The 56927-nt window shown below is 41.6% G+C and carries 61 protein-coding genes, 1 other RNA gene and 1 pseudogene; 13 read left to right on the top strand and 50 right to left on the bottom strand.

Features of this window, described 5'->3' with window-relative positions; genetic code table 11:
• Positions 1-136 precede the first annotated feature (136 nt).
• The 15 genes from DW650_RS09260 to DW650_RS09205 all read right to left on the bottom strand — a co-directional run bounded on the left by DW650_RS09260 (position 137) and on the right by DW650_RS09205 (position 6106).
• Positions 137-490, bottom strand: coding sequence for a hypothetical protein (locus DW650_RS09260; RefSeq protein ID WP_118209731.1), 354 nt, complete (start codon positions 488-490; stop codon positions 137-139).
• A gap of 1 nt (position 491) precedes the next feature.
• On the bottom strand, positions 492-1232 hold the full coding sequence (locus DW650_RS09255; protein ID WP_118209730.1) for a DUF6291 domain-containing protein: 741 nt from the start codon (positions 1230-1232) through the stop codon (positions 492-494).
• 4 nt (positions 1233-1236) lie between these two features.
• The gene (locus tag DW650_RS09250) at positions 1237-1665 is read right to left on the bottom strand and encodes a RusA family crossover junction endodeoxyribonuclease (protein WP_118209729.1); all 429 of its coding nucleotides are present in this window, start codon (positions 1663-1665) and stop codon (positions 1237-1239) included.
• Positions 1655-2365, bottom strand: a complete 711-nt coding sequence (locus DW650_RS09245) for an ORF6C domain-containing protein (RefSeq protein ID WP_147403012.1) — start codon at positions 2363-2365, stop codon at positions 1655-1657. The genes DW650_RS09250 and DW650_RS09245 overlap by 11 nt, the downstream gene beginning before the upstream one ends.
• Before the next feature lie 116 nt (positions 2366-2481).
• Positions 2482-3111: a putative HNHc nuclease gene (locus DW650_RS09240; protein WP_118209727.1), complete on the bottom strand. Its 630-nt coding sequence runs from the start codon at positions 3109-3111 to the stop codon at positions 2482-2484.
• The gene (locus DW650_RS09235) at positions 3111-3731 is read right to left on the bottom strand and encodes a Sak single strand annealing protein (RefSeq protein ID WP_243102912.1); all 621 of its coding nucleotides are present in this window, start codon (positions 3729-3731) and stop codon (positions 3111-3113) included. Before DW650_RS09235 ends, DW650_RS09240 begins: the two co-directional genes overlap by 1 nt.
• Positions 3732-3742: 11 nt before the next feature.
• Complete coding sequence (locus DW650_RS09230) at positions 3743-3934, bottom strand: hypothetical protein (protein WP_118209726.1); 192 nt, start codon at positions 3932-3934, stop codon at positions 3743-3745.
• The gene (locus tag DW650_RS09225; protein WP_118209725.1) at positions 3927-4244 is read right to left on the bottom strand and encodes a hypothetical protein; all 318 of its coding nucleotides are present in this window, start codon (positions 4242-4244) and stop codon (positions 3927-3929) included. Before DW650_RS09225 ends, DW650_RS09230 begins: the two co-directional genes overlap by 8 nt.
• A complete protein-coding gene (locus tag DW650_RS19440; RefSeq protein ID WP_147403011.1) occupies positions 4228-4419 on the bottom strand; it encodes a hypothetical protein in 192 nt (63 codons plus the stop codon). The genes DW650_RS09225 and DW650_RS19440 overlap by 17 nt, the downstream gene beginning before the upstream one ends.
• A gap of 94 nt (positions 4420-4513) precedes the next feature.
• Complete coding sequence (locus DW650_RS19545) at positions 4514-4687, bottom strand: hypothetical protein (RefSeq protein WP_158576221.1); 174 nt, start codon at positions 4685-4687, stop codon at positions 4514-4516.
• On the bottom strand, positions 4684-4947 hold the full coding sequence (locus tag DW650_RS09220) for a lectin-1 (RefSeq protein WP_118209724.1): 264 nt from the start codon (positions 4945-4947) through the stop codon (positions 4684-4686). Before DW650_RS09220 ends, DW650_RS19545 begins: the two co-directional genes overlap by 4 nt.
• A 16-nt stretch (positions 4948-4963) precedes the next feature.
• Positions 4964-5203 carry a helix-turn-helix domain-containing protein gene (locus tag DW650_RS09215; RefSeq protein ID WP_118209723.1) on the bottom strand — a complete coding sequence of 80 codons (240 nt, stop codon included), beginning with the start codon at positions 5201-5203 and terminating at the stop codon, positions 4964-4966.
• Between the two features lie 12 nt (positions 5204-5215).
• A complete protein-coding gene (locus tag DW650_RS19740; RefSeq protein WP_199654238.1) occupies positions 5216-5359 on the bottom strand; it encodes a hypothetical protein in 144 nt (47 codons plus the stop codon).
• A 246-nt stretch (positions 5360-5605) separates the two neighbouring features.
• Positions 5606-5893 (bottom strand): hypothetical protein, encoded by a 288-nt coding sequence (locus DW650_RS09210; protein ID WP_118209722.1) that lies wholly within the window; start codon positions 5891-5893, stop codon positions 5606-5608.
• A gap of 42 nt (positions 5894-5935) precedes the next feature.
• Complete coding sequence (locus tag DW650_RS09205) at positions 5936-6106, bottom strand: helix-turn-helix domain-containing protein (RefSeq protein ID WP_118209721.1); 171 nt, start codon at positions 6104-6106, stop codon at positions 5936-5938.
• Between the two features lie 252 nt (positions 6107-6358).
• Between DW650_RS09205 and DW650_RS09200 the strand changes: the two genes are divergently transcribed.
• The 7 genes from DW650_RS09200 to DW650_RS09170 all read left to right on the top strand — a co-directional run bounded on the left by DW650_RS09200 (position 6359) and on the right by DW650_RS09170 (position 10909).
• Positions 6359-6787, top strand: coding sequence for a helix-turn-helix domain-containing protein (locus tag DW650_RS09200; protein ID WP_118209720.1), 429 nt, complete (start codon positions 6359-6361; stop codon positions 6785-6787).
• Between the two features lie 12 nt (positions 6788-6799).
• Complete coding sequence (locus DW650_RS09195) at positions 6800-7237, top strand: ImmA/IrrE family metallo-endopeptidase (protein WP_118209737.1); 438 nt, start codon at positions 6800-6802, stop codon at positions 7235-7237.
• Between the two features lie 11 nt (positions 7238-7248).
• On the top strand, positions 7249-7632 hold the full coding sequence (locus tag DW650_RS09190; RefSeq protein WP_118209719.1) for a PH domain-containing protein: 384 nt from the start codon (positions 7249-7251) through the stop codon (positions 7630-7632).
• Between the two features lie 122 nt (positions 7633-7754).
• Complete coding sequence (locus DW650_RS09185; protein WP_147403010.1) at positions 7755-8135, top strand: hypothetical protein; 381 nt, start codon at positions 7755-7757, stop codon at positions 8133-8135.
• Positions 8136-8159: 24 nt separating this feature from the next.
• A complete protein-coding gene (locus tag DW650_RS09180; protein WP_118209717.1) occupies positions 8160-8999 on the top strand; it encodes a restriction endonuclease in 840 nt (279 codons plus the stop codon).
• Positions 9000-9069: 70 nt separating this feature from the next.
• Complete coding sequence (locus DW650_RS09175; RefSeq protein ID WP_118209716.1) at positions 9070-9726, top strand: hypothetical protein; 657 nt, start codon at positions 9070-9072, stop codon at positions 9724-9726.
• Positions 9727-9913: 187 nt separating this feature from the next.
• A complete protein-coding gene (locus DW650_RS09170; RefSeq protein ID WP_243102911.1) occupies positions 9914-10909 on the top strand; it encodes a site-specific integrase in 996 nt (331 codons plus the stop codon).
• Positions 10910-11040: 131 nt separating this feature from the next.
• On the opposite strand, the gene ssrA is transcribed toward DW650_RS09170, so the two are convergent.
• From ssrA to DW650_RS09105, 13 genes are all read right to left on the bottom strand, one after another.
• Positions 11041-11403, bottom strand: a transfer-messenger RNA (tmRNA) gene (gene ssrA / locus DW650_RS09165).
• A 92-nt stretch (positions 11404-11495) separates the two neighbouring features.
• On the bottom strand, positions 11496-11963 hold the full coding sequence (smpB, locus tag DW650_RS09160) for an SsrA-binding protein SmpB (RefSeq protein ID WP_117921295.1): 468 nt from the start codon (positions 11961-11963) through the stop codon (positions 11496-11498).
• Positions 11964-12037: 74 nt separating this feature from the next.
• Complete coding sequence (rnr, locus tag DW650_RS09155) at positions 12038-14188, bottom strand: ribonuclease R (protein ID WP_118209714.1); 2151 nt, start codon at positions 14186-14188, stop codon at positions 12038-12040.
• Between the two features lie 68 nt (positions 14189-14256).
• Entirely contained in the window at positions 14257-14496 is a 240-nt protein-coding gene (gene secG, locus DW650_RS09150; protein ID WP_117921297.1) for a preprotein translocase subunit SecG, read from the bottom strand.
• 69 nt (positions 14497-14565) lie between these two features.
• Entirely contained in the window at positions 14566-15894 is a 1329-nt protein-coding gene (gene eno, locus DW650_RS09145) for a phosphopyruvate hydratase (protein WP_118209713.1), read from the bottom strand.
• 66 nt (positions 15895-15960) lie between these two features.
• Positions 15961-16392: a response regulator gene (locus DW650_RS09140; RefSeq protein WP_158576220.1), complete on the bottom strand. Its 432-nt coding sequence runs from the start codon at positions 16390-16392 to the stop codon at positions 15961-15963.
• The gene (locus tag DW650_RS09135) at positions 16319-17323 is read right to left on the bottom strand and encodes a sensor histidine kinase (RefSeq protein ID WP_118209711.1); all 1005 of its coding nucleotides are present in this window, start codon (positions 17321-17323) and stop codon (positions 16319-16321) included. Before DW650_RS09135 ends, DW650_RS09140 begins: the two co-directional genes overlap by 74 nt.
• Positions 17320-18228 (bottom strand): GDSL-type esterase/lipase family protein, encoded by a 909-nt coding sequence (locus DW650_RS09130; RefSeq protein WP_243102910.1) that lies wholly within the window; start codon positions 18226-18228, stop codon positions 17320-17322. Before DW650_RS09130 ends, DW650_RS09135 begins: the two co-directional genes overlap by 4 nt.
• 14 nt (positions 18229-18242) lie before the next feature.
• Positions 18243-19592, bottom strand: coding sequence for an MBOAT family O-acyltransferase (locus DW650_RS09125; protein ID WP_118209709.1), 1350 nt, complete (start codon positions 19590-19592; stop codon positions 18243-18245).
• 87 nt (positions 19593-19679) lie between these two features.
• Complete coding sequence (locus DW650_RS09120; RefSeq protein ID WP_118209708.1) at positions 19680-20987, bottom strand: bifunctional folylpolyglutamate synthase/dihydrofolate synthase; 1308 nt, start codon at positions 20985-20987, stop codon at positions 19680-19682.
• A 20-nt stretch (positions 20988-21007) separates the two neighbouring features.
• On the bottom strand, positions 21008-21847 hold the full coding sequence (locus tag DW650_RS09115) for a DegV family protein (RefSeq protein ID WP_118209707.1): 840 nt from the start codon (positions 21845-21847) through the stop codon (positions 21008-21010).
• Between the two features lie 164 nt (positions 21848-22011).
• Entirely contained in the window at positions 22012-23238 is a 1227-nt protein-coding gene (locus DW650_RS09110) for a transglutaminase domain-containing protein (RefSeq protein ID WP_118209706.1), read from the bottom strand.
• A 9-nt stretch (positions 23239-23247) separates the two neighbouring features.
• Positions 23248-24540 (bottom strand): M18 family aminopeptidase, encoded by a 1293-nt coding sequence (locus DW650_RS09105; protein WP_118209705.1) that lies wholly within the window; start codon positions 24538-24540, stop codon positions 23248-23250.
• A 166-nt stretch (positions 24541-24706) separates the two neighbouring features.
• Between DW650_RS09105 and DW650_RS09100 the strand changes: the two genes are divergently transcribed.
• The 4 genes from DW650_RS09100 to DW650_RS09085 all read left to right on the top strand — a co-directional run bounded on the left by DW650_RS09100 (position 24707) and on the right by DW650_RS09085 (position 27571).
• A complete protein-coding gene (locus tag DW650_RS09100) occupies positions 24707-25213 on the top strand; it encodes a DUF5721 family protein (RefSeq protein WP_243006861.1) in 507 nt (168 codons plus the stop codon).
• A 97-nt stretch (positions 25214-25310) separates the two neighbouring features.
• A complete protein-coding gene (locus DW650_RS09095) occupies positions 25311-25514 on the top strand; it encodes a cold-shock protein (RefSeq protein WP_117921308.1) in 204 nt (67 codons plus the stop codon).
• Between the two features lie 287 nt (positions 25515-25801).
• Entirely contained in the window at positions 25802-26350 is a 549-nt protein-coding gene (locus DW650_RS09090; RefSeq protein ID WP_118209704.1) for an ECF transporter S component, read from the top strand.
• A gap of 78 nt (positions 26351-26428) precedes the next feature.
• Positions 26429-27571: a pyridoxal-phosphate-dependent aminotransferase family protein gene (locus tag DW650_RS09085; protein WP_199654236.1), complete on the top strand. Its 1143-nt coding sequence runs from the start codon at positions 26429-26431 to the stop codon at positions 27569-27571.
• Here the strand turns inward: DW650_RS09085 and DW650_RS09080 are convergent.
• The 4 genes from DW650_RS09080 to DW650_RS09065 all read right to left on the bottom strand — a co-directional run bounded on the left by DW650_RS09080 (position 27568) and on the right by DW650_RS09065 (position 32980).
• Entirely contained in the window at positions 27568-28239 is a 672-nt protein-coding gene (locus DW650_RS09080) for a GTP pyrophosphokinase (RefSeq protein ID WP_117921310.1), read from the bottom strand. The genes DW650_RS09085 and DW650_RS09080 overlap by 4 nt on opposite strands.
• A gap of 131 nt (positions 28240-28370) precedes the next feature.
• A complete protein-coding gene (gene cls / locus DW650_RS09075; RefSeq protein ID WP_118209735.1) occupies positions 28371-29912 on the bottom strand; it encodes a cardiolipin synthase in 1542 nt (513 codons plus the stop codon).
• Between the two features lie 64 nt (positions 29913-29976).
• On the bottom strand, positions 29977-31281 hold the full coding sequence (locus DW650_RS09070) for a methyl-accepting chemotaxis protein (protein ID WP_118209703.1): 1305 nt from the start codon (positions 31279-31281) through the stop codon (positions 29977-29979).
• A 13-nt stretch (positions 31282-31294) separates the two neighbouring features.
• Complete coding sequence (locus tag DW650_RS09065) at positions 31295-32980, bottom strand: diguanylate cyclase domain-containing protein (protein ID WP_118209702.1); 1686 nt, start codon at positions 32978-32980, stop codon at positions 31295-31297.
• A 204-nt stretch (positions 32981-33184) separates the two neighbouring features.
• On the opposite strand from DW650_RS09065, the gene DW650_RS09060 reads away from it, so the two are divergent.
• Entirely contained in the window at positions 33185-33886 is a 702-nt protein-coding gene (locus DW650_RS09060; RefSeq protein WP_118209701.1) for a FadR/GntR family transcriptional regulator, read from the top strand.
• A gap of 74 nt (positions 33887-33960) precedes the next feature.
• On the opposite strand, the gene DW650_RS09055 is transcribed toward DW650_RS09060, so the two are convergent.
• From DW650_RS09055 to DW650_RS08965, 18 genes are all read right to left on the bottom strand, one after another.
• The gene (locus tag DW650_RS09055) at positions 33961-35715 is read right to left on the bottom strand and encodes an ABC transporter ATP-binding protein (protein WP_118209700.1); all 1755 of its coding nucleotides are present in this window, start codon (positions 35713-35715) and stop codon (positions 33961-33963) included.
• Complete coding sequence (locus DW650_RS09050; RefSeq protein WP_118209699.1) at positions 35712-37478, bottom strand: ABC transporter ATP-binding protein; 1767 nt, start codon at positions 37476-37478, stop codon at positions 35712-35714. The genes DW650_RS09055 and DW650_RS09050 overlap by 4 nt, the downstream gene beginning before the upstream one ends.
• Positions 37479-37493: 15 nt before the next feature.
• The gene (locus DW650_RS09045; RefSeq protein WP_118209734.1) at positions 37494-38366 is read right to left on the bottom strand and encodes a DUF368 domain-containing protein; all 873 of its coding nucleotides are present in this window, start codon (positions 38364-38366) and stop codon (positions 37494-37496) included.
• A gap of 102 nt (positions 38367-38468) precedes the next feature.
• Positions 38469-39758, bottom strand: a complete 1290-nt coding sequence (locus tag DW650_RS09040; protein ID WP_118209698.1) for an alanine/glycine:cation symporter family protein — start codon at positions 39756-39758, stop codon at positions 38469-38471.
• Positions 39759-39876: 118 nt separating this feature from the next.
• Positions 39877-40935 (bottom strand): FUSC family protein, encoded by a 1059-nt coding sequence (locus DW650_RS09035; protein ID WP_118209697.1) that lies wholly within the window; start codon positions 40933-40935, stop codon positions 39877-39879.
• Between the two features lie 352 nt (positions 40936-41287).
• Positions 41288-41749, bottom strand: a complete 462-nt coding sequence (locus tag DW650_RS09030) for a GNAT family N-acetyltransferase (protein WP_118209696.1) — start codon at positions 41747-41749, stop codon at positions 41288-41290.
• A gap of 231 nt (positions 41750-41980) precedes the next feature.
• Positions 41981-42793, bottom strand: coding sequence for a carbohydrate ABC transporter permease (locus DW650_RS09025; protein ID WP_117921319.1), 813 nt, complete (start codon positions 42791-42793; stop codon positions 41981-41983).
• Positions 42790-43677, bottom strand: a complete 888-nt coding sequence (locus DW650_RS09020) for a carbohydrate ABC transporter permease (protein ID WP_118209695.1) — start codon at positions 43675-43677, stop codon at positions 42790-42792. The genes DW650_RS09025 and DW650_RS09020 overlap by 4 nt, the downstream gene beginning before the upstream one ends.
• Before the next feature lie 236 nt (positions 43678-43913).
• Positions 43914-45296, bottom strand: coding sequence for an ABC transporter substrate-binding protein (locus tag DW650_RS09015; RefSeq protein WP_055194409.1), 1383 nt, complete (start codon positions 45294-45296; stop codon positions 43914-43916).
• 266 nt (positions 45297-45562) lie between these two features.
• Entirely contained in the window at positions 45563-46849 is a 1287-nt protein-coding gene (locus DW650_RS09010) for an ABC transporter substrate-binding protein (protein ID WP_118209694.1), read from the bottom strand.
• Positions 46846-48624: a sensor histidine kinase gene (locus tag DW650_RS09005; RefSeq protein WP_118209693.1), complete on the bottom strand. Its 1779-nt coding sequence runs from the start codon at positions 48622-48624 to the stop codon at positions 46846-46848. The genes DW650_RS09010 and DW650_RS09005 overlap by 4 nt, the downstream gene beginning before the upstream one ends.
• A complete protein-coding gene (locus DW650_RS09000) occupies positions 48617-50143 on the bottom strand; it encodes a response regulator transcription factor (RefSeq protein ID WP_118209692.1) in 1527 nt (508 codons plus the stop codon). The genes DW650_RS09005 and DW650_RS09000 overlap by 8 nt, the downstream gene beginning before the upstream one ends.
• 308 nt (positions 50144-50451) lie before the next feature.
• Positions 50452-52119: a recombinase family protein gene (locus DW650_RS08995; RefSeq protein WP_334294425.1), complete on the bottom strand. Its 1668-nt coding sequence runs from the start codon at positions 52117-52119 to the stop codon at positions 50452-50454.
• Entirely contained in the window at positions 52100-52330 is a 231-nt protein-coding gene (locus DW650_RS08990; RefSeq protein WP_015540908.1) for a helix-turn-helix domain-containing protein, read from the bottom strand. Before DW650_RS08990 ends, DW650_RS08995 begins: the two co-directional genes overlap by 20 nt.
• Before the next feature lie 89 nt (positions 52331-52419).
• Positions 52420-52605 (bottom strand): hypothetical protein, encoded by a 186-nt coding sequence (locus DW650_RS08985; protein ID WP_117526568.1) that lies wholly within the window; start codon positions 52603-52605, stop codon positions 52420-52422.
• 15 nt (positions 52606-52620) lie between these two features.
• Complete coding sequence (locus DW650_RS08980; RefSeq protein ID WP_118209690.1) at positions 52621-53910, bottom strand: plasmid recombination protein; 1290 nt, start codon at positions 53908-53910, stop codon at positions 52621-52623.
• Positions 53911-54288: 378 nt separating this feature from the next.
• Positions 54289-55680 (bottom strand): DNA primase family protein, encoded by a 1392-nt coding sequence (locus DW650_RS08970; RefSeq protein WP_118209689.1) that lies wholly within the window; start codon positions 55678-55680, stop codon positions 54289-54291.
• Complete coding sequence (locus DW650_RS08965; protein ID WP_118209688.1) at positions 55655-56275, bottom strand: CHC2 zinc finger domain-containing protein; 621 nt, start codon at positions 56273-56275, stop codon at positions 55655-55657. Before DW650_RS08965 ends, DW650_RS08970 begins: the two co-directional genes overlap by 26 nt.
• 222 nt (positions 56276-56497) lie before the next feature.
• Between DW650_RS08965 and DW650_RS20035 the strand changes: the two are divergent.
• Positions 56498-56927, top strand: a pseudogene (locus tag DW650_RS20035) (DUF6076 domain-containing protein); the annotation flags it as partial.

The raw sequence follows: 56927 nt of genomic DNA, 5'->3' as shown, positions 1-56927 counted from the left end.
CAATAATCTCTTCCGCATATTTTTCTCTATTCAGCATCTTTCTTCTCCTTCCCGTACCGTAACTGATACGGCACTTCTCTGAATCTTTTCAACGCATCCTGGTCCGGGTGCTTTGTCGGAATTGACAAGTTATTATTCATTTTTCCGATAATTGTGCGGCGTTTCTTACCTTCTTTCCACATTTATACCTCCCCGCTCCTTTCATCACGGCCACGATCTCCCGATATTCTCTTTCCCTCTTGGAAATTTCTCGATCAAGTACATCCAACCGTCTAAACAGTGCCGCCGTGTACTCTTCGTCCGTCAGCTCCGTTGTTCTTTTCTTACCTTTTGCTGCAAGTGGCAACCGTACCTGTTCGCCGTTATGCATCAGGATCTTGATGATCTCCAATCGCGGCACACAATTTAAATCTGCTAAAATCTGCAACTGGCTTGCTCTGTCCTTTGCGCTGCGGTACTGCCTGCAAATTTCTCCCTCCGTCATATTCACTTCAACCACCTCCCGGTTGTGAATTTAGCACCTGTTTTTCTAATTCGTCATAGTCATACTGACGATGATTAATATTACTAAAAGCATTGCTTTTGCCCTTATGCCCTGTTGCTTTGCCAGGCACATAGTTCTCATCCAGATAATCTACATAGCCACTGTTAAAAAATGTGCTCCCGTACTGTGCTTTCCGCCAGTCGGCGTCCTTCTGCAATTCAAGACTGTAGCGGTCAATCGCTTTAACAAGCCTATCTTCCCCGATTGCAAGTAGCCGTTTCTTTTGGGTATCCGATACCTGTCCTTTGCCTTTTTTGTTCGGATATGCTTTCCACAGACGTTCGAACAACGCTTTGGCATCCGCCAAAGTATTTTTATTATTATCATTAACATTTACAGTAACATTAACATTATCAGTAATAGGGTTATTTTGCTTTTCAGAAAAACCATTTGCTTTTTTTGCTTTCTCTTGTTTTTGTGAAATATCTTTTGTTTTTGGTCTGCCGCCAAGTTTTCCGGCTTCCCGACGTTTCTCAATCTTCTCCAGATATGCGGCAGTGTCACGATCTATCCTTGATTTGATAAAGCTGAATGCCATATTGGTCATGCCGTCCATTTCCGGCAGTTCATCCCCTGACGCGTAACACAATACTGCCGTCAGGAGTGCTCCGCGCTGTTCCATCGTAAGCAGTTTTATATGTTCCAGATACTCCGCATACAGGACAAAGCTGCTCTTTTCATCCGTCAAGACATCACCCCGTTTCCAAGTCCTTAAGAAGCTCTCTCAGTGACATTTTTGCCTGCGCCTGTGTAAGTTCCGTAATGGTCACTTCAATCCTCGGATTGTCCTTATCCACGTTCGTATCAAAGTAAAAATGTGGTATATATTTCTGACCATCATCTTTGATCACCCATGCTTTTTTCAAGCTGTCCTGTACGAACTTGGCAGCGCAGGATAAAATATTATCATTATCCCTGCGGCGGTCTTTTTCATAAAACTGATAGTAGATCAGAACCGGATCCGTGATATGTACACCGGGAAGTTGCTGCCTTATATACCAGATGATAGATTCCTCACTTTTCTTTTTCATCCGTCCGCCTTTGCGTGGATTCGTCCGGTTTGCGGCTGTATAGTCATTTAAACCATCCAACCGTCCCGGAATCGTAAATTTATACTCCATTGACACCACCCATTCCCGCATTACAGCTTCTTATTTCAAGGATTGTATTATTACTTGGATTCCATCCTTCGACATATTCAACAGCTTCCTGGTATCTCTTGGTTGGAATATTGTTTCTGGAATTGACTCTGAAATAATCCTGAATATCATGATTACACTCAGAAAACACCTTTTTGCTCATTTCCTTATACGCCAGTGCTTTTTTACCACCAAGAACCTCAATCACTCTTTTATTTACAGTTTTCTTTAATTCCTGCTGCTGTTCATAATCAATGGTCATGGTATTTTCAAGATGCGTGATTCTCTCTTCGTGACCATCAATCATACCAAGCTGTACACGCATCATTTCCTGTGGCGTCATCGGTTTTTGATAGGTGCCGGTTCTTCTGATCTGTGGCAGCACTTCCGATGTTACCCAATGTTTAAATCTTTTTGCTGAATCAAGTTTGCTGCCGAAAATCAATGCATATAAACCAGACTCATTTATAATGACCTGATTTGGGTTTCCTCTCCTTTTTCCGTCGGAAATCACGACGGTATTCTTATCCTCATCCATAACATGTGTCGCAAGCGCATCTCTCGTATTTGAATAACCAAGTGCTTCTGCAACGTCTTTCCCAACAAACCACGGCTCTCCATCTATGGCAGCTGTCCGGATTTCTCCAAACTCTCTATTCTTAAAAATCTCTAACTGGTTCAATAACTTCTCCTTTCCCTCCGGCACCCATCGGCACCGGAGATCACGGCTCTTAATAATACTGTGATATATTATTCTGCATGAACTGTTTCTTTTGCCTGCCGGCAGGTGTTTCAACCCTATAAATCTTTTACAATAATCCCGTACACCTTATAGGCTTCACGGAACCGGATCACTCCCATCTGATGTGCTATGGTGTGGTGCATCCGGCAAAGGCAGATTTTCTTATAATTTGAATCATCAACCTTCCGCCTGTCATTCCCCATTCCAATGGCATCCTCATGATGTATTTCTCCATCCCTGCCGCATATGGCACATTTCTTATGCATCAGGCAATAATATAAATACCTTCCAATATCATCTGTCCGATTTATGGCATTGTCAGAAAGCGGTATGCCATTCTCTAAAGCAAATTCCAGAATTGTGTTGATAAATTCCCTTGCCGTGTCCATAGAACAGTTTGACAAGCTGAATTTTGAATCTCCCGTGCGGATCATGTGTTCATATTTCAGAAGCTCCTTCATTTCTTCCGGCAGATAGCCTGTCCAATCAGCAATGTCCCTGATCGTGGCGTATGCTTTTTTTCTTTGCTCTGCAGATATATGCCTGCCATCATCAAACCGAATCTCGGCGTTTTGAATTTTCTTTCTGCGGAGCATATCTCCAAGTTTCATCCCGGATATGGAAATCACTAAATCAGTACCATCTTTATTTTCCCTGTACTGTTTAATGCCTACCTGTGCATACATCACTCATCACCATATCTCTCTTTTAATGCATTAAGCATATTTCCAGCATTTGCCGCAGTAAGATCACCCCAGGTTGTATTATTCATTTTCAACCAACACTCTGCATTGATCTTGTGCTTCTTACATAAACTTTTTATCGTAGTTATCTGTGCTGTGGATGCTTTTTCATCTTCTAGCGGAATGGCATTACTAAATGGCTGCATTTCCTCTTTGAGCCATAAATTAAATCCCAGTCCGGTATTAATTGCAACGCACTTAACAAATGCCCTGCACATGCTGTTCCATACTCTCTGCTGACTCATGGAGTTGTCTTTTACTGGATTTGGACCATTCATTACGGGTGTCTGCATTTCATACTCTTTATCATCAATTACAACCTTTATTCTGGTTTCATAGCATCTGTTTGTATTACCTTTTGTATCCGTAAAAACCGTATCTACCATACGCAGGCTGCTTCCTGTTTTTTCATCCGGTATCGGATCCCACCGGACGATTTTTGCACCATTCTCATGCAATAAAGCAATGCATTTCGCCCAATTAAGATAGGTAAGTCCGTCACGTTCTTCACAATATGGTCTTACATCGATCTGTCTCATTTCCTCATAACTTTTCAGTGCCAAAATTATCCCTCCTAATCCTCGATATATACTCTCATATCATCCAAACAGCGGTCACAGTAATAATTCCCTCTGATCTGTACTGCGGAATCTTCCTGTATTGCCTCCCCACAACAGATACATTTGGGTCTGCCTACTAGCCATTGTTCCTGATCCGCATCTCGCTGTCTGAATAAATCATAATTATCTGGTACAATCTCATTCATGACTCTTCACCACATCTTCACCGAAATACTTTTTCATTTCCAAGTCACTGGCATATGCACATATTTCCGTTTTTTTGTAAAAGAAACTCAAGCGAGTACCTATATATGCTTCTGGTTCTTTTCCAACAGAAACCTGTCTCTCAAAATATTCTGCATATTCCATAAATTCTTTGGTGGAATAGATTAAAATTGAACATTCTTCCAAGGCTGAACAATATGCATGCAGTTTATACTGCTGCTGTAGAAGATCTTTTCTTGCCGCGATAAGTTTTTCCAAAGCTACCGCTTTCATCTCAATACTTGCATTCACTTATAAATTCCTCCATTTCCATCTGCTTCCAATCCGTCGTCCGAACCATCCGCTCCATCTGATCTTCACGCTGCTGCCGTTTTGTCTCCCCAGTTATGCAGTCATCACAGATACCGTTCTGACCTTCCCCAGGATCCATGGAACATCCGCAACATCTACATTGTTTCTCATACATTGACACAACCTCAATTCCAGTGTTACAATAAACGCAGAAATACTTGGTATTTCCACGATTGAAATAGCACCTGTCCTCGCCAAAGTTCAGGGTGCTATTTTTCTATTTCACTAAGTAACCATCCTTTCATCTGATGATAAATTGGCACATAGCTTTCAGCATTAACTTCGATATTGAAATCAAGTCCCACTTTTGCAATAATCATACCAACAGCCATATCCTCTACTTTGGGATTCTCTTCCTCACTTAAACATTGTGCATTTGTCACTTTCTTACCTCCTCAATTCCGATCAGCTCCATATCTCCGTCCAGCTTGTCCGCCTGCCGAAAATAAAGCAACTCGATCTGCATCTCTCTCCTATGCTCCGACAGGACTCTCAACCCGTACCCTGCACCGGCGATAAATCCACCAAGGATGCAGACCAGTGCGGCATAGTACATATACACTCCGTCGCTGTCTAAGCAACACATGGCAAGCATTGATATCGTGCCGCCGGTTGCCATGATGATTTTAGATAAACGTTTCACACACTACCACCTCCCTTCATAATTTCATCAAAGTAAGGATTTCAGAATCAGACACCTTCAACTCTTTAAATAAAATCAACATATCTGAATAACTGAACAATCCCTTTTTTAAGCGATTGCAAAATGATGGCTGAGTAATTCCGATCATCTTTGCTAAATCTGCCTGAGTCAAACCCTGTTCATACATCTTCCCAACAATCCACTTGCTGAAATCGCTGACTTTGTATTCCTTTTTCTTAATGGTTACTCTAGGCATCCAACCACCTCCCTACTTTACCGGAATACCGATCACACTCTCCATCAGGTCAATGTGATCTGCAGTTATGTGCACTTCGGTATGTGGATCATGATTCTTTTTCAGCCAGTCTACTATCGGCTGACACAGTTCTTTTAACTCTTCTGCTTCGCTCATATTTCTCCTTTCTCGTTACATTTCTTTATTTCTCCATCTGTGGTACAATCTCCTCACAGGACGTTGCCGCGTCCGAGTATCAATCCCAAAGGAGATTTATTACTATGGATGACTTAATAATTCAGTACGCAATGAAAACTTCCGACAATTTAATCAAGAACAATTTACAGCCAATCCTCGAAATGCTAGCTGGTGGTTTAGATCGTCAAATTACCGAAGATGAAGCATTGCTTTTGACAAATGCCATTAAGGTGTCTGTTTATCTTGGAATAGCTCAGACGATGACAACTCTATGCTCTTCTGGCATTCTGGAATATTCCGAAGATGCTCTAAGACGATATCTGCTAACTCCTCAGTAGACTTCAAATCGTTTTTTATTTCTGCTTCGTTTACCGGAAACTCGGCTCTTGCAGATATCAACGCTGCGAGAGCCTTTGTCTTATCTGAAACTTCTCCCTCTCGCTCTTTACCAGATGAAATAATTCCACTGATATGAATTGCAAGTTTTTTAATAAGTTCATCTACTTCTTCCACTCTTCTCATCTCCCTTCTATTGAACTGGTGTTGTGGTATCTTCTACTTCGCCGGAGTGGTTTTTCTAGCATTCTCAAATGCAATTAAATCTTCCTCAGAAACTCTGTATTCTTTTCCAATTTTAATTGCTCCGAGTTTCTGCTGGCGAATCCACTCCCATACAGTGATGACCTTGACTTTGTATCTCTCTGCGACTTCGCTACAGGTGTACATTTTCGACAAAAATATCCCTCCTTTTTGTATGTTATTTATACTTGTGTTTGCTTCGGTTTAGTGATATAGTTTGTTTAAACGAATTATACATATATCAATAACGAAGTACTTTTCAGAATCGAATTTTTACTTGGTAGTTTTACTTCGGTTCAATCAAGTATGTCCATACTATAACACCAGATACTTCGGTTGTCAATAAGTATTACTTCGTTTTTAGCAAAGTATTTTGTATTTGTGAAAGGTGGACAAAAAATGTATGAAATTTTTGAGCAATTATTACAATCCCACGGAATAAGTGCTTACAAATTCTGTAAGGATACCAATGTATCTCAATCAACTATCAGTACTTGGAAAAAGAAGAATTCCAGATGCGGTATGGACTTAGCCGAAATTATTTCTAAATATTTCAATGTAAGTATTGATTATGTGATGTATGGAAATGAAAAAGATTTGAACTCCGTTTCTCAAACTCTTTCTGCCAAGGACGAACGCGATATTGCAAAGGATATGGAGAATATTCGCCAAAAAATAAAGAACGGTGCTGACGGTCCTCTATCCTATGATGGCGAACCGATACCAGAAGATGATGCAGAACTGCTCCTTGGACAGATTGAATTAATGATGCGCAAATTGAAACCTATCAATAAGGAGAAATACAACCCTAACAAGAATAAAAAGTAGGTGTTACATAAATTGAGAAAAGATATAAAACAATTAGTAAATCACTACGTTTTAAAATTTAATACTAGAAATCCATTTGAGCTCGCAGATTATCTCAATGTAGAAGTTCAAATAGGCGCACTCGGTAGTCGTGCTGGATGTTATATGTTCCTAAAAAATCATAAGTGCGTCTTTCTAAATGAAGATTTATCAGAAAACGAAATGCGGCTTGTAATGGCTCATGAACTGGCGCATTCGATTATGCACCGCAAAGAAAACTGCTATTTTATACGGAACAAAACACTTTTACTTAATTCTAAAATAGAAATTGAGGCAAACACCTTTGCAGCAGAACTTTTAATACCAGATGAATTGATTTTAGAAAATCCGAACATGTCAGCAGATCAATTAGCTAGACTCGCTGGATATAATGAAAGGATAATGGATTTTAAAAAATTTATTAATAACTAAGGAGAATAATCATGATTAATTTTGCAGACAACACTGTTTTTCACCTCAAACCTATTGATACCGCAAAAATTCTTAATGAAGTAACTGGATTATTGATTAACAACGAAATAGTTCTAAATGCATATCAAACAATTCGTGACCAAGTTGTTTTCACTAATAAAAGAATTATTTGTATAGATGTACAGGGGATAACAGGAAAAAGAAAGGACTTTTCTTCCCTTCCATATTCAAAAATTCAATATTTTTCTGTTCGAACTCCTGGATTTTCTGGAGCTGTTCCAAATTGTGAATTACAACTTTGGTTTAATAATGGTTTTACAGCTCATTTTGAAATATCTGGTGAATGTAATATTATAGAAATTGGAAAATCCATATCGAACTATATTTTAGAATAACTTATAATCTGAAAAAGGAACTCAACCATTAACCTTTTTTCTTATCCGTTTGGGTACTCATGGGATTTGATAGAATAAAAAATGAAATCCTATATACCAACATAGTGCTTCCGGGAGGTGTGATGATGTTTTTTAATAAAATATTAAATGCATTAAAAGTGGAAAATTTATATCCAAACTCAGGATACTCTTTTGAAAATCCTTCCGATTCATTAAAAACAACTGCCGATTCCTGTGATGAATTTCAAAAAAATGTACAAGAACAGCCTATTAAAAAAATATCATCGGAAAACGTCGAAAATAAAAGCGAGAAGAACAGTTTTTCTAAAAACGCAATACATGAACCTGTCGAAAAAAAGCCTTTAAAACAAACCACAAACAAAACACTGCAAAAACGACTTTCTCCATATGAGTTAGAAAGATATGCTGTAATGTGCAATGCTCAATTAGAACATGACGACGAAATGTCAAAGTATATATCTGAAAATGGCGATAAACTTTAATTAATCTATAGGGAGGATTATATTATGAAATGTCCAAATTGTGGAGCCGAAGGAAATGGGAAATTTTGCGAATACTGTGGTTGTGAGTTACCGCAAAACGCCCCTGACACCATATTAAATAACCAAACCAATAGTACCGTAATTAATAATTACTACTCTACACCACAGCAAACACCAACACCCAATCAAACTGTCAGCCGTCCTTATATACAGGCTCCTGCCGTCAGTGGGAAAAACCAGACAGTTGCACTTGCATTGTGTATATTTCTCGGTTTTTTTGGTGCTCATTATTTTTATGTTGGAAAAGCTAAAATAGGAATATTATATCTTCTCACCATGGGTTTATTTGGAATTGGTTGGCTCGTAGATATATTTAGAATCGCAACTGGTTCTTTTAAAGATAGCTCGGGATTATGCTTAAAAAAAGCTGTTTTCTCATCTCATACCCCCGCTACTTATAGTTCATCCACAACAGTTACATCTGCAAGGACGATGGATTTGAACAAACCATATGATAATATGGATGGTCATGAGTTTGAATATTTTTGTGGTGATCTATTAAAGAAAAATGAATTTTCAAATGTTGAAGTCACAAGAGGAAGTGGCGATCAAGGTATTGATATTATTGCTTATAAAGATGGGGTAAAATATGGTATCCAATGCAAATGCTATTCCCAAAACATAGGCAATAAAGCGGTACAAGAAGCGTTTGCCGGCAAAACCTTTTATGATTGCCATGTTGCCGCTGTATTAACTAATCAGTATTTTACCAGAAGTGCAAAAGAACTGGCAGAACATAACGGTGTCCTACTTTGGGATAGGAATAAATTAGAAGAATTTATAAGGAAGTCATCAACCATTTAACATCATTGCTCGGCTATTACAAGTATGTTAGAATCAATATGATACTACAAAAATATAAGGAGACTATGTTATGAAGAAAAAAATTGTTACTATTTTACTTATTTCATCTTTGGCACTAACCGCATGTGGAAGCAACAATCAGGTTCAATCATCTTCTGCCCCATCAACTCAAACAGCAGAAGAAGCCGACACTCAGGGCACAGAAAATGATATTTCCGAATTAAATGCAATAGGCGATATTGACGTAGACAAAAATTTATTCGATGTCACAATAACGGTTCCTGCTGATCTCGTCGGAGATACTACTCAAGAGGAATTAGATGCCAAAGCTGCAGATAGTGATATTCACTCAATTACCCTTAACGATGACGGAAGTGCAACTTATGTGATGTCCAAATCACAGCACAAAAAAATGATGCAGGAACTTGCGGATAATATCAATTCTACACTATCAGACATGGTTGGATCAGAGGATTATCCAAACTTCACAGATATAAAAGCAAATTCAGATTTTACCAACTTTACTGTTACTACCACATCCACAGAATTGGATTTAACAGACTCTATATCAATCATGGGATTTTATATGTATGGCGGTATGTATGCTATTTTTAACGGATCTGATGTTGGCAACATCCATGTTGATTTCGTCAATGCAGATTCCGGAGAAATCATTAACTCCGCAGACTCATCTGATATGGCGACTGACAATACCGAAAATCAGTAAATAAAAACCGCTCCACCATTAAGCGGAGCGGCAATGCAATTGCTCTGAATGAACAATAGCCCTAAGCAAGCATATTGTATCATCCGGAGCAGCCAAACGCAAGCGGAACACCAGTTCTCTGCTGGCTGTTATTTTTATACCCAAAATCCCCTCGATTTCGAGGTGGATAAAAGAAAGGATGATACATATGAAAATCGAAAAACTCCCAAGTGGTTCTTACCGGATTAGAAAAATGTACAAAGGGCAAATGTATACGGTTGTATTCGATGAGAAGCCAACACAAAAGGAAGCCTTACAGGCAATGTCGGAGAAATTAGACAGCGTTCCTTCTGCTTCCGCTATTCCAACAACCTTCCAATCAGCCTGTGATGAATTTTTCAGAATCAAAGGTAATGTTCTTAGTCCTTCCACTAAAAATGGCTATATGAGCATATTCCGTAACTTATCTGATGAATTTAAAAGTCTTAGACTGTCGGATATAAAACAAACTGATATTCAAAAAGAAATAAATGATTATTCAGTATCACGTTCTCCAAAAACAACTGCAAACGCAAATGGCTTTATTCTCTCTGTTATGGAAACATTCCGGCCAGATGCAGTATTTCATATCACATTGCCACAGAAAGAAAAAAAAGAACCATACATTCCAACAAGCGGCGAAGTCAAACTGATTTTAGAAAAAGCCACTGGAACAAAATACTACATACCGCTCCTACTTGCATGCTGCGGACTCCGTAGAAGTGAAATCCTTGCATTAGAGCTTTCTGATCTATCAGATGACAACATTCTGACAATTAATAAAGCAATGGTCGTTGGCAGCGATAAACAATGGCACATTAAATCAACTAAGACAACTAACAGCTCTAGGAAAATTATAATACCGGAGTTTGTTGCCGACATGATCCGGGCGCAGGGATATATCTATAAAGGCTCTGCCAATCAGATCTACGAAAATTTACAGAAATATCAAAATGAGCTCGGTATTCAAAATTTTAAACTGCATGCTCTCCGTCATTATTTTGCCACAATGATGAGTCAGACGATGAGCGAAGAAGATGTTATGAAAATGGGTGGATGGTCAACACCCCATGTGATGAAAGCCGTGTATCGCCATTCCACCATTGACAGAGATAAAGAGAAACAAAAGAATGCAATGAACGGATTATTTAAGAATTTGTCATGACAAAATCCATGACAAAAAATTACATTTATGACATAAATTTGGCATAATTTCAACTTATAATTCATTGCACAAAAATAGCCTGAAAACTTAGGAAAATCAACAATTTTCCAAGATTTCAGGCATTTTCTTTGGAGTGGACCTGACGGGAGTCGAACCCGTGTCCAAAAACCAATCCCCTGTCCTTCTACGAGTGTATCCTATGTTTTGACATTCCCTCCGCCAGACCTGCGTAGGCACAGTTCCGGTTTTAGTAGCTTCATCATACGCCCACAGACTCAAAGCTTTGTCTGTGTCGTTTCTCACATAGTCGAAGCCTGAATCCTAAAGTGTGAGTGCTCTAGGTCAGACTGCTGCCATCATGGGCAGCAAGTTGCAGCTGTTAGGCTGCAACCGCTAAATTATCTTCAGCGTTTAATTTTAATTTTGGAATTTGACGCATCCCGTGCGACTCGCTTCTCCAGCTTCATGATCCCTGTCGAAACCATTACAAGCCCATAAATATATATTTCAGATGCAGTCTTTCTTACACAAAATATTATTTTCTGTGTACAAAAAATACATCATCCATTCTTTTTTATAAATTACTTTAATACAGATTCTTTACTTTGAAATCACGCTCTGCCTCACGCCGCATATCCTTCTTGGCAATATCCTGACGTTTATCATACTGTTTCTTACCTTTTGCAAGCGCAATATCGACTTTTACAAGGCTCCCCTTAAAGTATACCTCAACCGGCACTAAAGTATAACCCTTTTCTGCAATCTTTCCGACCAGCTTGCGGATTTCTGCCTTATGCATCAAGAGTTTCTTCGGACGCAGAGGATCACGGTTGAAGATGTTCCCCTTTTCATAAGGACTGACATGCATGCCATAAATAATGACCTCACCATTCTCGATACGGATAAACGCTTCTTTGATGCTGCATTTTCCCATACGCATGGACTTTACCTCTGTACCATGCAGTTCAATACCCGCCTCATAACGTTCTTCTAAGAAAAAGTCATGGTAAGCCTTCTTATTATTTGCGATCAGTTTTTTTTCTGTCTTTGCCATCATGACCTTCCTTTCTTATCCAATACCCAGCTTGTATAGTATACCCCGAAATGAGGGGGAACGCAAGATGATTTTTATTCTTTCCCCGCTTCCCGCTCATCCTGCCGTACCACACGAAAATCAATTGTGCGTAAAATCCTGTCAGTTCCTGTCACCATAACATGAACACGTTGTCCAAGTTTATAGCGGATATTCGTCACCTCTCCAACCAGTTCGTAGGTACTCTCATTATAATGGAAATAGTCATCCACCAGCGTTGTTACATGCACCAGTCCTTCCACCGTATTCGGCAGCTCCACATAAAATCCCCACTCAGTCACTCCGGAGATCACACCTTCGAACACCTCACCGATACGCTCTGACATATATTCCACTTTTTTCAGTTTATCTGTCTCACGCTCAGCTTCATCCGCACGGCGTTCCATCTCACTCGAATGTTTTGCAACTTCCGGAAGAATTTTGTCATAATGCTCGATTTTCTTTGCATTCATCCTTCCACGCAGATTGTCCTTGATAATACGATGTATCTGCAGATCCGGATATCTGCGGATCGGGGATGTAAAATGACAGTAATATGGAGTTGCCAGTCCAAAATGCCCCGTGCTCATAGTGGTATACTTTGCCTGTTTCATGGAACGAAGTGTCAGACGGCTGATCAATGCTTCCTCCGGGGTACCATCGATCTTTTGCAGAAGTTTTTGCAGTTCTTTCGGATGTACTTCATCCTGACCGATGTGGATGGAATAGCCAAAATTATTAATAAATGTCGATAACTTCTTGATTTTCTCGGTATCCGGATTATCATGTGTACGGTATACAAATGGCAGTTCCTGCCAGAAATAATCCTGTGCCACTGTCTCATTGGCGATCAGCATAAAATCTTCAATGATCTTTGTTGCAACATTTCTCTCATAAGGCTTGATCTCAATCGGCTTTCCTTTTTCATCAAGCACGATTTTTGTCTCTGGAAAATCAAAATCGATCGATCCGCGTTTCATACGTTTTTTACGCAAAATAGCAGCCAGTTCCCGCATCAGTTCAAACATTGGAACCAAATTCTCATACTCTCTGATCTCATTTTCGTCATGATCTTCGAGAATCTTTTTTACACTGGTATAACTCATGCGGCGGTCCACTTTGATCACAGACTCTGCGATCGTGTGGTCGATCACATTTCCTTTCGGATCGATCGTCATCACACAGCTTAACGTCAGACGGTTTTCCCCTGCATTCAAAGAACAGATTCCATTTGACAGCTTATGTGGCAGCATCGGGATCACCCGGTCAACTAAATAAACAGATGTACCGCGGGATAATGCCTCCACATCCAGAGCACTATGCTCCTGTACATAATTTGATACATCAGCGATATGCACGCCAAGTTTATAGTTGTCTCCCTCTTTTGTCAATGTAATCGCATCATCAAGATCCTTCGCATCTTCCCCATCGATTGTTACAGTCTGCCATTCCCTGAAATCCATGCGTCCCGCCATATCAGCAGTACTGACTTCATTTGAGACATTTTCCACCTGATGCATGATCTTCTCTGAAAACTCGACCGGCAGATCATACGCTTTTACGATCGACATGATATCCGTTCCAGGATCATTGATATGACCGATGATCTCAACCACTTTTCCTTCCGGTTTTCTTCCCTCTTTGCCGTAATCCGTGATCTCAACTACAACTTTATGCCCGCTGACAGCTCCCTTGGAACGTTCCTGCGGAATAAAAATATCAGAACCGAACTTCGGATTATCCGGCACCGCAAATCCAAATGTCTTACTCTTTTCATAAGTACATACGATCCGGGTTGTACCACGTGATATGATCTTTGTGATCGTACCTTCCCTTCGTCTGCCGGTATTTTCTGAAGTGATCGCCACCTGTACCGTATCCATATGGAATGCACCGTGTACCTGCGACTCCGGGATAAAGATATCTTCCTCTTCCCCCTCGATACTGACAAATCCAAACCCTCTCGCATGCGCAGTAAATGTACCGGTCAGATATTTCCCTTCTGATTTGATGTATTTGCCCTTGGAAGTCACTTCGATACTGCCATCCATCACAAGCGCATCTAAGACTTCCTGCAGTTCACTGCGCTGTGATTTCGGCACTGATAGAACGACTGCCATCTCCTTCGCCTTCATCGGTACATAAAATTCATCACAGATAAACTGATAAATTGTCTTTTTCCGTTCTTCTAAAATTGTTTTCTCCATAAACCCCTGTCCTTTTTCCTATGAATCAAAAAAATGACTGCCGCACCTGCGACAGCCATCGATTCATCTTAAAAAATACTCATATTTAATACCGCTGCAATCACGATAAATAAGATAACAAAAAGTCTTGTCAGCTTTACTAACATACCTTCCATGGAACGTCCCTTGTTCTTGCCCCAGTATGTGTCTGCTGCACCTGCGATTGCTCCAAGTCCTGCGGATTTACTTTCCTGCATTAAGATGATAACTGTCAATGCTACACTGATTATAATAAAAACTACAGTCAAAATTGTTTTTACAACTGCCACGATCGTTCCCTCCTAGGTTACAAACTCACAACTTTAGTCATTGTAACATAGACGTTTTGTTTTTTCAACCTATTTTTTCATAATTTCTTCCGGTTCAAACACCGCATCTTCTGCCAGTTCCTCCTCGATCCGCAAAAGCTGGTTATATTTGCTGGTACGCTCCGCGCGGCATGGTGCACCTGTTTTGATCTGTCCGGCATTGACCGCAACTGCAAGATCTGCGATAAATGCATCTTCTGTTTCACCTGAACGATGTGAGATTATCGTATGATATCCTGCAGATTTTGCCATCTCGATCGCATTTAATGCCTCTGTCACAGTTCCGATCTGATTTACCTTGACAAGAACCGCGTTCGCTGCACCAAGTTTGATTCCGCACTGTATCCGTTTCGGATTCGTCACAAACAGATCATCTCCGACAAGCTGCACCTTATCGCCAAGTCTTTCTGTCAGCTTCTGCCAGCCTTCCCAGTCATCCTCAAACAAACCATCTTCGATGGAAACAATCGGGAACTGCCCCATAAGCTCCTCATACATGGCGATCATCTCCTCCGAACTTCTGACAATCTCCTGCTCCTCCCCCTTTTCTTCTGACTCTCCAGGGAAAACATAAACGCCACGTGCTTCGTCATACAATTCACTCGCCGCAGCATCCATCGCATAGACAACATCTCTGCCCACCTGGTAACCAGCCATCTCCACTGCCTTCGAAAGATAAGAAAATGCCTCTTTTGTATCCTCAAAATCAGGTGCAAATCCTCCCTCATCTCCAACTGCCGTACTCATACCGTTTTCATTCAGTATCTGGCGCAGGAAATAATACACTTCTGCTCCCATCTTAAGTGCCTGTGAAAAACCACGTGCCCCCACAGGCATGATCATAAACTCCTGAAAATCAAGCGTATTTTTTGCATGGACGCCACCATTGATCACGTTCATCATTGGAACCGGAAGTGTTTTGGCATTGGTTCCTCCAAGATAACGGTATAACGGCATATCAAGAGCCTTCGCAGCCGTTTTAGCACAGGCAAGTGATACTCCAAGAATTGCGTTTGCCCCCAGATTTCCCTTATTATCGGTTCCATCAAGTTCCACCATCGCACGGTCTAACTTTGCCTGCTCTAATACATTCATCCCAAGCAGCATTTCCCTGATTTTCGTGTTTACGTGATCTACAACCTTCTGCACACCAAGACCGAAGTAATCTTTATCCCCGTCACGCAGTTCTATTGCTTCAAATCTTCCGGTACTTGCACCGGAAGGAACAGATTCTCTTGCGGTAGTTTTTTTACCAGTTGTCTCTGTCTCGGCAGTCACCTCAACCTCCACTGTCGGATTTCCTCTTGAATCCAGAATCTGTCTTGCATGTACATCTGTAATGTTAATTTTTAATGACATAAAAAATTCCCCTTTCACACATTCTTTTTCCGTAGTATGTGTAATCAGGGAATCTTTTATAACTTTTTATGACAAAATAAATTTCTGTAGTGTCGCATACAAGAGTTTCGGATCGATCGGTTTTGCCAGATGCTCATTCATCCCGGCTTCCCTCGTCTGTTTTCTGTCCTCCTCACCGGCATTTGCCGTCATCGCGATGATTGGAAGGTCTTTTACATCTTCTCTGTCTAAAGCACGGAGCTCTCTGGCTGCCCCGATTCCATCTAAAACCGGCATCCGGATATCCATCAGTACTGCATCAAAATAATATTCCGGGAAATTTTCCACAAGTTCCACTGCCTTTCTGCCATTTTCTGCCGTAACGACTTCAAACTGTTTCTTTTCCAAAAGTCCCTTTGCCACAATGACATTGAGCGGATGATCCTCAACAAGCAGTATTCTCTTTCCGGCAAAACTGATATCCTCTGTTTTTTTTCCGCTCTTTTTTCCGACGGTCAAAATCAAGTTTTACGGTCACGGTAAACACAGTACCTTCTCCTTCCGTACTCTGTACTGTAATATCACCATCCATCATCCTTGCATAATTGTGCGCAATAGAAAGTCCCAGTCCGCTTCCTCCATAAACACTTGTATTTTCTTCATGCTGCTGTGTAAAAATATCAAATACCTTTGGCAGAAAATCCTTTGCAATACCAATTCCGTTATCAGAGACAACTGCTGTAAGCTGTACTCTTTCATTCACTTCCTGCTCTGTAACAGCTACATCAACACTTCCACCTTCCGGTGTAAATTTTACCGCATTATTGATCAGATTTATCATGATCTGTTCTAACCTTGTGGCATCTCCGATATATACTTCCGATATTTTCCGTTCTCTGTCAAAAGAATAGCCAACACCTGCCATAAGTGCCTGTGTTTTCGCTAACATATTGACATTATCCCAGAACTTATCCCCGGAAAATGCCCGGACGGCCAGCTTCATATTTCCACTCTCGATCCGTGACATATCGAGGATATCATTCAGCAATGCCAGAAGATATCTGGATGCCGAATCAAGTTTTTCCGTGTAATCAAGCACCTGGTTTCTGTCATCAATTGACGACCGGATCATGGAATTTAAACCAATAATCGCATTCATAGGTGTTCGGATCTCATGACTCATTCCAGCCAGAAAATTTGTTTTTGCTTCATTCGCAGCCCCTCCGGCGATAATCTCTGATTCTGTTCTTCTGTCAGATATACTTTTTTTGCATATGCAGACATCCTTGAACGGAAATGCCAGCAAAAAAGACAGGCATACCATGGCAATATTTAAGACGCAGAGCACAACTCTGTTCTCATAATCTACCTGGGACCTGCATTCTGCCAGCACATCCGCTTTCAAAAATTTATTCAATTTTTCCTTATGATTTTCATACAACTTTATCACTCTGTTTCAATTCCTTTTGTCTTTAAGAAATCTACCCAGATATTATATTTTGATCCATACAGATGCAGATTATCAAACGTAAGCTCCTGCTTTAATCCGCCCTGATCATCACATACTACTTCATTGACATCAATATAAAACACACGGACACCATCTGCAAGCTGCTGTATGCGCTGATTTCTCGCATCAATACCCGGATTATTAAAAATCGGGTCTGAATCGGATTTTTTGCTGGTCACATGCATGATCGCCTGCACATAAATGATCGCATCCGGCTGCAGTGTTTTGAATTTTTCGACTGCATTCTGATACTCATTCATAAACCCGTCAAGCGTTCCGCGTCCCATTTCATTAATACCGATCTGAAAATACACTTTTTTATACTGTTTAGCCTTTAATGCTTCCTCTAATGTTACCTTTTGGTCATTGACATTACAGAATGCATCTTTCCACAGATCATAGATATTCATGCCTACGGTCGCATAAAAATCTGCATGATCCAATCCGCCATAATCATGCAGACCTACCGTTCTCGAATCGCCAATAAAAACTGCATCATCAAAATAACTGTCATCCACCTGTATAAACTTCTTTTGTTCTAGAACCGCCGTCTCAGTATCCTGCTCCACAGTTTCCGTCCGCTGTGTGGTCTCCTCTTGTTCTGTCACTTCTGTAGCCGCAACATTCTCTTCCTGCTGCGGTCTGTATTCGTCCGGCGTTTCCTTACTCCAAGGATAAATTTTATCATGAATTCCATCTAACACCAATACAAAATATGGAGTTTTTTTAATATTGATGGAATAATTTTTATAGATCCCGTCTTTTTTTAAATAACCGATCAGTGAAAGGATCACCCATCCGACGATCAAAAAGACTGCGACCTGGCATTTCATTATTTTCTTCACACTAATCACCAGTCCTAAAAATTAAAATACAAAAATGGATTATTTGTAGAAACAGCCATATAATAAAGGCTTAAAACCAATACCACGATCACCGACAAACTTCCCAGCCACTTTTTCTCGACCACTTTGTAGAAAGCTGCCGGATATGGAGTAGAAAAAATAATCCCGATCAGAAACAGTGGTCCGTAATCCATCAGATACTTTATAAAATCCATCTGCCTTATTGCCTCTCCCACGCCAAAAAACGGGAACATTCTTGCATAATAAATTCCAAGCTGTCCTACATCCGCAATAGCAAATGCAACCCAGGTAAGCGGCACTACAAGTACCAGATATATATGGGAAAGTATTTTACTCTTCTCCAGAAACTGTAATAAAAACACTTTTTCTATAGCAAGCAGTACGAGCAGAGACGCTCCCCAGATCAGGAAATGTCCTTCTGCACCATGCCAGATGGCAGTCAGACTCCATACCACAAATAAATTAAATATCGTACGCGCCTTTCCTTTCCTGTTGCCACCTAACGGAATATAGACATATTCCTTAAACCAGCGTCCCAGCGTAATATGCCATCTTCTCCAGAATTCTGATACCGATTTTGAAATATAAGGATGTTTAAAGTTTTTAGGAAATTCAAATCCCAGCATCTGCCCAAGTCCCAATGCCATCAAAGAATATCCTGAAAAATCAAAATACAGCTCTAGGGAGTATGCAAACGCCCCCATCCATGCTAATGGCGTTGAAATACTTTCAAAACCGATTGACTGTATATTATTCCACAAAAGCCCGATACGGTCTGCAACGATCACTTTTGCTCCAAGTCCCAGTATCAGTGTTTTTAATCCTGATTCAAACTGTTCTATAGTAACAGTCCTGCTGCATAAAGCCATACGGACTTCTGAATAATTGATGATCGGTCCGGCGATCAGCTGCGGAAACATCATCAGATACGTTCCGAGACGGATAAATGATTTTTCAACCGGCACTTTTCCCCGGTAAACATCGATGATATAGGCGGCGATCTGAAACGTATAAAAACTGATGCCAAGCGGCAGTTTATCCATGAGTCCACTATACTTAAAAAGGAACAGAACACCAAAATCATAGCACAGTGCCATGATCAACAGAATCAGTTGTTTTTTTCCTCTTCCCTCATAAGTATCCCGGTACATGAATCTTCCCAGAATATAATTGATCACCACAGAGGCAAGCAAAAGCACTACATATTCTGCCTCACCTGTTGTATAAAATAAAATGCTCCCTGCAAACAACACCGCATTTTTCCATTTTTTCGGTGTCACATAATATATCAGTAAAAAAAACGGTAAAAACCGGAATAAAAATTCAAAACTGCTAAATACCATCTTATCGGCTCTTTCTAATCCACATTATTTTTTTAACAACAACTATTATAGCCAAAAAAATGTCTGATAATCACCTATTAAGCAAAGTTAGTAAATTTGTAAATTTTTTGTTATTTTTGTCACATCTCGGAAATATTTTTTGATCTCCCCAACAAAATACAAAGATCCGAATGCAATCGTTTTATGTGCCGCATCCAGACGATCCGGCATCAGTTCATCAAAAGATCTTAATAGACCCGCCTCACAGATTCCCTTTTTTCTGATTTTCTCCGATAACTCCTTCGCAGCAAGTGCTCTCTCTGACTCGACTGTTACCGTCTTAAAATCAAGAGCAAGTGGAAGTAATTCTTCAATCATCTCCTCATAATCCTTGTCTGCCATAACTCCCATGATAAAATGAAACTTCTCTTCCGGAAACAAGGTACGAAGACTTTTTGCCAGTGCTGCCACTCCGTTGCTATTATGTGCACCATCCACCATGAAAAACGGATCTTTGCCAAGAATCTCCATCCGGCCTTCCCATCTTGTCTTTCTGATTCCTTCCCTGATATAATATTCTGCTTTTTCTTCTGAAATTCCCCTGTTTTTCAAAAAAATTTCTGCTGCCTGAATCGCTGCAAGTGCATTTTCATACTGATGCACTCCAAGCATTGACATCTCAAGATCTTTATAATTTTTACAGGAAAAATATTGTCTGCCATTTTCATAGCGGCAGTCTGTCACATCATGGATATCCGCGATCCTTATCTCTGTAATTTTCTCTTTTTCTGCCGTTTCAAGCAGGATCTGCATCGCTTCCTGCTTCTGGCTTTCTAATACCAGTTTTGTACCTTTTTTTATAATACCTGCTTTCTCCGCCGCAATTTTATCTAAAGTATCGCCTAAAATCGCCATGTGATCATATCCGATCTTCGTGATAACCGTAACCTCCGGTACACCGATTGCATTCGTCGAGTCTAATCTTCCTCCAAGTCCGGTCTCTATCACAGCTGCCTGACACTGTTCTTCCTTATAATAAAGCAGTGCTATCGCAAGGCAGTAATCAAACATAGTCAAAGCTGCCCCAAACTCTTCCCCCAGCAGCATATTCCCAAGTCGTGTCACTTTCTCATGGGATATCATCTGTCCATCCACACAGATCCGTTCCCTGAAATCAACCAGATGTGGTGATGTGAACATCCCTGTACGGATTCCTGCTTCCTTTAAAATTGAGCACAAAAAAGCAGAGACGGAACCTTTTCCGTTCGTCCCCGCTATATGGATCACACTCATATTCTGCTGTGGTCTGCCTAACTTTTCAAGCATCAGTGCAGATATCTCTGCCCCCGGACGGTTGCCAAACCGTCTCTGATGTTCAATCTGGTCTAATACTTCCTCATATGTCAGTTCTTTCATAATACTGTCCTTTTTCTATATTAAACTGCGATAATGACACCGCCGTCATTGGCATACATCGTGCTGACGCCCGCCGTATCCGTAATAATGATTTTTTTGAACTTTGCCAACTTTTCTAATTTTTCTTTTACTGCTCTGGCACGTTCCGGACAATTACAGTGTGAGATCGCAAGCACTCTGTTCTCACAGTTTTTTGTCTTTGCAATCACATTCTGAATCATCTTATCCAGTGCTTTGTTCATGCCACGCGCCTGGCCAAGCTGACAGATCGATCCCTCCTCGGTAGATCCCATCACCGGCTTGATATTTAATGTATTTGCAATAAATGCCTTAAGATTTGTCAGGCGTCCATTCTTGCGCAGAGTCTCTAATGTTTCAAGCACGAAAAAGGTATTCATGGAGCTGATATATTTTTCTGTCGTCTCAACAACTTCCTCGAAACTCATACCTGCCTCTTCACACTCCTGTACTTTCATGCCGATCAATGTTTCGCCTATGGAAGCAGAGCGGGAATTAAATACATAGATCTTCTTCTCGCCCGGATGCTCCTCTTCAAACAGATTTTTTCCAAGTTCGGCACTGTTATAAGATCCCGACAGTCTGCCGGACAAAGTTACCACATATACATGATCCGCATCTCCTTCATATGATTTCATATACTCATCCGGAGACGGACATGCAGATTTCGGTCCGGTAACGCTTTCCTTAACCCTGCGGAGAAAATCCTTCTGGTCAAACGTCTCATCATCGCGAATACAACATCCATCTACCTCTAACTCCAATGACACATTCTGATAATGTCCATCTTTTTTTAAATCTTCCGGCAGTTCTCCACAACTGTCAATCACGATCTTATACATTTCAGATAACCTCCATAACCCGACAATTTGTTATTTGATAACTTTTTATATGTTATTTCTTTCCATTACATGTAGTATTGATTACTACATAACAGTATCATAAAAACTTTGTTTTGTATAGAGGTTTTCATTATATTTTATATATTTTTTATCAGACATACGTTTTAAGAGAATTTCAGGATCAGTACATTCTGATCCTGATCCTCAATATAGGATAATCCAGTAATCCCCTCACAGTAATCACGGATATGCTGTTCATCGATGAGATACGCTTTTGCCTGCTCATATAAAGAGCTGTCCGAAAAACGGATCTCCTCTGTGACAGCTCCATTGCGATAGGCCTCGCCATAAATCTGTCCAACCACATCCGGTTCCCATTCTGTGATATATTTTCCTTCTTTTACATAGTAATTATCTGCCGTCGCCGTACAGTCCGGCAAAAGCAATGTGCCATCCGCCTGATGTGTCTTGCTGATTTCAGCCGTAGTCACCCCGAAATAATTATAATTGATAAAAGATCCAAAACCGCTCTCACCATTATTATAAGAAGAATTTCCCCATGTCGTATCTATAAAATAATATGCGCCATCAAGCTGCACAAGATTCCACGCATGCGTATCTCCCTCCGCAGTTCCCGTCACGACAACAGCCCGTATTCCTAAAAGAGACAACAGATACTGCGTGGCATTTGCATACCCCTGACAGACTGTTTTCTTATTTAAAAAGACACTGATAATGTTCTGGTTCTGTTCCGTTCCCATTTCATACTCAATGTTTCCAGCCAGATATTCGAAAACATATTTTGCCTTTTCATAATCTCCCCAGGATGAATCCACATTTTTTAATATGGAATCCACCACTGAATCGATCCGGCTCTGATATGAATCACGCTCATCACGATCCACTGTATAGCTTGGCGAAAAATCTATTCTGACCGTCTTTTTCCCCATCGTGTACTGCGTATAGTTATATCCGGATACCCAGAAAATCCCCCCGTGGTCTGCTATGACAGAACGATATGCTTTCTCTAATACCTTTTCATCACAGGTACTTACCGGAACCTTTGAATCATGTGTCATAATAATCCGATATATCTCATCATAGACTGTCTGCTGCTCCGTTGAGAGAGTTTCGTAAGCATATCCATGCGATACTTTTGCCTCCGGTGTTTCATTTTCCGTACCTGTTTCCTGACTCTCTTTTATATGTTTCTCTATTGTGCCGGAATCTGCTTTGGATTTTGCATTTTTCTGTTCTACATGAACCTGGCTTTGTATCTGTCCCGGAGGTGTGAAAGAATCAGGAAATACTCCGGTATATCGGATCACTGCGCCTGCTAACACCGCTAAAATCATACATTTAAGCAGTGTATGTCTTTTTCTTCTTTTCACACTTCCCCCTTAAAGTGAAAAATATGCCTTTACAAGTTCCGTCAATGCTTCCTGATCTGCTGCTCCCATCAATTCTCTCGCCGAATGCATTGCCAGAAGCGGGATACCGATATCTACCGTTTTTACCGGCAATAATGCAGATGCAATAGAACCAAGTGTTCCGCCCCCTGCCATATCTGAACGGTTCACAAACTTCTGATATGGGATTTTTTTCAGATCACAGATCTGCTGAATAATCGCAATTGCCTCACAGTCTGTCGCATAGGACTGGGAACATGCCTCCTTGATACAGAAGCCGCTTCCAAGCACCGGTTTATTAGTAATATCCATTTTGCCTGCCTGATTTGGATGCAGACCATGTGCAACATCTACGGACAACAGCATGCTCTGATACAACAGTTCCGGAGCACTCTCCCCCGCTCCACAGGCTTTTAGAATTCGGAGTAACATATCGTGAAGCAATATAGATCCCGCTCCCTGTTTACTGCGGCTTCCAATCTCCTCGTGATCAAACAGTGCGATCAGATTAATACCGTCTTTTCTTTCCGCATCTATGATACCGGATACCAATGCTACACAGGATGTCAGGTTATCCAGTCTTGGAGATGAGATAAAATCATCCTCTAAGCCGACATACTCCGGCTGTTCCCTGCAATATACCGTCAGTTCAAAATCTAAAATATCTTCTTTTGCAACAAACAGTTCTTTTGCAAGAAAACCTAAGAAATAATCAGCACATGTTTCATTTTCTGCAAGTAATCCTGCAACCGGGATCATATCGATCTGCTTATTCAGCTCCACACCCTTATTCACTTCGCGATTCATATGGATTGCAAGATTTGGGATCGTGAGCAGATTCTTTTGGGATGCAAAATATTTTAATTCCGGTGTAAACGGATCATTCCCTCTTACTGCCACACGTCCTGCCACACCAAGTGGTCTGTCTAACCATGTATTTAAAATTGCACCTCCATACACCTCAATGTTAACCTGTGCATAGCGATTCGTTACAACATCACATGACGGTTTAATTCTAAGACATGGAAAATCCGTATGTGCCGCTGCGATCCGGACTGCAGGCTTTTTTCCTTTTTTCATCTCATCCGCAGGAATCGAAAATGCAAACAGTGTGGTATCATGATGATCCACATAATAGCGGCCACCTGCTTTTAAATTCCATTCTTCTTCATAAGCTATCTTTTCAAAACCGGCATCTGCTAAACGCTTTTCACATGCCTTTACCACGTGTACCGGAGATACTCCTTCTTTTAATAAATCAAATAAAACTGTTTTCTCGTTCATTGTAGTTCCTCTTTTCCTGTAATACTGATTAAAACCATCCCTATTTTACTATAAAATCAGAAAGATTACATCCTTTATTTTGTTTCTCTGGGTTTTATGGTACAATATGCGTAAGCAATGAGCAGTGCCACATGAAAATGAACATAATATGAAAGAGGTATACCGCATGTTAGCGCTTAATATCCCGGAACTCAAAAATTTTATGAACCAGCTTCTGTGTTCAGATACATTCGACCACTTTCTGTTAAAGGAAGCAACCATACAAAAAGATGCCGTATGGAATTTTGACGGAACGATCACACCGGACTTTTTTTCAAAAGAAGAATTAGAAGAACAGGGCTTATCTGACCTTGCATTCCTTCCTTATGGCAGAGTGCGCCAGCACTGTTTCGACCTGATCAAAGGAAAACGTACTCCTAATTATTTCAAATTTGTATTTCTGCTGTCACCGGATAATCTGTCCCGGACACTTGCCAGCATCCAGACTTCTTTTACCCCACAGGATGTAACAGGGATGTTTTTGAATCTGAAGTTCCAGAATGGAAGTCTTATGCTCACAACCGGCGTATCTTATCGTATTTTTTCTACCGATAAATCCTTAGAACACGAATGGGACAGACTCGTCGAGATTTTTCTCAAAAACCACGATATTGTTATTGAGAAATTAGGTTGAAAAATATCCTCTTTTTTCCTTTACTTTTCAAAATTGTTATGATATGCTCTAACTAGCTGTAAATACAGCCAGTAATATTTTTTGGAGGTACTTTTCAATGAACAAAGGTACAGTAAAATGGTTTAACAACCAAAAAGGATACGGATTCATCTCTGACGAGCAGGGCAATGATGTATTCGTACACTACTCAGGTCTGAACATGGAAGGTTTCAAATCCCTCGAAGAAGGCGCTACTGTAGAATTCGAAGTAGTAGAAGGCGCTAAAGGACCTCAGGCAACCAACGTTACAGTAGTAAAATAATTACTACCAGCACAATCAGTAGTTTCACATGTACCTTTTTCTTTTTAAATAGAACCAGTTTTTATTTGTTAGATTAAGATATTGTAAACAATGGATTTAAAAAAGAGTGTCGGCTTTCCGGCACTCTTTTTTATGTAATAGTATTCTTTCTTGTGTAGTCCATTCAAACTGGTCTGCTCAATTTTCACCTGACTGGCATTTTAAAATAAACCAGTGTGCGTTTAAGATATGCATAAATAAATGACAGATAATATCGGTCATAAGAAACGTATGAGGAGAAAAGAAATATGAGCACAACATCTACAACTACTGTAAAAACAGAAAATTCAATCGGTCAGGTACAGTTTCTGACCATCACAGCACTTTTCATTGCATTAACTTATGTATTTACCGCATTTGTCAATGTCAGACTTCCGATCACTGCAAACGGCGGACTGATCCATCTTGGCAATGTTCCGCTTTTTATCTGCGCCATTTTATTTGGCAAAAAAAGTGGTGCACTTGCCGGCGGTATTGGCATGGGACTCTTTGACCTTCTCTCCGGCTGGACAGCATGGGCACCTTTTACATTTATCATCGTAGCGATTATGGGATATGTTGTTGGTGCGATCACGGAAAAACACCACGGACTCGGTTTTGATGCACTCGCCATCGCTGCTGCCTGCGTGATCAAAGTAGTCGGCTATTATATCGCAGAGAGTATCATCTACGGCAACTGGATTGCACCGGTTACTTCCATTCCGGGAAATCTGGTTCAGATCGGTGTTGCAGCCGTTGTAGTCCTGATCGTCATCGAGCCTTTACGCAAAGCAGCAAACAAAATTATTTTCAAATAAAGTTTCATTTGAAAATAGCATTTTTCACTCAAACTTGTAATGCCCAAAAAACGGGCGGGAATGGAGATTAGTATTAATATGTATAAGATCATGACACCCGGACCGGTTCAGGTTCCGGAACCAGTAAGACGTGCACGCAGTTTTGCCTGCACAAATCCTGATCTGGATGAAGAATTTTATGATTTTTATAAAGAAACCTGCGAACTGATCAGCAGCCTCCTTGGCACGAAAAACGAAACGCTGATCTTAGATGGTGAAGGGATTTTAGGACTGGAAGCTGCATGTGCTTCCCTGACAGAACCGGATGATAAAGTTCTTGTCATCGACAACGGTATCTACGGAAAAGGATTTGCAGATTTTGTCAGCATGTACGGTGGTATTCCGGAAATCTACCATGCTGATTACGAAAATACTCTGGATGTGGATGCACTTGCAGAATATTTAAAAGATCATCACGATTATACTTATGCCACTGTTGTACACTGCGATACCCCAAGCGGCATGTTGAATGATATCAGCAGAATCTGTCCACTGCTCAAACAGTACGGCATCTTAACGGTCGTTGACTCCGTTTCCGGTATGTTTGGCGAAAAAGTATGTGTCGATGATTTTCAGATCGACCTTCTCTGCGGCGGCTCACAGAAAGCAGTCTCCGCACCTCCGGGACTTACCTTTGTTGTGGTAAGTGATGCCGCAAAAGAAAAAATGAAAAACCGTAAAACTCCGATTGCATCTTTCTACGCAAACCTGATGGCATTCGACGGTTACTACGAGAAAAAATGGTTTCCATATACTATGCCGATCAGCGATATCTACGGTCTGCGCGCTGCATTTAATCTGATCGCCGAAGATGCGACTTTGTATGAACGACATGCAAGGATCGGTTCTGCTACAAGAGCAGCCGTAAAAGAAGCGGGTTTAAAACTCCATCTGCAGAGCGGTTTTTCAAACACTGTAACTGTTTTTGACATTCCGCAATGTACTGATGCTAAATCTATCCTTGATACAATGCAAACAAAATATAATATCATGCTTGCCGGATCTTTTGATGAACTCTCCGGTAAAGTGATCCGTATCGGTCATATGGGGGAAAATGCAAGGTTAGAGCATATGGTTCCTACTTTAGAAGCTCTCTCTGCTACCCTGACTGAACTTGGTGTCACGCTTAAGGGAAATCTTGCAGATCTGTTTTTGAAGTATTATAGAAAAAAAGAGGCCTAATTGGCCTCTTTCTTTTCCTCTAAACGTTCTCTGATCTGCTGCATTCTGCCGTCTAACTGTGAGATCAGTTCCGCACAAAAGCAGAGATCCTGTGAGATCACCTGTGCATTTTCAATGTCCTTTTTGTATTTTAATTTATGCTCTAAACTTGCCCAGAAATCCATGGCGATCGTTCGAAACTGCACTTCCACACGCATCATCTTTTTCTCATTTGTCAAAAAAATCGGTACTTCAAGGATCAGATGCAGACTGCGGTAACCATTCGGTTTGGGATGACTGATATAATCTTTCTTCTTGATCAGCTTGATATCATCCTGTTTTTCCAGATAATCCGCTAATGTATAAATATCATCGGGAAATGAGCAGATAACACGGACACCTGCGATATCATTCAGATTCTTCTCGATATTATCTACGGAAAATGGAATCTCCTGACGCTTCATTTTCTTCATAATACTGTCCGGTTCTTTGATCCTGCATTTTATCGATTCGATCGGATTCCTGCTGTTTTGTACAGATAACTCTGTGTTCAATACGTCAAGTTTTGTCCTCACCTCTAACATTGCACATTCGTACTGCATCATCAGACAGCGAAACTTCTGTAGTTCTTCAATATCCCCAAAAACATGATCCAGTTCCTTGACTGTTTCAATATCCATGTATTCCATTTGACTTTCTCCTTAGAATCGTTCTTTTGTAACAGCTTCTCCTGACCTGCTACTCTTTCATTATTATTTTACCATACTTTTACGGAAAAGTTATCTAAACTTCTGTGAAGATTTCGGATTATATAATATTTTTACATAAGAGGTGCAAACAAACGCAAGAAACACTGTGTTCCCCGCAAAACAGCAGACCTTCCGCTCTTATATTTTTCTGTTACTTCCGTGCTCTCTGCAAAAATATGTTCAAAATCCTGACGAATCTCCCCTACGGCGTCACAGTTATATAAAAAGGCTCCATTTTCAAAATGAAGGTACAAACTCCGGTAATCCATATTAATGGTGCCACAGGTTGCCGCCTCTCCATCGCAGACACATTGTTTAGCATGGATAAATCCCGGCGTATACTCATAAATACGCACCCCTTGGCGCACGAGTCCTGCATAATAAGAACGTGTTACTTTATAGATCAGTTTCTTATCCGGGATCCCCGGTGTCACGATCCGCACATCCACACCACGCTTTGCGGCAAGTCCAAGAGCACGGTTCATCTCATCTGTAATGATCAGATACGGTGTTGTAAAATAAATTTCTTTTTTGGCATGTGCGATAAGATTCATATAAACGCTCTCTCCCACATGTTCATCATCTAATGGACTATCCGCATACGGCTGGATAAATCCCTCCTGTTTTACTTTATAATCTGTCACCGGCAGGTACTTCTGATAATCCTGGTCTGTCTTTTTTACAACATTCCACATTTCAAGGAACATAACCGTAAGACTTTTTACAGCATCTCCTTCTAAACGGATGCCGGTATCTTTCCACCGTCCATACGGATGTGTGACATTAAAATATTCATTTGCAAGATTGTACCCTCCGGTAAATCCCACTTTTCCATCGATCACTGTAATTTTTCTGTGATCGCGGTTATTCATAAATACCGATAATACTGGAATAATCGGATTGAATACACGGCAGGCAATTCCATTCTCCTCCATACGTTTTCTGAAATCATGATTGATAAATCCAATGCTTCCAACATCATCATAGAAAATACGTACTTCAACTCCATGCACTGCCCGGTCTTTTAACACGTTAAAAATCCGTTCAAAAGATTCTGCCTGCTCGATGGCATGATACTCCATAAATATAAAATGCTCTGCTTTTTTCAAATCTGCAAGCTGTTCCTCTAACCCCTGTGACGCATCCGCATAAAATTCAATATCTGTATTGTGATAAACCGGATAATGACCATATTTCCAGATGTACTCTGTCTGGTTTGCTATTGACAGATCTTTTTTCTGAAGCATTTTTACGACAGTCTCATCACTTTCTAAAAATGGGAAAAGTTCACTGTCAATGCCCTCATAACGTTTTTTCATATTTCTGGTCAGATTTGACCTTCCAAATAGTGCAAATACACACAGACCAAATACCGGAAATGCAGTAATGACCAACATCCATGGTACTTTAAATGCCATGTTTCCATGCATTCCATATATGGCAAATACAACCGAGACCGCGATCAACGTGGAAAAAAGAGAAATTGCTGCCGAATAATTATTCAGCCATATAAAAAGACTGATGATCCATATGACCTGAAGCAATACGCTGATACCAACAAAAATCAATCTTCCTACACTGTTTTTTACTGATGTTTTCTGTTCTGTTCTCATAATATTGAAAAATACCACATAATTTTACTCATGTGGTATTTTTTCCTCCGTTTCTGATTTATTTTTAGTTACGTGCATTCATTTTATCTTTTACATTTGCATCCACTTTTCCAAGATACCCTACCAGCTCATCGGATACATTCACAATGCGCTCTGTTGCCTGATCACACTGTTCAACGATCTGCTGGAATTCTTCCATGTTTTCTGTTGTTACTTTCGCACTCTCGGCATTCTGTTCTGCAAACTCTGTCAAAGATGTGATTCCACTTTCAATTACCGTCTTATGATCGTCTAACACATTTACTTCTTCGCTGATTCCATCCACAGCATCGCTTGTATTCTTGATCTCCTCATTCAGGGAACGGAAAATTTCTTCCGTATCATGAATCTTCTCATTCTGTTTCACAAACGCTTCTGATACTTTCTGCGTGATCTCCACACTGACGTTTGAATTATCAATCAATGTATTGACGATCTGATTGATCTGTTCTGTTGATTCCCTTGACTGGTCAGCTAATGTACGGATCTCTTCTGCAACAACTGCAAATCCTTTTCCATGTTCTCCGGCTCTTGCAGCTTCAATACTTGCATTTAAAGCTAAAAGATTTGTCTGATTTGAGATTCCGGCTATGATCTCTGTTGCTGTGCGGATCTCCTGTGCAGACTGGTTTGTCAGATCTGTCTGCTGTCTTACATTTTCAATCGCAACACCGCTCTCCTTACTGATATTTACAAGTTCCTCCATGATTGCTTCTGCTGCCTTGTTGCTTTCTTTCATGTGCTCTGCACTTTTTGCAAGCATCGATACATTCTCTGCAATCTTATCGATCGTTCTGCTGATAGCATCGATCTTCTCTTTCATATCGACTGTGTGATCAGCCTGTGAGATCGTATTATCCGTAATAGTAGTCACTGCCTGCTCTGTCTGATCCAGTGAAGCTGTCATACTCTTAAAAATATGCTTAAAATCCTCTGAAACCTCACCAAGTTCCTTTGTTGCTTTCTTTATTCCCAGTACAACCTGTGAAAATGAAGTGATCGACTCCTGAAACGTACGCACAAGCTGTCCGACTTCTCCATCTTTCTCTGCAAGTTTATTTGCTTTCTTAGCAACACCACCGGAAAGTTCCACCTCTGAGCCATCACTCATAAGCTGTCTGAATGCATCCAGGAGTGTTTTGATTGATGCAAAAACAATGCCAAAAAACAGTACAGTTGCAAGACAGATCAGTATCATTGCAACCATCGTACCGATCACGCCATTTTTCAGCAGCTCAAGTACTACAATCTGCCATACTGCCATAATCAGGAAAAATACAACAAAAACACCCATTAATCTTTTCCATGCCATTTTCTTTGTGTCACCCATTTTTATCCTCCAGCTATGTTATTGTCTGAGACTGCTCCACCACAGGTGGATCCGTCTGTTTTGATTTCTGCATGACTTTATTCTCATACATCGCATGATCCGCTTCACGGAACACTGCTGCAAATAAATCTATACTGTCTGTTTCATGGAATGCGACTCCTCTTGCAATCTGTATCTTCTGTTCATACTTTGTATTATTTTTATTGAAAACAATAATACCATTATCAAAGTTTGCCAGCAGTTCCTCGCATTCTGTCTGTTTGGGCTGTTCGATGATGATCACAAACTCATCACCACCGATCCGGTATACAGTATGATCTTTAAATCCTTTTTGGATCAGTCTGCTTGCATCCCGGATGAGCATATCCCCAAATTCATGTCCAAAATTGTCATTGATCTTTTTGAGATTATTGATATCCATGACCACAACTGCATATTTCATATTCTCGGCTGCCGCGCGTTTATCCAGTTTATCCACATACTCCTTATATGCCGCCTTGTTAGCAACACCCGTCAGGGCATCTGTATACGCCTGTTCATTTACATAATCGATATAATGCCGCAGATGATTGACCATCTGCTGTACACTGTCTGCAAGCACTCCAACTTCATCTTTTGACTCACAGTCAATGTTGACATCAAGATCACCGCCTGCAACTTTCTGTGCTGCTTCCGTAAGTTCTTTGAGCGGTCGTATCATTTTTCTGGTAACATGTATTGTGATCACGACTGAAAAAATCATTATCACAACGGTTGAAACCAGAAACAGACGTATAATACGGCTGCTTAATTCATTAATCTCCTGCACCGGTGCTGTAACAGCAAACAGCATACCATTTTCCAGCTGTCTTGCCGTCATTTCTTTCTTTGTTCCCTCAAGATTATAACTGACCAGACTATCCTGTCCTGCTTTTTTGATCAGTAAATTTAACACCTTTCTGATCTTTCCGTGTACACTTCCCTCAGCAAGTCCCTCCGGATAATCATGATGGTAATAAAGAGCACCATTTGTTCCTGCCAGAAAAGCATAACCGCTCTGATAAATCTGTACGGAATCTACCTTTTCCTTCAATAGTGCCATGTCAATATCCATGCCCAGAACACCAATAAAATCTTCATCCTGATATATCGGCACCACATACGAAATGATCCAGTCATTTTTATTCAGATTGTTATACGGTTCTATCCAGAAAGCGTCTTCGTTCTCAAGAGCTTCATAGTACCATCCGACATTCTGTGTGTCATCTTTTGTATATTTTGAAAAATCAACCAGAGAATCTTCGTTAACATCACCTTTTTCATCCCTATACCAGAAAAATCCTGTCTGGTCATCGGCAATTTCAGGATTAACTCTCATATATACTCCACGTGATCCTTCTGTATTTTTCACGGTATGTAGTGAAACTTCCTGTACTTTTTTTACAAAGGCATCCACATTGTCCCTGCCTGTACCACCAATTCCGAGTGCGTTATACTGCTCTATCGTATAATCCCTGATCGTATTCACGGACTGTTCAATCCCCATCAGTGCTGCATCAATCTCCTGTGCCTTATCTTCACAGAACAGATTCATAAACTGTGTGGAATCCTCATTTACAAGTTTATGCGTATATAAAAAACCAACATATCCCAGTGCCAACGCTGTAAGAAGTACACAGCCTACCGTCAAAGCCAGAAATTTAGACTGTAAAGACCTCATCGGCAATCCTCTCTCCTCTTTCTGATATATGTTCTATTATATGCATTTTGTCATAAATTGTCAAAAAATATCACTTATTTTTTGTATGTATTTTTGAACATTTCAAGCAACATTTTCTTGATTTTTTTCTGCATAACATCTAAAATTATTGTGGTATGACCACATACCACAAAGAATCTCGACAATATAAAGGAATCATAACATATGAAATTTCAAAAATTAAACGCACCATCACTCAAAGAATTATTTATATCCGAACTGGAAAATATGATCATTTCCGGCAAACTTCCAATCGGTACAAAACTTCCATCCGAACGTGAACTTGCCACATCCATGCAGGTTTCACGCGCTGTTGTCAACTCCGGTATCGCCGAACTTGAACAGAAAGGATTTGTCGTGGTAAAACCGCGCATCGGCACATTTGTAGAGGATTACCGCAGAAATGGAACCATGGACACTTTAGTTTCCATTATGAAATATAATGGCGGATCTTTAAGCCAGGAAGAAATCTGTTCCATCCTTGAGGTCCGTATTCTCTTTATGAACCTTGCATCCCGCCTTGCGATTGAAACAGCAACGGATGCTGCGATCGAGGGTCTTTCTTTTTACCTTGAAAAATTAAAAAATGCCACAACACCGGAAGATGCTGCAACATCTATCTTTGAGTTCAGCCATGAGCTGAGTTTTATCAGTGGAAATATGCTGCTTCCACTGTTCTTTATATCATTCCGTGATCTTGTATGCAGTCTTTGGGTACGCTATGCAACAAAATACGGCATAGAAGAATTATACCAGAGTGCCCTGTCCATCTATAATTTTGTCCGTGCAAGAGATGTCCGTGGTGCTCTCGATTATATAGAAACTTCTACAACCGAATGCATCAGTGGAACCCGCATGATCTACTGATCATACTACAAAACAGCCTGACTTTGGATTCCATCTCAAAATCAGGCTGTTTTTTCATATTCCGATCTATACTTTTATTTTGCAAACTGGCTGTTGTACAGCTTTGCATAAAATCCATTCTTCTCTAACAGTTCCTCATGTTTTCCCTGTTCTATGATATTTCCATCCCGCATGACAAGAATGATATCTGCTTCCCGGATCGTGGAAAGGCGGTGTGCAACGATGAAACTGGTACGCCCTTTCATCATACGGGCAAATGCTTCCTGTATCTTGATCTCAGTTCTTGTATCGATCGAGGATGTCGCCTCATCTAAGATCAGCATCGGCGGCAGGCAGAGCATAACTCTTGTGATACATAAAAGCTGTTTCTGTCCCTGTGAAAGGCTTCCGCCATCCTCCGAGATCACCGTATCGTATCCTTTTGGCAGACGTTTGATAAAACTATGCGCATGGGATGCTTTTGCTGCCGCAATGATCTCTTCCTCTGTGGCATCCGGTTTTCCCATCGTGATATTTTCACGGATCGTTCCGCTCCGTAACCATGTCTCCTGCAGTACCATACCATAATTACTTCTTAAACTCTTTCTGGTCATCTCATCAACCGGTATTCCGCTGACACAGATTTTTCCACTGTTTACATCATAAAAACGCATCAGAAGGTTGATGAGTGTTGTCTTGCCACATCCCGTAGGGCCTACAATCGCTACACGCTGTCCCGGCTGTACGGAAAGATTGAAGTCCTCGATCAGCTTCTGTTCCGGTGTATAAGAGAAATATACATGGGACAGTTCCACGCTTCCATCTGCCTTCTTTAACACTTTTGCATCTTTGGCATCCGGTACTTCAACCGGCTCCTCGATCAGTTCAAACACACGTGCCGCACAGGCAAGCGCGTTCTGCAGCTCCGTAATGACACCGGAGATCTCATTGAACGGCTTTGTATACTGGTTTGCATAACTTAAAAGACTCGATAACTGTCCAACGGTAATGCTTCCTTTTATTGCAAGAAATGCACCGACAACACCGACTGTCGCATAGACAAGGCTGTTGATAAAACGTGTTGCCGGGTTTGTGATACTGGAAAAGAAGATTGCCCGCAGTGAATATTTCTGAAGTCTTCCGTTGATCTCATCAAACTGCTCTAATGCCTCATCCTCATGGGAAAATGCCTGAACAACTTTCTGATTTCCAACCATCTCTTCGATGAAAGCGGTCTGTTCGCCCCGCGTCTCAGACTGCAGTTTGAACATGGAAAATGTCTTTTTTGCAATAAAACTTGCAACAAACAGTGATAACGGTGTGATAACAACAACCGCAATGGTAATATTCACACTGATCGTCAGCATAAAGATCAGCGTGCCAAGTATTGTCACAATTCCTGTAAAAAACTGGGTAAATCCCATCAAAAGTCCATCTGCAAACTGGTCAACATCCGCAATAACACGGCTTACCACCTCACCGTAGGAATGTGAATCAATATACTTAAGCGGTAAATGTTCGATCCGCTCGAATGCCTCTTTCCGGATATCACGGATCACATTATAAGTAATTTTATTGTTACATGCATTCATGATCCACTGCGCGGCTGCCGTGAGCAAAATCACAACTGCCATACGCTCTAAGATCACAAGGATGCCTGAAAAATCAACCTGTCCCTTTGTTACGATCAGATCCACTGCACGCCCTGTAAGGATCGGGATATAAAGTGTCAGCGCGACGGTAACCGCTGCAAGCACGATCGATAATCCAAGGTAAATCCAGTACCTTCGGATGTAATCCAGCACTTTTTTTATCGTTGTCTCCTGCTGCTCTGTCACTACTTTCTTCATGCTGTCTTACCTCCTTCCTGTTTTTTAAACTGTGAATTGTAAATCTCCTGGTATACCTCACAGCTTTCTAACAGTTCTTCGCTGGTTCCAAGACCAACGATCTTTCCATCGTCAAGCACAACAATGCGGTCTGCATGCTGGATGGATGCTGCTCTCTGGGAAACAATAAAAACAGTTGTCCCGCCTTCCATCTCACGGATTGCTTTCCTGAGTGCAGCGTCTGTTGCGAAATCAAGTGCGGATGCACTGTCATCTAAAATAAGTATCTCCGGTTTCTTTACAACCGCACGTGCGATCGTCAGACGCTGGCGCTGTCCGCCGGAAAGATTTTTTCCACCCTGTTCGACTTCAAAATCAAGTCCACCCTCTTTGTTGTCAATAAATTCTTTTGCCTGTGCTACTGTGATCGCATTGATCAAATCTTCTTCCGAAGCATCCGGATTACCCCATTTTAAATTTTCACGGATCGATCCATGGAACAATACTGCTTTCTGTAAAACAGTACCGATCTTTCCTCGAAGTTCTTCAAGTGAATAATCTTTGACATTTTTTCCGTTTACTTTGACAGAGCCGGCTGTCACATCATAAAATCTTGGGATCAGATTGACAACCGATGATTTTCCGGAACCGGTTCCTCCAATGATACCGATCGTCTCACCTTTTTTTACCTTAAAATCAATATCTGTTAAGGACTCATCTCCGGCACCTGCATAAGTTAATCCCACATGAGAAAATTCCACTGCATACTCTGTATCTTCAGATTCATCAGAATCCGTTGTCTGTGGCTTGTCCATATTCCGGCTGCATCCGTCTGTAATGGATGACTGCATCTCAAAAACAGACTGGATACGGTTTCCACATGCGATAGATTTGTTGATGTTGATGATCAGGTTCGCAAGTTTTACTAATTCTACTAAGATCTGTGACATATAGTTGATCAAAGCAACAACCTGTCCCTGTGTGATATATCCGTTGTCAACACGGACTGCACCAGTCCATACAAGCACAACGATCGCACCGTTGATGATCACGTAGGTAAGCGGATTCATCAGGGCAGATATTTTTCCAACATAGATCTGTGCTCTGGTCAGGAGATCATTATTCTCATTAAAATGTTCTCTCTCATCCTCTTCCTTATTAAAAGCACGGATTACCCTGCTTCCTGTCAAGTTTTCTCTTGTGATCCCAAGCACTTTATCAAGTGCAGACTGCACTTTTTTATAAAGCGGGATACTGATGAGCATAATACCAAATACGATCACGGAAAGCAGTGGAATGGTGACAACAAATACCAGTGCTGCTTTAATATCAATGGTAAATGCCATGACCATTGCTCCAAATACGATAAACGGAGAACGGAGAAACAGACGAAGTACAAGGTTCACACCGTTTTGTACCTGATTAACATCACTCGTCATTCTTGTGATCAGTGTTGCCGTTCCAACGGTATCCATCTCTGTAAAAGAGAGACTTTCAATATGTGCAAACAGCGCATGACGCAGCTTTGTTGCAAATCCGACTGCCGCCTTTGCTGCAAAATACTGCGCGGTAATCGAGCATGTCAGTCCGATCACTGCAAGCAATACTAACACCATACACATCCGCATAATATAGGTCTTGTCCCCGGAAGCCACACCGGTATCAATGATTGCTGCCATAACAAGCGGTACGATCAACTCGAAGGTTGCTTCAAGCAATTTAAAAAGTGGTCCTAATACACTTTCTTTTTTATAATCTTTTAAATAAACCAGTAATTTTCTCATACAAACTCCAAATGTTTATTTTTTAATTTTTTTCATCTGCTGAAGTCCCAGGATCACTGCCCCGCCGATGATAAAGAACAGGATAGAAAAATTGTGGATCGTCATTGCAGGCTGTGGTGTATCAAGTGTGGTCGGTCCCATGATAACCGCATAAATAGAACCGAGCATTAAGCCAACGATCAGAAAGATCGTCTGTGCACGGAAATTTTCAAGTGCCTTACGGATCAGCTTTACAACACTGAAAATGCCAACTAATACTCCACATCCGAATACAAATACAGTTGGAAAACTCTTTAAATTCAGATGCAGGATATCTTTGATCGCCGTCACGATCGGCAGATAAAGCCCCATGATAAGAAGCAGCGTTGATCCGGAAATACCCGGAAGCACCATGGCACAGATTGCGATTGCACCTGCAATAAATACATAAATTCCTGTTGTGACTGTCAGATGCTCTAAATTCATGCTGCTGCCGCCGCCAACCGGGTTAAAATAAGTAATGGCACACACGATCGCTGCTCCAACCAGTATAAATGGAAGATATGCATACTTCCCTTTTAGTGTATCTATTTCTTCACGGACTACGATCGGAATCGCAAAAATAATAAATCCGATAAATAATGAACTGATCGCATAAATATGGGATTCAAAAACATTTGCAAGAATCAGAATCGCAAGGATCATTCCTGTTACCCAGCCGATACCAAGTTTCAATAAAAAGAAAAATGCTGTTTTCTTTTTCTCCATATTTCCTGTGATCAGATCATCAATGGAATCAATAAACTGATCATAAAATCCAAGCAGAAATGCCACAGTTCCACCGGACACTCCAGGAACACTGTCTGCAAGAGCCATACAAAAACCCCTGATAAACTGTATTATGTACATACGGTTACCTCTTTCTTCCTTATTAATATTTACATGTGCCATCTGCACACCATACTGCCTATTATAGACGTTTCGCTTCTGTTTTGTCTAGTACGGTAAACATTAATGTTTTATTTTTCTGTCATTTATTTCAATTTTCCGGCGCAATCCCCACAGACAGAGCAGATTGGGCACCGCCATCAGAAAATTAAAAATATCCGAAATCCCCCATACCACATCAAGCGTGATCACAGCCCCAAGATACACACAAAACATATAAATGACCTGATAGATCCGGACACTGTTCTCCCCAAACAGATACCGTACGGCACATTCTCCATAGACATTCCAGCCGATGATCGTGGCAAATGCAAATAAGACCAGCGATAACGACAGCATCTCATCTCCCCACACCGGCAATTCCCGGAATACAGCAAAACACATCCGCTCGCCAGACACTCCCACATAATTGCCCGGATGGGCGATCATACTTGAAACGGAGGCAATCCCAGTGATCGCACACATCACAACCGTATCCCAGAATGGTCCCGTCATGGAAACGAGTGCCTGATCCTGCGGTGAGACATTCTGTGCTGTCGCAGCTGCCATTGGGATAGAACCAAGCCCTGCCTCGTTTGTAAACAGTCCCCTGGAAATCCCCGTCCTTAAACCTGCCATCACCGTGGTTCCGACCACACCTCCTGCTGCTGCCTCTGGCACAAATGCAGATGTTACGATCATTTTTACCGCCTCCGGAACTACAGTATGATTTTTGATCAGGATAAAAATACAGCCTCCTAAATAAAATGCACTCATAACCGGCACCAGCCAGGTACACACTTTTCCGATCTGCCTGCTTCCCCCGATGATCACTTTTCCGGCAAGCACACCTGCTGCTATCCCGATGATATGCGGCGATATTCCTATCTGTTCCGTAACTGCCGCACTAATGGAATGTGCCTGTACACTGCTGCCGATCCCAAGTGACGCCAATATTGTAAATACAGAAAATAAAACCGCCAGTCCTTTCTTTTTCATCCCAATTTCCAGCACATACATCGGACCGCCGGTCATTCTTCCATCCTTTTCTTTTTTACGGTACTTCATAGATAAAAAACACTCACCATAACAGGTCGCGATTCCAAGCACACCGGTGATCCAGCACCAGAACACTGCACCTGCACCACCGATCGCTATCGCTGTGGAGATACCGATGATATTCCCTGTTCCGATTGTAGCAGCAAGTGCTGTCGCAAGCGCCGTGTAAGACGCATGATCTGTATCCGAAAAGCTGAGTCGGATCCCCTGCGGGATTTTGCGCTGAATGAATTTCAGGCGAAATGTAAAATACAGATGTGTTCCAAGAAGGAGCAGGATCTGCCCCGCGACCGCAAACTGGCTGATTTTTTGCATAAGAAATCCCCGTATACAGATACCCTTGTTCTAAGTATACGGGGATTTTACAAAATTCATTCTTTGATTTTATTCTCTGCCTGTCATACTTCCAGACCATTTTTTATAATCCAATTTATTATGCAGTGATCTTTTTTCTCCGTTCAAACACCTGACCAAGCCGGTCTAGTCCTTTACTACAGACGATCGTATAGATACTGCCAAATACATTTGCACCGATACGAAGCAGCACGGCATTTTTCATTCCAAACAGTCCCGCCGCGATTGATAATGCACCAAACGTATTAAAGGCTGTCTGCCACGCATAACCGGCAGAATACCCGACTCCGATACCACCTATCATTCCGATATACGGATACATGGATTCCGGAAGCGCTAAATATAATACTACAAACAAAAGACTTCCAACGATATTAAACATCCCTCTTTTCTCTGCTCTTTCGTTGCAGTCACCGGTAAACGGCAGACAGACGGACATACAGGCGATCCCGGCCCACATAGCTCTTGGAAGTCCAAGGACAGACATCAAAAGCATCGCAGAAGAAACGATCAGTGTCAGTTTCACATACCATCGGTTTCTGGCAGATGAAAGCTCAAATTCCCGGAACAGATCTAAAAACGTTCTCCGGTAAGGTCTGTTTTTCTGATTCTTATAAAAAATTGCCATACAGAGTAACATTCCAACAAACAGTCCCTCCACACGCAGCAGATACGCATGTCCACTCACATCATATCCAAGTAACAGCAGATATCCAAGCACAAACGTGGAATGATTATACATGATCACATTGTGGCATCCTAAAATCATCAAAAGCATGATACAGCATACGTTTACCAGAAATGCCAGAAACGGTGAGAGCATATTGCTAAAACGCGGTCCCACGATCAGTATTCCAAAAATTCCCGCGATTGAAAGAAGTCCGTGCGTGGTCTTAATCCCAAAATCTGCCTGTCTAAGCACCAGTACAGCTAAAAGAACCGTCACTCCGACCACACTATTTTCCGATCCGGTCAGTTTACTGAATAATGTCACAACTGCCACACAAAATGCCATGACCAGATAAACTTTAAAGTTATAGATTAAGATATGGCGCCTTTTTTCTTTTTTGTCTGCTGTATTTTTGATCAGCTGTTTTGAGCCGGTCGAACTAAGCTGAAGTTCCTGATAAAATGTCATAGTACTCTCCCTTCTTATGCTGTTTTCCAATGAAAATATCTTTTTCATCTGCATCTTAAATTTGTGTTTTTAGCAAAGTAGAGAGTACTATAGCGCAATTTACCCGAAACGTCAAGATTTCATTTTTCTTAATAGACAAAACCTCACCCCCACTTTATTTCCTACTATTTCCATATGTTAAATTGGATATTAAAACAAGGGTAACGTTTTGTCAATAGATATTCGTGCTGTACTGGCAAATTTTATGAATCATAAAAACATCTGCCCCTTTCTCATTTTTATGATATACTCGATTTATGACAAAAGAAATAGCATACAAAATCCTGGGGTTTACCCCTATTATGTGCCATCCTCACTTCAGTTCCATCTCGTCTTTCATCCCGGCAAATCCGAACTTTTCATACATCGGGCGTCCCATCTCGGTTGCTTCCAAAGAAATCGCATCAATTCCTTTGTTCTTTGCATTCTCCACCAACAACGACAGTGTGTGATATGCGATTCCCATTCGCCGGTACGCCGGATTTGTATACATGTTCATAATATATGCCTTCTTTCCGGTCGGATTGTGATAGGTCGGCATAACCTCAAAATAACTGATACCGCCTGCGCCAATGATCTTTTCTTTGTCATATACCAGTATTGCAGTATGGCTGCCGTCTTTCAATGCTTTTTCATAATAGGCTCTCGACTGTACTGCAACTTCTGTCATATCCACATCATCATCTAACTTATTTGCTGCTCTTAAAACTTCAATCCTTGTTGTGACTAAAATATCTATATCTTCTGGCATGGCTGTTTTGTATGTAAAATTCATAGCTGCTCCTGTCATTGTTATCTGATTTTATCATTTCTATTAACGATTCTAAACCTTTCTCCTATTATTTTCAAATCTTTTGTGAATGACGTGGTGCTGTTTACAGCTAACTTCTTTTCCACGAGATGCGCATCCCGCCCGGAGTTTTTTGATTCATAGGACGTAATTTCCTATGAATCAAAAAAAGAATCCCGCCTAAGCAGAATCCTTTTTTATCACTATGCAATAATATCAACCTTTCACCGCACCCACGATTCCATTTGCAAAACTCTTCTGCAGCACAAGGAACAAAATTCCAGTCGGCAAAGAACAGATCAGCACACCAAGCATCAGTACGCCGTAGTCAATACTGTAACCCACGGAAAGATTTGCCACTAACATCGGCATCGTCTGTGATGTATCTGACATCATGATAACTTTCGGCCAAAGGTAATTGTTCCATGCATTCATGAAAGTTACGGTAAGTGCTGCAGCATAGGTGGATTTCATAGTCGGCATAAAAATGGTAAGGAAGATTTTAAATTCACTTAAGCCATCAATTCTTGCCGCCTCAATGATTTCCATCGGAAATGATCTCGCACTCTGCCGGAACAACATGATCAAAAACGGCGTGGAAATCGTCGGCAGGACATATGCGATCCAGGTACTTGATAAGCCCATACCGGAAAACAGCTTAAATAACGGGATTAAAGTTGCTGCAAACGGAACCATCATCGCAAGAAGTAAAATATTCATCAGTGTATCTTTTGCTTTATCGTGGTAAATCTCAAATCCATATCCTGCGATCGAGCAGATAAATAAAGATAATACACTAAGGATCGTTGAATAAAACAGTGAATTACAAAACGCTCTTGATACATTCTGCATTTCAGTCAGTTTCATCAGGTTCTGGATAAAATTTGTTCCAAGACTCAGTTTTCCACCAAGAACGTCTGTACTGTTGTTTGTTGCAGCCGCGATCATCCAGTAAAGTGGAAATACGGATATAAACGAAGCTATGATCAATATGATATGCGTGCCTGCATTTTTAAATTTTCCTTTCATCGCTTGTCACCTACTTTCATCTGAACAAAGGATAATATTGCTACCATAATAAAGATCACATACGACATTGCCGCTGCGTATCCGAATTGTGGATTATATTCAAAACTTGCTTTATATATGTAATGGGACATTGTCAGTGTTGAGTTTGCAGGACCGCCGCCTGTTAAATTGACAGACTCATCAAATAACTGTAATGTACCATTGATCGACATAATTGTTGTAAGTAAAATCGTTGGTCGAAGAAGCGGAATCGTAATCTTTCTGAAAATTGCAAATGGACTTGCTCCGTCAATTTTCGCCGCTTCATATAATGAATCATCGATATTCTGCAGACCGGCTAAATAAAATACCATATTGTATCCCGTCCAGCGCCAGATCAGTGCAAGAATAATGATCGCTTTTGCTGTATGGACATCGCCAAGCCAGTTGATGCGCTCGCCGATCAGCCCTAATTTCAGTAAAACCGTGTTGATATAACCATCATAGGCAAATAATGTTTTAAAAATGATCGAATAAGATACCAGTGCTGTACAGCACGGTAAGAAAATCATTGTCCGGTAAATTCCTTTTCCCCGCAGATCCTTTTTATTTAAAAGACATGCCAGAAAAATTGCAAGAATCAGCATTACCGGCACCTGAATAATCAGATAAAAGAAATTGTTTGTAATTGCAGTACGGAACACGCCGTCTTTTAACAATCGCGCATAATTGCTAAGACCGCCCCATGTCTGATTGTTGCCAATTCCTGTTTTAAATGACAAAATAAACGCCTGGAGCATTGGATAAAAATTCATTGCAAATATCAGCAGTGTCGCCGGCAGCAGGAAAGCCCATCCTGTAACACTTTGTTTTTTATATAAACTGACTCTTTTTTTCGCTTTCATATTATTCCCCATTTCTGCGCTGCTCTTCAGCGCATCTCAAGTTTGTGCGTCAGCACAAATCTTGCGTGTGAAAAATATATTTTTCACACTGATCCCCATTCCTGAACTATTTGTTTTGACAGAGAAAGCTGCCACATAAGATATCCTTTTTTGGCAGCTTTCCCTTTTGCCCGCCAGGCGCGCAGTTTATTATTTTTCAAAAAGTATAAATACAGGGAGGATTGATCTATACTTTTTTACTGACCAATGTTAAACTCGATCGTTGCCTGTGCCTCTTCGATCGCACTGTCAAGATCACTTGAACCATTCAATACGTTTGTCAAAGCTGTTCCAAGAGCTTCTTTTTCCTCAGACCAGTAAATACCTTTGTTGATTGTAGGAATATTGCTTCCGTAAGATACGATCTTAGAGTAAATTGCCTCTCCGCCAAAGTAATCAGAAACCTGATTGTAAGCATCACTGTCTGCTGCCGGAAGATAGGTTGCGATCGCACCTAACTGTGAAAGAATGTTATCGTAAAATTCGGTGCTTCCTGCCCATGTTGTTTTAAAGAAATCTACTGCCAGATCATAATTTTTGCTGGAGGAAGAAATTGCCCATGTAGAACCACCCTGTGCAGAGTAATTTGTTGCACCCGGATAATCATTTAATTTTGGCATATTTGTAACAGCCCAGTTTCCTTCCTGTTCAGCCTGATCTGTGGATGTGATCGTTGCACAGATCCATGAACCATTGATTGTTCCAACTACAGTACCATTATTGATAGAACCCTGATAACCGGACCAGTCTGTCTGTTCCTGCAAAATACCTGCATTGATCAGATCCATATATACATTCATGGCTTCTTTTAATCCATCATTATTGACAAGAGAAATCTTTCCTTCCTCATCAAATACAGAAATTCCTGCAGACTGTAAGATCATATTTAATAAATCAGGCTCGCCCTGCACATTGGTAAGCATTGGCATTCCTGTCTTATCGAGCACATCTTTTCCGATCTCAATGAATCTGTCCCATGTAATATCTGTCAGATCATCGATCGTATATCCTGCCTGATCTAAGTAATCTGTTCTGTAGCAGGCAATGACCGTATTGCTGTCATATGGAACACCATAATTTTTTCCATCCTTTACAGAATTGGCAACTTTTGCTTCTGCAAAGTCAGCAAACGCAATTCCGGAATCTGTCAGATCTGCAAACACATCCGGATAATTCTGAAGATATTTTGCAAATACCTGATCGTCCATTAAGAAAATATCAGGAAGCGCATCCAGCTCACCGCTCATTGCATAGGTTTGAACCAGTGTCTGGATATCGGAAGATACTGTCTCGACCACATTAATATTTACATCCGGATGATCTTTCTGATACAGTTTTCCGGCTTCCTTCATTGCATCTACGTTAAATGAATCCCAGCACCAGACAGTAAGTGTTCCCTCTTGTGAACCACCTTCTGCATTACCTGACGCATCATTTTTCTCTGTTCCTGCCACAGCCTGATCCCCTCCTGCTGTGTTTCCATTTGCTGCTGCACTGTCATTTGCAGATGAACTTCCGCATCCTGCCATTCCAAGCAGCATAGACGCTGCTAATACCATAGTCATTACTTTCTTTTTCATCCTGTAACCCTCCATATTAAACATTTTGATAAGCTTTTCTTTCTGGCTGCTTATCTTTGTTACAGGTAAATGATACCATCATAAGAGCCATTTTCTTTAGGACTATCTTTACCTTAATTTTTCATATTTTGGGATGTTATTTGATTCAGTAGGACTATTTTTAGAAATTTGCATTAATTTGTTTTTTGAAACATCCTGCCCGGAGGTTTTGTTATGTAATTGGGAATTTCAACAAATTTTCCAATTACATAACAAAAAACGGCGGTTCATTCACGAACCACCGCTGCTGCTTTTACCTGTATATTCGAAAGACAATCTGACAGATCATCCTGCGTCAGGGAATTATTAAACTCATCTTCCACGATCGCCTCTATCTCATATGTTTTACTTCCATAATTCACAGTTATAATATTCCCAGACAGATCTGTCAAAATCTTTGTAACCTGCTGACCTCCGAAAAACTCATCTTTTGCAAGATAATTTTCGTACCCTGACATGTCTTTTACCGCCGGAAGCAGACCAATTTCTCCGATCAGCTCATTCATAAAATCAGAGTCTTTTTCAAACATTTCCACCAGAAAATCCACTGCTGCATCCGGATTTTTTGCATTTTTCAACACATACCATGCACTTCCACCGACATTTGATGCCGCCACCGTCTTTATCTCTCCATCATACACCGGGATTGGCACAACTCTCCAGAGACCGCTTTGTTCCTCCACACTTTTTATGCTTGAAACGATCCAGCCTCCACTGATCACACTTGCAACGCTTCCATTCTGAAAAGCAGAAATAAATTCATTCCAGCCATTGACACTCACGCCGACATTTCTTTTTAGTAATTGCTGATATGTGTGAAGTCCTGCTTTTAAATACTCATTATCCTCAATATCCGCATGATTGTTTTCATCCACATACCAGTGACCGCCGCTCTGCATGATGATACGAAGCAGCGGTGAATCTGTCGGATCTAATGTCAGCATCGGGATTCCGAGCTTTTGATAGACATCCTCTCCGATCTCTATGTATCGTTCCCAGGTAAGATCCTGCATATCCGCCTCGGTATAACCCGCCTGTTCTAAAATATCGAGCCTGTAAAAAAGTGCTGCTGTTCCGCTGTCAAACGGGATTCCATAAAATCTGTCTCCCTTGGAACAGAGCTTACTTTTATAATCCGTATATCTGTCATAATCAACTTTGTCTGTAAGATCTACAAACTCATCCTCGTATTGTGATAGCACATCCTGGATATCATAATCTTCGATCATGATCACATCGGGGAGTTCCTGATACATCTTGGATGCGATCAGGTTTTTGGTATCTGCTAAGATTTCTTCTCTCTCTTTTGTCTCTACTATGATCTGAATATCTTTATGTGTTTTTTTATACTCTTTCGCCGCAAGTTTTGCAGCTTTTACATTAAAAGTATCATCCCATGTCCAGATTACGATCCTGTCTGTTTCCTTTTCTGCGCTCACGCTCTGCCGTTGTCCGCAGCCACATAACATAGCTAAAATCAAGCCCATTATAATGCCAAATCCTGCTCTTTTCATTTTTCATCCGTCCCCGTCTTATAACTCACCGGTAAAACGATTACCACCGTCGTTCCCTTTTGTTCTTCACTGAAAATATTGATCCCATAGTCGTCTCCATATAAAAGTTTTAACCGCTCCTGCACATTGTGGACTCCGATTCCGGAATAATGCTCTTTTCCGGTTGGTTCATTCATAATTTTTAAAACTTTTTCCTTCGTCATTCCGACACCATCATCAATGATCTGGATCTCTAATTTTTCCTCCTTCTGTTTTACCACGATCTGAATCGTTCCGCATCTGCCTTCCGGATACGCGTGAAAAAATGTATTTTCAATGAAAGGCTGTAAGATCATTTTCGGCAGAAGATATTCCTCACATACTCTCGAAACATAATATTCTACCTGTATACTGTCCCCATATCTCGTCTGGTTGATCAGGATATAATTCTGGATATTGATCATTTCCTGTCTCACCGGAATAAATTCATCCGAGTTACTGATCGTATTACGCAAAAGACTGATAAACGCATCGATCGTCCGTACCGTTTTTGCTGTATCATTCTGATATACCAGCCATTTGATGCTTGCAAGCGTATTATAAATATAATGCGGATTGATCTGCATCTGCAATGCACTGATCTCCGCCTGTCTCTGCTTTTTCTGCGTCTGCACCAGTTCATCCACATAGTGTTTCAGATCATCTAACATATAATTATAGGTGGAAGCTAACTCCTGCGCTTCCGTAGTTCCCTCCACTGTCATATATTCTGAAAAATTCCCTTCCCGGATCGCAGACATTTTTCCGATCAGCTTTGCTAACGGCCGCATGGTCTTATGCGTATAAAACAGACATGCCATCAGAATAAAGATTCCTATTGCACTGCAGCTTGCAATCAGAAACGGCATATTATAAAGATCCTGCAACGCCACATCATTATCGATCAGCGCATAAATCGCACACTTCTGATATGGCAGTATCCGTTTCATCAAAGTATACACGGTACTGTCCTGCTTTAATTCCATACGCAGTTCATCCGCATTTTTAATTTTTTCAAACCATTCTTCCTGTAAATGCGTCCCTGTGATGCCCGGTCTGTCGCTGCATAGAACGATTTCATGGTCATCCACAAGATAAAAGGACGTTGTATCTGATACAAAATAATTGTAATACTGCTTTAACTCCTCCATCGTAAGCGTCACAAAAGCAATCGCATAAACTTCCCTGCTTTCATGATAATACAGGGCTTTTGAAATGATCAGTGTATCAGCATTTCTCGATGTGGTCGTATAAGCCTGACCAGTGTAAGTATAATGGATGACATCCGGATCACTTAATGCTTTTTTGGCCGGTTCTGATTGTAAGATTTCCTGATCTGTAACGCAGATATTTTCCGTTCGCGACAGATAATGTTTACCATTATATCCAACAACAAGAATGTTCAGCCGCTCCATATCTGCAGATTTACTCTTCTCTAAATCCTGCTCCATCTGATAAACATTCTGAAATGTCTGCGTATTGTCGAGTTCCGACGTTTCATTAAAATAAAGCCGGAATGCCCAGCTTGAATCTATCGCATCAAAAACATTCTGGATATGATCATGAAAATCATTAAATTCTTTTTCGATCTGTTCAAAAACCTTTTCCTGGGAATCCCCGTAATTTTTTGTAAAAACCTGCCTCGACATAACAAGCACTACAAAACTGACGGTAACGGCGATCAGGCTGATCCCAAGCATTACGATCAGTGTGATCTTTCCTGAAAAACTATTAAAACGGCTTTTTATCTTATCCATGATTCTTCCTTCGATAGACTGACGGTGTCTTTCCCGTAACTTTTTTAAATACCCTGCAAAAATAGCTGTGCTCCGAATATCCTACCTTTTCGCTGATCTGGGCAATTGACAGATCTGTATTCTCCAGTAGCTCACATGCTTTAGCCGTCCGGATCTCATTTAGATAATCACTGAACCCTTCCTTCATATGCTGATGAAAATACGCCGAAAGATAATGATAATTAAAATTAAACTCTTCTGCCATATCCTCAAGTCTTAAATCCTGCTCATAATTTTTTTCAATAAAAGCTAACATCCTTGGAATCCTGTCATCTACAGTTTTCTGTGTAACTCCGATCTGTGCAGTGATTTTTTCCAATATCTGACGCATCACTTCTTTATAATCCTGCTCGTAATGCGCCATCGAAATCTCCCTGAAATACTCATACCGCTCTGCATCTTTCTGTTCTTCTGTCAGATCAAGCTGATCTAATAAATAATAGACCATGTTTTTAATCTGGTTTTTCAGCGATGCAATATCAATTTCACTCTGCAAGGCCTTTGTATTATATTCCTCAAGCAGACGCAGTGCTTCCCCATACTCCTTCATGGATAAAAATTTATTATACTTAAAAAAATCAAATTTTACAGCAGGTATCTTTTCTTTTTCCGTCATTTCATCTGCCAGAATAAATTTAAGGTCTTTATAATAAAATACCTTATCTGCATATGCTAAAATATCCTGCCGATAATACTGCCTGATTAGACTCATTCCATCAAACGTCCTGCTGCACACTCCAAGAATATATTCAGAAAGTACCGCTAACTCCGCTGTCATCTGTTCAAAAAAACGGATCATCTGCGCATCATTTGCCGGTTTCGCACACATTACTACAATGACCAGTTCTTCCTGCAGGATCATGACCATTCCATTGGCAGCTTCAAAATCAGCGACATCCTTTTTTATTTTCTGATACAGGAGTTCAGATACATTCGGTGGAATCTCATTCTCATTTTTGATCCGCATCCCGAAAATATGAAAATGGGAATATGGAAAAATCTGGCTGAAAGCCACCTCATCTAATTCCTGTGACATCCCGATCAGATAACGCTCCATCTCCGCAGCATAATTGATTCCTTCACTCTTTTCTTTCCTTTTATAACCCGGAATTTTCTGCGCTGCTTTCTCTAATACGTTTAACAGTTCTTCCTCATTCAATGTCGGTTTTAAAATATAATCTATGGCACCATTTGTCAGCGTTTTTTTCACATATTCAAACTTATCATATCCGCTTAAAATAATGATGGCAATATCCGGATAAATCTTATGCACCATCTCCGTAAATGCAACTCCATCCATCACAGACATCACAATATCGCTGATGATAATATGCGGCTTTAACTCTTCTGTAAGCCGCAGTGCTTCATTTCCATTGGTCGCTTCCCCAACAATTTCATAGCCTTCCTGCTCCCAGTGGATCATATATTTTAATCCCTGCCGCATAATATATTCATCATCAACGATCAAAACCCGAATCATATATCCTTCTCCCCATGTGGTGTTAATTAAACTCCGCAATGCAGGTCCGGAAAATCAGAGATTTTCCGGACTGACGGGCATCTACATTCCACTTCGGTCCGTGCTAAACAGGTGCCACCGGCACCTAGCACCACCCTATCACATGAGAATAAAACAAAAAAGTGTCTGCAAGCAGCCATTTTTTATTTTACCCTCATGTGGCACTGCTCATTGCTTACGCACATTATACCATCTAAATCACATGGGAAAAAGGAATGAAAAGAAAGAAAGCAAAATAATATAAATTCTTAAAATAGTGCAAATTTATTCTATTTTGATAATAAACACACCGTCTCGACAGTTGTTTCAGTTTCCAAGGGAAGTTCTTTCACTTCCTCACCATCAACAGGCACAGGAAAATTGAATACGATCTTCTTTATCCAGCTTCCGTCTTTCCTTTTCTCCGGGAACATCTCAATTCGCTCGATAAAGGCCTTCATAAACTCCTTCTGCTCCGCTTCCGTTGCGGAATGGTAGACTTCATCAAATGCCAGTAACAAGCGATAGATATTGTCTCCGGAAATCTTCTCCTGCTGGATGCTGCGGATCTGACTTTGCAATTCGCCAATCTGAACTTCGATTTCCTCTATGGTATCATACTGCTCATCATAGCGGCGCTGCAAGTCCAAAATCTTTCTGTCATAGTGGGCATCATTGAGGTCCAAGGTATCCATCTGACGCTCCAAGCGGCTTTTCGTTCCAAAGGCTTGCTTTAGCCGCCCTTGTAGGACAGCAATCTGCTTTTCCATATCTTCTGTATCAACTGCTGTTCCGATTTTCGCCTGAATTGCTTCTACAAATCGTGGATTGTTGACCATAGCGGAGATAACCTTCGCCACAAATTTGTTGATTTCCGTCTGCTCGATATTCAGACGGAAACTGCACTCATGCCCTGTCGGTGTAACCGTATTTTTGCAGTAGTAATAATACCGTGTTTTCTTGTCCTTGCTGTGCGCCTTGGCGATATTGCCATACATACTCTTTCCGCAGCATGGGCATTTCAAGATACCGGACAGGATGTGTGCGTGGTCTGGATTGTTAACCTTTTCCCGCTTAAAGGAATTGATCTTGCGCTTTTCCTGTGCCAGATACCAATCCTCTTCGGAAATGATAGCTTCGTGTTGTCCTTCATAAACCGGGAACTCCGACTGCTCAACCACGTGCATCTCGTTTCTTGTACCCTGTTTCTTTTCTGTTCTTCGTCTGCCGTAAGCAATCTTTCCCATATAAACAGGATTGTACAATACATTTTTCACAAAATCTCTTGAAAATCCCGGAATGGTATTATTCTGTCTTAGTTTCTTAGTATAACCATTGCGGTTCAGATATTTTGCAACTCCTGCAACACCCTCATTAGTGTGAATGTAGCGGTCATAAATGACACGAATTACTTCCACTTCATCCTCTGCAATGACAAGGTTTCCATTTTCCAGTTTGTATCCATATGGAGCGAAACCGCCGTTCCATTTGCCCTCACGAGCCTTTTGCTCACGTCCTGCCATTGTCTGTGTGCGGATATTTTCTCGCTCAATCTCTGCCACCGCAGACAGCACAGAGATCATCAGCTTTCCTGCATCCTTGGAGCTGTCAATGCCATCCTCCACGCAGATCAGATTGACACCGAAATCCTGCATGAGTTGCAAAGAGTTCAGAACGTCCGCTGCATTTCTGCCAAATCGGGACAGCTTAAAGACCAACACATAAGAAACATCATCTTTGCCGTCCTGGATGTCATTCAGCATCCGTTGAAACTCCTGCCGCCCTTGAATGTTCTTTCCAGAAAAGCCCTCGTCAGAATACTCCCCGGCAACGATCATATCCTCGTATGCCGCATACTTCCGCAGCTTGTCACGCTGGGCATCCAAGCTGTATCCGTCAACCTGCATCGAGGTGGACACTCTTGTATAAAGATAGCATTTAAGTTGTTTCTTTTTCAGAATCTCCACCTCCCTCATTCCTTCCTTTTACCATAAGTCCCTCGTTGCGGATATAATACTCCAAAAGCCACAGCACATAATCCGGTGCATGGCGGTTGTCCAATTCCCATTCAGTCATAGTCCGGTAAGGAATATGGACGAGCTTGCAAAAATCTTTCCGATTCAGTCCTGTGCTTTCCCGCAACTTTATAATTCTGTTTTTACAATCCATCCGTCTTTTCTCCACAAAAGCAAAAAATACACGTTGCGTAATCATTATAGCATAGCCATAGTGAATACGCAACGTGTAAATTGCAAATTTTACGCAGCCTTATCCGTCAGAAGCTGCGCTTGATTACTTTCCTCGGAATACTCCACTTCCTGCGGAGCGTCCTGTTCCAATTTATCCAAAACCTGATGTCCATATTTTTGGAGCATCTGACTCATAACATCCACACAGCGGTCAAATGCCGCATTATATTTCGCTTCCTCATAATATTTCTTCAATAGGCGATTCCTCCATCAAAGTTCCATATCCTGTCCACGCTTCCGGGCAGTGTGTTCGTGCTCCTGCGTTTTTTTTCCTCTGCTGAGGACAACATCAAGAAAAGCCCGAACCCTTTCGGATGCGATTTCCAGTGCATCCAGAAAGGGTTGGGCTTTCTGTTTGAGTTCCATATATTTTTCGTTTACCGCTTCATACCGCTGCTTCCAGATGGAAACCGTCTTTTCTGCGGAAGCCAGTTTTTCTTTCAGACGCTTGTTGTCAGCATTGACGATAATGCCATTGACCGCATGGCGTTTGAGTGTGTCGCATTCATCCGGTGTCAGCGTGATATTGTTTCCGAATGTGGCTTTTTTGCCCATTACTTCAATGTCCTGCACTGTCAGCGCAATGGTCTTTGCCGCCTTGGTTTCCTTTTGCAAAGATTCCAGTTTCTTTTTCTGTTTTGCTGTGGCAGCTTTGGCATCCTCCAAATTCTGTTCTGCCTGTGCCACCTGCCCGGTCACAGCTTCCAGCCGCTGCTGTTCTGCCTGCACCTTGAACTGGGTCACAGTCAGATGTTCCTCTGTACTGCCACGCTCTCCACGCTCCACATCGGTATAACCGGCGTTTCGCATGAAATTGAAAAAGTCATCCTGCAACACACTGTAGGATGACTTCAAAATCTTTTTCCCTTTTGCGTTGAGCATGGGATTTCCGTCCTCGCCAAGCACCGGCTTGGACTCCCATTTCTTGCTGCGGCTGACCTGTGTGATGACCTCCTTAACGGTTCCCCGGAGGGCTTCATCCTTGCATCGCTTCGACCAAAGGATCTGCTTTTCCACCACCGGGATATAGACCACATGGAGGTGGTAGTGGTACACATCCTCGCCCAGAGCTTCGGACATTGCCCGGTTGCGCTCATCGGCGTGCATCACAGCGGAGAGGATATACTGCTCACCACCCACAATCTCCACGGCGGCTTTATAGGCATCGGCATAAAACTGTTTCGCAAATTCATAGCCGCCGTAGTTGTAGAAATAAGCGGAGTTCACATCAAATACCAACTCACCGTATTTGACGGCATCCGGTTTCAGACCTCTGGTGGAGATCACGCCGTCTTGTTCCATCTGCTCAAACATTTTTACATAATCGTCCGTGGGTGCTTTGAAATGGACGTTCAGAGAAGTGCGTTCCGGCACGATGTCCTGATTGCTGTAGCTGTCCTTTTCACGCTCATTGTGTTCCTGTACCTTTGCCACATCTGCCGGGTTTCCCAAGTCCTGATTTCTGGCTACGGTACGGTCTATTCCATCGTTTCTTGCCATTGGCGTTTCCTTTCTTTGAGATTTGCAGACAGCGGAGAACTACGGAGAGGCACTTTTTCAAAGTGTAATAACCCACTATGACACTTTCATCCATACTGGCTGCAAAGTGCCGTGGGCTCTCCGAGGGCTCTCCCGAGGGGGAATGCGGTCACTGCGGTGACCTCTGCTGACCAAGGCGAAAATGTCTGCGCCTTTTCCCATGGTCAGCCCCGTCTGCATGAAGCTGTTCTGTGTCAACTTCCTCTTGCAGCCGATGTCCACAGACACTTTTTCAAAAGCCTGTGGACATAGAAACAGCCCGAACGAGAGGATGTGTGCTGTTTCTATAACGAGCGTTTCACGCTCTTTTGCTGCGTACATACGTACCAGCAATGGGATTTACTCGACCTGCCGCCATTCCTTCGGAATGTCCTCCGGTACGTACGTACACGGCGAATCTCCGTAAAACCCATTTATATGAGGTCGTGCAATGGCTTCCACTCCCATGAATCCCCAAACCCGCCGTCCGGCAGAGTTGGTGATATTGTTGCAATGTTCCAGATTGAATCTCCCGGCATTGGCAATCATGGCGTCGCTGAAGCTGCGGGCTTTCAGCGGTGCAAGGGAATTTTCTTCGCACCACATCCGGTAGATTTCATAGAAATCCTTGGAACTGATGGACGCATCCGCTTTACGCTGGATGTATCCCTCGGAATCCATGAAATCAAAGATATTGTTGTTGTCACGCTTGACCGCTTCCCGGTTTTCCCAGATACGCTCACTCTCCGTAAACTTAAAGTTGTTGGCAACAAGCCGCTGTAAGCCTTCAAATGCCCACAGGAAGATACCCTCGGATTCGGCTTTCATCTTCTCCGCAAGGTCGGGATCGTCAGCTCTGTCCACTGGCTTTTCCTTGGTGGTCAGCACAAGCTGTCTGCGATAAAATCCGTCACTGCGGTCATACAAGGCTTGCAGATCACCGTTGCTGAATGCCAGCAATCGGGCGAACATCCAACCCTGATAACTCTGCTTGCCTTTGCGTTCCAAATCCATCTTGCCCTGTGCGGTGACAATGGATTTTACATAGTTGGTCTGGCGCAGAGCTTCCATCCGCATATCATCATCCACGCACAGGAGAATGTGTTCCAAATCGGCACGGGCGAAGCGGTTTTCAGAAATCTTGCCGATGCTGCCGTCTTTCATATTCGTGCCGAAGATGGTAGACAGTACCGCACCGATTTGAGATTTACCCTCGCCGCCGTTGCCTTTAATCACCATCATGCGCTGCCCCTTGTTGGAGGGAATCAGGCAATAGCCGATAAACTCCTGCAAAGTTGGAATGTCCTCGGCGTAAAGCAACCCATCCAGAAAGTTCAGCCAGATCACCGGCGCAGTAGCATCGGGATTGTAAGCAACCGGCAAACGGCTCCGCACGATAGCCGGTCTGCCCTCGGTAAATGTGCCGTTCAATAGCAGCGTACCGTTGGACAAATGAATCCGATCCTGCTCCGGTGGAAAGTCCGGCACTTGCGCTTCCAGTTTCAGCACTTCCAGAATGTTGGTGATCTTCCGGGGGATATTGTTTACGGCACAGAATTTCAGCTTGTCGTAAATCTCCCCACGCAGAGGAAGATCGTCCGTCACTCGACCATCGGGCGTGAAAAAAGCTCCGTTTGCGAAGATGATCCTGCGCTCTTGCAGAAATTCTTCACAAAACAGAGCTTCGTTGATGTTCTGCCCGTCAAACCACATGGGCAAGTTCATATCAGGCGTTTTCCGGTTCTTCGCCATGGTGCGCCACCTCCTTTTTCTTTCGTGCGGTATACTCTTGCAGAAAAGCAATTTTGCCGTCCTGCATCAGCTTGTCCACCAATGCCACCCGTTCTTCCAGATCACCCACCGTCAGCACATCTGCCATATATTCGATATAGCAGTGCATCTGGCAGGCTTCCACAAAACGGTCATCCAGAGCATCTTCCGGTGTCTTGGGAGCATAGCGCACTTTCCAATCTTCCAACAGATGCAAATAATCCGTCAGCACCCGGAAGCACAGCATTTCATCCTCCCGGAACTGACGGATATAGGGACGCTTCGGCTTGACCATAGCTGCGGCAGTGGGCGGTTTCGGGTCAAGCCCGAAGTCCAAAGCCAGCTTTTGCGCTGCTTCATAACTGCTCAGATTGAACAGCCTTGCCACAAGGTCGATCACATCCCCTTTGGCTCCGCAGCCGAAGCAGAAAAAATAGTCCTCATTCAGCTTCAAGCTCGGATGCCTGTCGTTGTGGAATGGGCAGCAAGCCATGCCGTTGTGGCTCACTTTCAGCCCGTAGTGTTCGGCGGCTTGCTTGACGCTGATTGCCGCCTTGATGGTTTCATAGATTGTCATAGAAAACCCTCCGTTCATAATATTCTGGAAAGCACGAAGCACCCGCCGTGATTGGCAGGTGCTTCGCTCCTTCTATTATGGTTATGACGGATTTTTCAAAAAACAGGCTAATGACAGGACAAGCCTGTTTCAAAAAACAGGACAACTTATCTGAGGACGTAGATTTCTTCACATTTACATGATATAATTAGAAAAATGAAAAAACAGGACAGGAGGGCAAGCATGAATCAAGAATTGATGACATTGGATTTCTGGCAGGATACGGTCATATATGAGAGCAAAACATTTCCTGTCGGTACACTTGCCTGTGATGCACTGAATGTTCCTGTGAATACCATTGCAAAAATAAACGAGCAATGCGAGAAAATCAATCTGCTGCTTGGAATATTAAACGCCGGACAGGATGCTTCTGCACTCTGTCCTATTGCAACGGAAGCTGCTCTGACGATGCTTGATATTCTCAGTCAAACACCGCCGTTCTCCTATATGAATATCTCAAAGCACAGAGAACGGATTGAAAAAGTCTTTACTGTGGACAATGCGCTGAAATATGTGGAGTTTGCCATAAAAGCCGCAACCAATTCTTTGCAATTTGAAGAAATCCAGAACTTTACCGATGCGATGATGCTCCAACGCTATACCGCAGTTTTCG

Source organism: Roseburia sp. AM23-20, from assembly GCF_003470905.1.
GTDB classification, from domain to species: Bacteria; Bacillota; Clostridia; order Lachnospirales; family Lachnospiraceae; genus Roseburia; species Roseburia rectibacter.
Note: the sequence above shows the minus strand (reverse complement) of the source record. Positions and strands in the feature narration are given on the sequence as shown.

Coding starts and splice junctions, on each gene's coding strand:
- DW650_RS09065 (WP_118209702.1), bottom strand. CDS start 32,980: ATGAGGTCTTTACAGTCTAAATTTCTGGCTTTGACGGTAGGCTGTGTA.
- smpB (WP_117921295.1), bottom strand. CDS start 11,963: ATGGCAAAGACAGAAAAAAAACTGATCGCAAATAATAAGAAGGCTTAC.
- DW650_RS19740 (WP_199654238.1), bottom strand. CDS start 5,359: ATGAGCGAAGCAGAAGAGTTAAAAGAACTGTGTCAGCCGATAGTAGAC.
- DW650_RS09045 (WP_118209734.1), bottom strand. CDS start 38,366: ATGTACATAATACAGTTTATCAGGGGTTTTTGTATGGCTCTTGCAGAC.
- DW650_RS09095 (WP_117921308.1), top strand. CDS start 25,311: ATGAACAAAGGTACAGTAAAATGGTTTAACAACCAAAAAGGATACGGA.
- DW650_RS09125 (WP_118209709.1), bottom strand. CDS start 19,592: ATGGTATTTAGCAGTTTTGAATTTTTATTCCGGTTTTTACCGTTTTTT.
- DW650_RS09115 (WP_118209707.1), bottom strand. CDS start 21,847: ATGTATAAGATCGTGATTGACAGTTGTGGAGAACTGCCGGAAGATTTA.
- DW650_RS09080 (WP_117921310.1), bottom strand. CDS start 28,239: ATGGAATACATGGATATTGAAACAGTCAAGGAACTGGATCATGTTTTT.
- DW650_RS08965 (WP_118209688.1), bottom strand. CDS start 56,275: ATGACAATCTATGAAACCATCAAGGCGGCAATCAGCGTCAAGCAAGCC.
- cls (WP_118209735.1), bottom strand. CDS start 29,912: ATGAGAACAGAACAGAAAACATCAGTAAAAAACAGTGTAGGAAGATTG.
- eno (WP_118209713.1), bottom strand. CDS start 15,894: ATGTCATTAAAAATTAACATTACAGATGTACATGCAAGACAGATTCTG.
- DW650_RS09060 (WP_118209701.1), top strand. CDS start 33,185: ATGAAATTTCAAAAATTAAACGCACCATCACTCAAAGAATTATTTATA.
- DW650_RS08970 (WP_118209689.1), bottom strand. CDS start 55,680: ATGGCGAAGAACCGGAAAACGCCTGATATGAACTTGCCCATGTGGTTT.
- DW650_RS09170 (WP_243102911.1), top strand. CDS start 9,914: ATGAAAATCGAAAAACTCCCAAGTGGTTCTTACCGGATTAGAAAAATG.
- DW650_RS09185 (WP_147403010.1), top strand. CDS start 7,755: ATGATGTTTTTTAATAAAATATTAAATGCATTAAAAGTGGAAAATTTA.
- DW650_RS09040 (WP_118209698.1), bottom strand. CDS start 39,758: ATGCAAAAAATCAGCCAGTTTGCGGTCGCGGGGCAGATCCTGCTCCTT.
- DW650_RS09090 (WP_118209704.1), top strand. CDS start 25,802: ATGAGCACAACATCTACAACTACTGTAAAAACAGAAAATTCAATCGGT.
- DW650_RS09200 (WP_118209720.1), top strand. CDS start 6,359: ATGTATGAAATTTTTGAGCAATTATTACAATCCCACGGAATAAGTGCT.
- DW650_RS08980 (WP_118209690.1), bottom strand. CDS start 53,910: ATGGCAAGAAACGATGGAATAGACCGTACCGTAGCCAGAAATCAGGAC.
- DW650_RS09205 (WP_118209721.1), bottom strand. CDS start 6,106: ATGTACACCTGTAGCGAAGTCGCAGAGAGATACAAAGTCAAGGTCATC.
- DW650_RS09120 (WP_118209708.1), bottom strand. CDS start 20,987: ATGAAAGAACTGACATATGAGGAAGTATTAGACCAGATTGAACATCAG.
- DW650_RS09105 (WP_118209705.1), bottom strand. CDS start 24,540: ATGAACGAGAAAACAGTTTTATTTGATTTATTAAAAGAAGGAGTATCT.
- DW650_RS09190 (WP_118209719.1), top strand. CDS start 7,249: ATGATTAATTTTGCAGACAACACTGTTTTTCACCTCAAACCTATTGAT.
- DW650_RS09175 (WP_118209716.1), top strand. CDS start 9,070: ATGAAGAAAAAAATTGTTACTATTTTACTTATTTCATCTTTGGCACTA.
- DW650_RS09015 (WP_055194409.1), bottom strand. CDS start 45,296: ATGAAAAAGAAAGTAATGACTATGGTATTAGCAGCGTCTATGCTGCTT.
- DW650_RS09180 (WP_118209717.1), top strand. CDS start 8,160: ATGAAATGTCCAAATTGTGGAGCCGAAGGAAATGGGAAATTTTGCGAA.
- DW650_RS09055 (WP_118209700.1), bottom strand. CDS start 35,715: ATGAAGAAAGTAGTGACAGAGCAGCAGGAGACAACGATAAAAAAAGTG.
- DW650_RS09100 (WP_243006861.1), top strand. CDS start 24,707: ATGTTAGCGCTTAATATCCCGGAACTCAAAAATTTTATGAACCAGCTT.
- DW650_RS08990 (WP_015540908.1), bottom strand. CDS start 52,330: ATGGATTGTAAAAACAGAATTATAAAGTTGCGGGAAAGCACAGGACTG.
- DW650_RS09050 (WP_118209699.1), bottom strand. CDS start 37,478: ATGAGAAAATTACTGGTTTATTTAAAAGATTATAAAAAAGAAAGTGTA.
- DW650_RS09250 (WP_118209729.1), bottom strand. CDS start 1,665: ATGGAGTATAAATTTACGATTCCGGGACGGTTGGATGGTTTAAATGAC.
- rnr (WP_118209714.1), bottom strand. CDS start 14,188: ATGGAGAAAACAATTTTAGAAGAACGGAAAAAGACAATTTATCAGTTT.
- DW650_RS19440 (WP_147403011.1), bottom strand. CDS start 4,419: ATGTATGAGAAACAATGTAGATGTTGCGGATGTTCCATGGATCCTGGG.
- DW650_RS09085 (WP_199654236.1), top strand. CDS start 26,429: ATGTATAAGATCATGACACCCGGACCGGTTCAGGTTCCGGAACCAGTA.
- DW650_RS09010 (WP_118209694.1), bottom strand. CDS start 46,849: ATGAAAAGAGCAGGATTTGGCATTATAATGGGCTTGATTTTAGCTATG.
- DW650_RS09025 (WP_117921319.1), bottom strand. CDS start 42,793: ATGAAAGGAAAATTTAAAAATGCAGGCACGCATATCATATTGATCATA.
- DW650_RS09000 (WP_118209692.1), bottom strand. CDS start 50,143: ATGATTCGGGTTTTGATCGTTGATGATGAATATATTATGCGGCAGGGA.
- DW650_RS09215 (WP_118209723.1), bottom strand. CDS start 5,203: ATGCCTAGAGTAACCATTAAGAAAAAGGAATACAAAGTCAGCGATTTC.
- DW650_RS09030 (WP_118209696.1), bottom strand. CDS start 41,749: ATGAATTTTACATACAAAACAGCCATGCCAGAAGATATAGATATTTTA.
- DW650_RS09230 (WP_118209726.1), bottom strand. CDS start 3,934: ATGAATGAGATTGTACCAGATAATTATGATTTATTCAGACAGCGAGAT.
- DW650_RS09035 (WP_118209697.1), bottom strand. CDS start 40,935: ATGACATTTTATCAGGAACTTCAGCTTAGTTCGACCGGCTCAAAACAG.
- DW650_RS09005 (WP_118209693.1), bottom strand. CDS start 48,624: ATGGATAAGATAAAAAGCCGTTTTAATAGTTTTTCAGGAAAGATCACA.
- DW650_RS09020 (WP_118209695.1), bottom strand. CDS start 43,677: ATGAAAGCGAAAAAAAGAGTCAGTTTATATAAAAAACAAAGTGTTACA.
- DW650_RS09070 (WP_118209703.1), bottom strand. CDS start 31,281: ATGGGTGACACAAAGAAAATGGCATGGAAAAGATTAATGGGTGTTTTT.
- DW650_RS09240 (WP_118209727.1), bottom strand. CDS start 3,111: ATGTATGCACAGGTAGGCATTAAACAGTACAGGGAAAATAAAGATGGT.